The organism is Bradyrhizobium sp. NBAIM01 (genome assembly GCF_020194115.1).
Classification (GTDB): domain Bacteria; phylum Pseudomonadota; class Alphaproteobacteria; order Rhizobiales; family Xanthobacteraceae; genus Bradyrhizobium; species Bradyrhizobium yuanmingense.
The window spans coordinates 115,344-162,906 of sequence record NZ_JADYVU010000012.1; the positions used below are offsets into that span (position 1 = coordinate 115,344).

Here is a 47,563-nt window from a genome sequence, read left to right on the forward strand (position 1 = left end):
GCGCTGGAGCAGCTCGGCGCCAAGGTCACCGCGACCGACCGGCTCGAATTCCGTGCGCCAAAGCTCGCGGGCGCGGACGTGTTCCTGGACGAGCCGAGCGTCACCGCCACCGAGAACGCGCTGGTCGCGGCGGTCGCCGCCGACGGCATCACCTATTTGCGCAACGCGGCCTCCGAGCCGCATGTGCAGGACCTCGCCAATTTCCTGGTCGCGCTCGGCGCCAGGATCGAAGGCATCGGCACCAACACCATGATCATCCATGGTCAAGCGACGCTCGGCGGGACGACGTACCGGATCCAGCCCGACCACATCGAGGTCGGCTCGCTGATCGGGCTTGCCGCCGTGACGCGCTCTCCCTTGCGCATCGCGCGCGCGGGGGTTGAGCATCTGCGCTCGATCCGCATGGGCTTCGAGCGGCTCGGCATCGTCTGCCGCATTGAGGGCGACGATCTCATCGTGCCTTCCAACCAGACATTGAAGATCCAGGACGATTTCGGCGGCCATGTGCCGAAGCTGGAGGACCAGCCCTGGCCGGCCTTCCCCGCCGACCTGATGTCGATCGCGATCGTCACCGCAACGCAATGCGAGGGCGTGATCCTGATGTTCGAGAAGATGTTCGAATCCAGGATGTTCTTCGTCGACAAGCTGATCGCGATGGGCGCGCGCATCGTGCTGTGCGACCCGCACCGCGCCATCATCGCCGGCCCCAGCCGCCTGCACGGCGCGACGATGACCTCGCCCGACATCCGCGCCGGCATGGCGATGCTGCTCGCGGCGGTGTGCGCCGAGGGCACCTCGACCATCAACAACGCCGACCAGATCGAGCGCGGCTATGAGCGTATCGAGGAGCGGCTGAACGCGCTTGGTGCGAAGATCAAGCGCGTGCCGGAGCGGAGCTAACCTGTTCTATTTTGGCGGATTCGCGTCGAAGGCCTGTTTGCAGGCCGCGGACAAGCTCGCGTAATTGTCGCCGAGGCATTTGCGGATGCGGCCGCCCCCGGGCATGGTGCCGGCGCAGAACCGTGAATAGTCTGCCTTGCAGGCCTGCTTCGCCTCACTCCGCGCATCGCCTGCGGAGGCTTGCGAAAGAAACAGCACGAGAAGTGCGACCAGACTCGCGGCCGCAAGACCCGCACGCACGTAGACGGCCGTCCGATGCGAGAACCTCACCACCGGTCCGCTTGCCGTCCGGCCAAATCGTTGCACCATGTCACCTCCATCAATTCGCAGACATCGATGTAGGTGATACGCCTGGACGGGCCGAATCCCTCGTGCACTCTGCGCGGCTCAGCGAAAATAGCCGCCGACGAGTTGTCGGCGTCCTTTCGCTGAAATTCGTTCCAGCATCTCGACGAAGGTCGCGACGACGAGGTCGCCGATCTTCAGGCGCTTATCTCGGGCATCCTTCACGGCTGCTTCCAGCTCAGCCTTGTCGAGATTCGTCTGCGCAGCCGTTTTCATCGCCTTCATCAGCGCGAGCCGGTACTCGGCCTGGAGCGGGGCCAGCTCCGCCTCCTTGCCGCGATAGATGCTCCACAGGATCTCCGCGTCTTCCGCCGGAAGTCTCTCCGCAACGCGCTCGATCATGCGGAGCGGCACGACCGCGCCCGGTCGAAAGCCGCCGGGCAGCAGCCATTGCGCCGAGACATAGGTGAACAGGACGACGTTGACGCACAGCGACAGCAGCATGAGCGCACGCCAGGGAGTGGACCATTCTCGCCAGAACTTCATTGCACCGATCCATAGCCGATTGCGTAGATGTCGAAGACGCCGCTCATGACAGACAAGGGGTCCGACGGCACGTGGGCATAGGGCAGCGCTCCCGCCAGCCACACACCCACCATCACGGAGCAGGCGAGACTTGCGGCGGGAACGAGCGCCGGCGAGCGCAGCAGGCGACGATACCATGCCGGCCGAGGCTGCTGCGGGATGGCGGCGAGCCTTTGCAGGACCAGAAAGCTCGACCGATCCGCCCTCGCCGTCTCGATCTCCGGGGCGACGGCAAGAAGCCGGTCGAGGCGCAACTGCTGGTCCAGGACCGCAGCGCCTTCCGCAGTCGCCGCAATCCGCCGCGCGGCCTCGCGCGTCGGCGCGGGCCAGCGCTCGACGTCACCTCCCCATGTCTCGGCCAATTGTCTGAACTGTTCGGGCGTCATACGTGGCTCCCCGTCTGCTGTATTTTCTGAACATTTGCCTTGAGCGCCGTGCGGGCGCGGCCCAGCAGCGATTCGAACGCCTTGGCGCTGAGATTCATCGCGTTCGCCGCTTCCTCACCGCTCAATCCCTCCATGTGGAAGAGGGCGATCGCACCGCGTTGCCGGTCCGACAGGCCGGCCATCGCGCGGTTGAGAAGACTGAGCTCCTCATCCGCGATCAGCCGCTCGACGGCGTGCGGTCCCATGTCGGGTACGTCGCCGGCGTCTTCGAGCGGCAGGAACGTTCGGCGTCGCGTGCGGTCGAACGTCAGGTTGAGGACGATGCGGTAGAGCCAGGTCGTGAATTTCGCAACCTCTGGGTCAAAAGAGGCTGCGTGAGTCCAGACACGCATGAACGCCTCCTGGCCGATGTCGTCGGCCTCGGCCGGATCGCGCACGATCCGCTCCGCGACCCGCAGCGCCCGAGGCATATGGCGCCGCATGAGGAGGCGAAATGCGTGCTGCCGCTGCGCCGAAACCTCCGCCATCAAGGCCTCGTCCGATGGCTCTTCCATCACATCGATCTGTTGCTCTGGCCTGCGGACATCGTAGCCGAGAATTGCGAACCGGTCCTACCTGGCGATAGCCGCCTCCAACCGAGCATCAAAAGCGCCAATAGACTCCGGCTCGCAGCGTGTGCGTGTCGAGCCGGGACTCGCGCGCGCCGAAGGTCGTCGGGCCGACCGTCTGGGCGGCCAGCGTCTTCGAGCCGTAATTGTCATAGAGATATTCGAGCCTGACCGAGGCCTGCGGTGCGAAGCGGAATTCCCCGCCCGCTCCGATCGACCAGCCGATCCGTGTATCGCTCCAGCTCGCAACGGCGCCGATCCCATTGTCGAACGCCTTGCTCTCGACGCCCGCGACGGCAAGGCCGCCGGCGGCGAACAGCAGCGTCCGTTCGAAAGCATATCCGATCCGTCCACGAAGGTGGCTGTTCCAATTGACCGCGGATTGAAGCTGCGTGACGGCGGGTGTTGGCGCAAAGCCGGTATCGATCGTCGCGCGCGCATCGACGAAGTTCACGTCGCCCTCGAGCCCGGCGACGATCCGGCCCCATTGCGCCGAGAAGCCCGCCGTTGCACCGACGGTCGCGCCCTTCGGATCGACAAAGTGGAATTCACCCGTCGCGGGCAGCGAGATCTCGGAGCGGCCCGAAAGATAGCCGGCCTGAACGCCGAAATAGGGCCCCGCCCAGCTCAGCAGGGCTGCCGACGCCGCCTGCGCCGGCGGTGCTGCGGGCAGCCTCAGGTCGGCCGCTGCAGCGGCGCCGGCACCCAGGATGGCAGAACCGATGAACAGTGCGGCGAACGTCAGTCTAAATCTCGTTATCATACTCAATTCCCAATGTGAGACCGGCCCAGATTCGCCGCACATGACGAATACGGTGCAACCCGACCTTTCCTTCGCCTGAGCCCCCGCCTTTTTTCAGCGGCGCCCGCCCTCACATTTCTTTGCCGTTACTTCGCCGATCGAGGCTGCTATGTCCCCGGCATGACCGAGCTTTTGGATACCAAACGGCGGTACCGGGCACGCCTGGACGCACGGCAGAACCATCTTGCCGAAGAATTCATCGAGACGCTGCGCCTCGCCGTGCCGCTGATGCTGACGCAGCTCGGCCAGATCGCGATGATCACGACCGATCTTGCGATGATCGGGCGGCTCGGCGAGGAGGCGGTGGCCGCGGCGGCGCTGGCACATACGGTCTATTTCGTCAGCTTCACCTTCGGGCTCGGATTGACCTCCGCAGTGTCGCCGCTGGCGGCGCAGGCGTACGGCGCCGGCGACGTCAGGCGCATTCGGCGCTCCTTGCGCGTCGGTCTGTGGGCCGCGCTGCTGATCTCACTGCCGATGATGGCCTCGCCGCTCTATGGCGAGCAGATTTTGCTCACGCTCGGTCAAATGCCGCACTCGGCCGCGCTGGCACAGCACTACCTGAATGGCCTCGCCTGGGGCATCGCACCGGCGCTCGGATTCATCGCGCTGCGCAGCATGATGAGCGCAGTGAACCGACCGCAGGCGCCGCTATGGATCACGCTGGCGGCGATCCCGGTCAATGCCGCGCTGGTCTATGCCCTGATCCACGGGCTGTTCGGCCTGCCCGAGCTCGGCCTGTTCGGCGCGGGGCTTGCGACCACGCTGGTCAATCTCGGCACCTTCCTCGCCGCGCTCGCGATCGCCGGGCTACGCAAGCCGTTCGCGGACTATCATCCGCTCGCCCGCCTCTGGCGGATCGACTGGCCCTTGATGCGCCAGCTGATCTCGATCGGCGCGCCGATCTCGTTCTCCCTGCTGCTGGAATATGGCCTGTTCTCCTCGGCCGCCCTGCTGATGGGCTTGATCTCGACCACCGCGATTGCCGCGCACCAGATCGCGCTCCAGGTCACCGCCGTGCTGTTCATGGTGCCGCTCGGCATCGGCATGGCGGCGACCGTGCGGGTCGGTCATGCCTTCGGCCGCAATGATCCGGCGGCGGTGAAGCGCGCAGGGCTCGTCGCAGCCGTGCTCGGCCTCGCGCTGGTCTCCGCGCTGACGATCACCATCGTGATCGGTCGCTATCAGCTCGGCCGGCTGTTCTTCGGCGCCGGCAGCGAAAGTGCGGTCACCGTCGAGCTGACGGCAACGCTGCTGCTGGTCGGGGCCAGCTTCTTCATCGCCGACGGCCTGCAGACCATCATGGGCGGCGCGCTGCGCGGCATCAACGACACCAAGATGACCCTGCTGTTCGCCGCGATCGGCTATTGGGGCGTCTCTTTTCCCATCGGCTGGTTGCTGGCGTTCCACACAGGGCTGGGCGCGATCGGCGTCTGGATCGGATTCTCGATCGGCACGTTCGTCTATGCCGGGCTCCTGATCTTGCGCTTCCGGATGCTGACGCGCAAAATGGCGGGATGATCGGGACGGTCCGCGAAGTCGCGCCTGAAGTCGATGCCGATGCGCTGCTCGCCGGCGCGCAGTTCATCGACGCGTTTTGCGTGGACATCGGCGCCGCGGCGGTGAATGCCCGCGAAGCCTGCACCAGGATGGTGCTGCACGGGCCGCGCTGGATCGACGCACTGCTGCGCCTGCGCAACATTCTGGTGAGGCCGTTCGGGCTGAAGACATCGGGCGAAGGCGCCCCGGCGCCGGGCGGCATGATCGGCCTGTTTCCGGTGCTGAGCGAGACGCCGGAGCAGCTGGTCGCGGGCTTCGATGATTCGCACCTCGATTTCCGCATCGTGGTCGACGTTTCAGGCAATGCCGCGCGCCGGCAGGTGACCTCGACCACGCTGGTGCGCACGCACAACCTGCTCGGCCGGACCTATCTTGCGCTGATCATGCCCTTCCACAAGCTCGTGGTCCGCAACATGATGGGACGCATCGTGGAGACGGCCCGATGAACTGTGCGGGCCGACATTGAACGAACACGCCCTGTTCAGCCCACCGGCCCTGCAGTCCAATTGTCGCCAGCGAGCGGACTGACTTTCACGTCAGGAATGACACCGAGGTCCATGCTCGGATCGAAATGGCGCATCGTTCGCTCATTGAGGTCGATGATGCGGCCAGGTCTTAGTGGTCCCACGTCGTTTATCTTGACGATGACCTTCTTGCCCACGGCCTCGACGAGAGCATATTTCGGCCTCGCGCCGAATCCGACCCCACCGAATTTCCGGCGCAGGCTCGTCTTGATGGCAGCCGTCCAGGCGGAGGGATCATAACGTTCGCCGGAAGCCGTCTGCGGACCGCCCTCCTCCTTGCCGGGCTTGAACGGATTATAGGTGGACGCCGCGCCAATAATCGCATCGCCCGAGGCGGCATCGACGACGGCACTTGAGTGATCCCCACGCGTTTCACTTCGAGCAACGGCAACAGAGAAGGCAAGCGTAACCAGGGCGCCGCAAACTGCGGCGCTCGAGCGGAAGAGCATCATGAGTCCTGTGATTTTTTAGATTGTCCGGTTCCAGAACCGCAAACGTGGTCAAGCGAACGCAGCAGCGCTCATGAACTTGCCGAACGTTTTGCGGATTCGAGCCAACCCCTGGCTACGGAACCGTTGTGAGAACCGGAGTGGTCTCACGTCGTGTTTAGCTTCTCGCCGATTAAAACAGAAAATGCGTCAGCAACATGACCCGATGGAACCTCGTGCGTGGAGCGACTCAGAGCCGCAGACCGCCGATCACCGCCGCGCTTCACACACGCGCATTACTGTCGAAAGCCGACGTTGACGACGACGCGCCCGAACTCACTCCGCAACGCGTGCGGTTTTATCTGTCGAGGCCTCCGACCATTCGCCGACGACGCGGTCGAGGTCGCCGAGATTCTGGTGCATCTGCTCCAGGGAGAAGCCGAGCGCGAAGAAGCGCTCGGCGGTGTCGCTGGGGTGACCGCGGATCAGGCCATCCTGACGGACGGACGCGACGGCCTCGGCGTAGTGCTGGAGCGCGACATGGACGGGATGGATCGGCGGCGCGCCGGCGCCCTCGCGCAAGGCGCCAGCGGCCGAGCGGAGGAAGCGGGCGATCACGGTCGACACTTCCGACAGGGGCGCTGCCAGCCGCAATTGCACTTCCACCGGCAGCGGCACCACCGTGGCGCGGCCGATCATCACGACGTCATGGCGCAGCCGCAGGATCGTTCGCAGCAACGGGCCGGTGTCCGGGCCGCTCGACAGCCGCGCCGCGCGCTCACGCTCGGCTTCGGAGCCGATCGCATTCAGATTGACCATCGCGGTGCCGATGCCGTCCTGGATCCGGTGCAGCGCGTCGTTGTCGCGGCCGCGCGTGAGGCCTGCCAGCAGCTCGGCGAGGGCATCGGCGATCAGCTCGAGCAGAACCGCCGCGCTGGCGCGGATCTGCCGCACCGCGCGCGAGGGCAGCACCAGGAAGGAGACCAGCAATCCCGTGACGGCGCCGACGCCGACCTCGCTGACCCGATCGATCGCCGAGGTCAGGGGATCGGCATGATGCAGGGTCGGAACCAGGAGCACGATCACGGCGGTGACAGTGGCGGCGCTGAGGCTCGGATTGATCGCGGCGATGAAGGCGAGCGGGGCGACGGAGAGGACCAGCAGGCCGAGCAGGCCCGCCTCGCTGGAATAGGGAATCAGGATGGCGATGGCGCCGCCATAGAGGGCTCCGCCGATGGTGCCGAGCATGTAGTCGCGCGTCGCCTTCAGCGAGCGGCCGACGCTCATCTGGGTCACGATCAGCGAGGTCAGCACCGCCCAGAGCGGCAGCAGCAGATGCAGCGCGGTCGCGATCGCATAGGCCGCTGTCGCGGCGACCGTGACCCGGATCGCCAGCCCCAATTGCGTCCGCCGCGCTCGAATCCGGTCGAACAGCTGCCTTGCGCGCGTCATGCGGAATATCCCGATCCTTTTCGCCTAAGCAAAAGCATGGCTGATCCCCGCCGACGCAAGGCCGCTTGAAAGGCCAAATCAGCCCGCCTAACTTGCGCGCCAAATCGAGGAAACACGATGGCTCACGAAACCGCAACGCTCGCCGCCTATGTCTTCAATCTCAAGTACCAGGATATTCCGGCGGAGGTGCTGGAGCGCGCCAAGGTCCTGACGCTGGACTTCCTCGGCAGCGCCATCAGGGCGCGGCGCGAGGCGGAATCGACCCCGTCGATGCTGAAGATGCTGGAGGCGCTGGCGCTCGACACCAAGGGCGAGTCCACCGTGTTCGGCGATACCAAGACCTGGACGCCGGCGGTCGCGGCGCTGCTCAACGGCGCGCTCGGCCACTCCCTCGATTTCGACGACACCCATGCCGATTCCTCGCTGCATCCGAGCGCACCGGTGGTGCCGGCCGCCTTCGCTGTCGGCGAGATGGTGGGCGCCTCCGGGCGAGAGGTGCTGACGGCGATCGTTGCTGGCTATGAGGTCTGCTGCCGGCTCGGCAATGCGCTCGATCCGACCTCGCATTACGCGCGCGGCTTCCACCCGACGGCGACGGCCGGCACCTACGGCGCGGCCGCGGCGGCGGGCAAGCTGTTCGGCCTCAGCGGGAAGCAGCTGATTGCCGCGTTTGGCGTCTCCGGCAGCCAGGCCGCGGGCTCGCTGCAATTTCTGGTCAACGGCGCCTGGAACAAGCGCTACCAGGTCGGCGCCGCCGCGATGAACGGCGTGATCGCCGCGACATTGGCGCGCAACGATTTCGTTGGTGCGACCGAGTCGGTCGAAGGCAAGCACGGCCTGCTCGCCGGTTATACCGACGATGCGCATCCCGACAAGGCGGTGGCCGAGCTCGGCAAGACCTATGAGACCATGAAGATCGGCGTGAAGCCCTATCCGAGCTGCCGCTACACCCATGCCGCGATCGACGCGCTGATCGCGATGCGGCGCGAGCACAATCTGACGCCGGAGCAGGTCAAGCGCGTCGAGATCGGCCTGCACCGCAACGGCATCACGCTGACCGGCGACGCCGCGACCAAGCGGCACCCGCGCTCGATCGTCGGCGGCCAGTTCTCGATGTTCTTCACCGGCGCGCTCGCACTCGACCAGGGTTCATTCGGCTGGGACGATTACAACCGGCTCGGCGACGCCGCGATCGACGCGCTCGCCGACAAGTTCGACGTGGTGCAGGACGATCGCCTCGAGATCGGCCGCACCCATCCCTTCGGCGCGCGCGTGAGCATCACGACGGATGATGGCGTGCACGAGCGGCTTTATGCCGATCCCTCGGGCGAGCCGAATTCTTTCCCGGATACGCAGGCGATGCAGCAGAAGTTCTTGACGCTGGCCCGTCCGGTGCTGAATGCGCGCGCGGAGAAGTTCGCGGATGCGATCATGACGCTGGAGCGGTTCGAGCGCGTGGCGCAGGCGACGGAATTGGGGAGGTAAGTTCACCGCGGCGCTCCGCTTCCCCCCTGGAGGGTAAGAAGACCTCAATCCCCTCCCGCCAGCCTCCCCTTCTCGCGCGTTGCCGCCACCACATCGCGCACGAGGTCGAACACACCGTCGGCGTGCGGCGGCGCGTTCGGCGAGCGCCCCATGCGCACGATCACCAGCTGCTCCGACGGGATCACGATGGTGTACTGCCCGATCGTGCCCTTGGCGAAGAAGGCATCGCGCGGCCAGCCGTGCTCCATGCGAAGATTTGCGCCGAAGCTGTCGCCCTGGTTGGTCCAGAAGCCGGCGCCGATGCCGACCCACGCATTCGGCGTGGCCGTCGCCGAATAGGTGACCCAGCCTTCCGTCAGGATGCGTTTGCCACCGGCGACGCCGTCATTGAGATAGAGCTGGCCGAAGCGCGCCCAGTCGCGGGCGGAGGCGAGCATCTCGGTCGACCCCTCGATCGTGCCGGCGCCGTCGAGCTGGAGCACGACATGGCGCATGCCGAGCGGGGCGAACAATTCGCGGCGCGCAAAGCGCAGCGCGTCTTGCGGTTTGCCGCCGGCCGCATCGCGGATCAGATGCGAGAGAATGAGCGTGTTGCCGTCGTGATAATTCCACACGGTGCCGGGCGCGGTTGCGAGCGGCATGCTCTCGGCATAGGCGGCCATGTCCTTCTCGGCGAATTTCATCCTGTTGACCGGCTCGAAGGCGGAGCCCAGCGAGGCCTGCAACGAGCTGCCGAGCGCGAGGCCCGCGGTGTGGCGCAGCAGCTGATCGACATTGATGGCATGGCGCGGATCGTCGGGATCCTTCCAGGCGGCGACCGGTGCGGGGCCGTCGAGCTTCAGCTTGCCCTGGCGCACCAGCACGCCGATCAGCGCCGAGACGACCGACTTGGTCATGGAGAAGCCGAGCAGCGGCGTCTCGGGGCCGATGCCGTCGGCGTAGCGTTCGGCGACGACGCGGCCGGCCTTCATCACGACGATGGCGCGGGTGCGGCGGTAAGGCGGCTGAGCGGGCTCGGCGAAGGCGCGGTCGAGCGCGGCGCCGAGCTCGGGGCTCTGCGGCGGCACGATCGCGGGGCCGGCGATCGCGGGAAGCAACGCGGGCCGCTTGTCGTCGGGCAGCGGCTCGACGGAGGCAATGCCAGCGCCGTGCTCGAGCGTGCAGCCGAGGCCCTCGCGATAGATGGCGTGGCTGCGGCCGAGGCCGAACAGCGTCACCGTGACATCCTTGCGGACGCGGTCGATTCTGTACTCCATCGCCCAGCTGATCAGGCCCGCTCCGGGCATGGCGTCGGTGGTCTCGGCGAAGTTGCGCCCGGGATCGAGGCCGGACACGAACGTCTCGGCGCACAGGATGTCGGCGACGAAGCCGGTCGCGACCTTCGGCACGTCGTGGGCTCGAGCCGCGCCGAGCGCGAGGCCGGCTGCGGCGATGGCGGAGGCGAAAAGGAGGATCTTGCGGCGGCGGGTCACGGGCGTTCTCCGGCTGAGGCGTATGCCGGGGAGGAAGCGGGATGCGGGCGGGGGATGCTCGCCGGATTTGGAAAAGGGGTTGGTTGAAATCGGGGCGGGCTGGCCGATTTTGGAATAAGCGAGCTATTTCAGAGTGATACGAAAATGAGACAGCGATGGGTCTGCTCCCTCTCCCCGTTCTTACGGGGCCGCGACGAGCTTCGCTCGCGCTGAGAGGGTCGGGGTGAGGGGCCTCTCCGCACGCGAGACTGCCGACGGACCCGTACCCCCTCACCCGGATCGCAAGAGCGATCCGACCTCTCCGCGCAAGCGGGGAGAGGTAAAGAAAGATCAAGCCGCACTCGTCTTCAACCGCCGGTACTCGGTCGGCGTCACGCCTGTCACCGCCTTGAAGGCGCGGTTGAATGGTCCCAGCGACTGGAAGCCGGCGTCCATGGCAATGGTGATGACGGGGACCTCGGCCTGGGAGGGATCGGCGAGCGCGGCCTTGGCTTCCTCGATGCGGTGGTTGTTCAGGAACACATTGAAATTGCGATAGCCGAGCCGCTGGTTGATCAGGCGGCGCAGCCTGTATTCGGGAATCCTGAGCCGGCCCGCCAGCACACCGATGGTAATGTTCTCCTGGCGATAGATCCGCTCGTCCGCCATCAGGCGCATCAGGGCATCGATGAGTTTCTGGTCGGAGTCCTCGGCCAAAGGCTGGATCGGCGCGATCGCGGGTGCGGGCTCTGGCGCAATCGGAAACAGATCGGCGCCATCGACTCGCAACATTGCGTAGGCGATCGCGGCAACGATGCAGGCGAGCACGCCTGTATTGATGGTATCGGCGACATCGCTCGCGCTGAAGGCAACGAGGATCTGGAGCAGCGCATTCAACCCGCCATAGAGTGCGGCGGCGCAGACGATGACGACGCGCAGGCGGCGGCGACGCTCGACCAGATCGGCGGACCACGATCCGATCGTCTGCACCACCGCGAGCGCGATGAAGCCGAGCACGATCAGGTTCACTGCCGTCACGGAGAACCGCGCGTTGCCGCCCGGCGCGATCCAGAGACATCCGACGAAGCTGAAGGCGGTCACCGCGGCCCAGATCAAACCATGCCACCAGCGGAGCCGAAACTCGTCGTCGAACAGCGCGCGCGTGAACAGCCAGAACACGACGATGTTGCCGGTCGACAGTGCAATCAGCGGCGCGTGCCAGATTGGAACGAGCGACGACACGCCGATGGAATAGCTCGCGGCATGCGCCGCCGAGCCTAGCGCGAAGGCCGCGCCGAGGCGGGCCGCGAGCACATTGCGGAAATCGGAGAGCAATGACGCCGCCAGCACCAATAGCAGCGCGACGCTGGCAGCGCGGAAGGCAAGTTCGGTTGCGGCAAGGGTCATCGGCTGGGGCGAACGGTCGCGGTTGAAGGCAGCCGAACATCGTTCGTTGCGCCCGGTTTTTCAAGGACGATCCGCATGCAAGGGTTAGCGGAGCTTTGTCGCGACGACGACGCCAAATCCTGCTAGCGTCGCGTTCAACAAAGCCAAAAGGAGTCCCCCCATGAGCTGGCAGCCCTCGAACGATCCCGTGCTCGGCGATCCCATGTCCTGCGATGCGCTCGATCTCGTCATCGTGCCGCGCACGCGCGATCTCGGTGACGGGTTCGCGGTGCGCCGGGCGTTGCCGCACGGCAAGCGGCAGATGGTCGGGCCTTTCATCTTCTTCGACCATTTCGGCCCGGTGCAGTTCGTCTCCGGCAAGGGCATGGACGTGCGGCCGCATCCGCATATCGGGCTCGCCACCGTCACCTATCTGTTCGACGGCGCCATCATGCATCGCGACAGCGAGGGCAACGTCCAGGAGATCGCGCCCGGCGCAATGAACCTGATGACGGCCGGGCGCGGCATCGCGCATTCCGAGCGCACGCCGGACGCGCAGCGCGCCTCGGGCCAGAAGATGCTCGGCCTGCAAAGCTGGATCGCGCTGCCGGCGGGCTCCGAAGAGATCGCGCCGTCGTTCCAGCATTATGCGGCAGGCGATTTGCCGATGATTTCCGAGCGCGACTTCACCGCGCGGGTGATCGCGGGCTCCGCCTTCGGCATCGCCTCGCCGGTGTCGATGGTCTCGCCCTGGTTCTACACCGAGGTCACGGCGCTCGCGGGCGCGAGCGTGCCGCTCGACCCCGATCATGAGGAGCGTGCGATCTATGTCGTCGACGGCGAAATCGAGATCGCCAACGAGCGCTACGAGGGGCCGCGCCTGCTGATCTTCCGGCCCGGCGACCGCATCACCGTGAAGGCGCTGAAGGCGACGCGAATGATGTTTCTCGGTGGCGATGCGCTGGAAGGCCCGCGCCACATCTGGTGGAATTTCGTCTCCTCCAGCAAGGAGCGGATCGAGCAGGCCAAGCAGGACTGGAAAACCGGGCGCTTCGCCGCAGTTCCGCAGGAACACGAGTTCATTCCGCTGCCGGAATAGGCTAATCCGGTGTCCGGCCGCGCCATCAGACGCGGCCGGATGTCCTGTGCGAAGGCTTTGCCGATGACCACCATGCTCTCCAGCGACCTGCCTCTATCCAAGATCGGACGCGGCAAGGTGCGCGATATCTACGCCGTCGACGACGACCGCCTGCTGCTCGTCACCACCGACCGCATCAGCGCCTTCGATGTGGTGATGGGCGAGACCATCCCGATGAAGGGCGCGGTGCTGACCCAGATCAGCGCGTGGTGGTTCAATGAGCTCGAAGGCGTGGTGCCGCATCACATGATCAGCGCCGACACCGACGAGATCATTGCGGCCGTGCCGGCGTTGCAGCCGCACCGCGCCGAGATCCTCGGCCGCGCCATGCTGTGCAAGCGCACCACCGTGTTCCCGATCGAATGCGTGATCCGCGGCTATCTCTCAGGCTCCGCCTGGAAGGAATATGCCGCGAGCGGCACGCTGGCCGGCGAGAAGCTGAAGCCGGGCCTCGTCGAGAGCGAGAAGCTGGAGCCGGCGATCTTTAGCCCCGCGACCAAGGCCGAAAGCGGCCATGACGAGAACATCACCATCGCGAAGATGCGCGCGGTGGTCGGCGACGAGGTCGCCTACACGCTGGAGAGCATGACGCGGGCGATCTACACGCTGGGCGAGGAGCTCGCCCGCGAGCAGGGTATCATCATCGCCGACACCAAGTTCGAGTTCGGCCGCGACAAGGACGGCCGCATCATCCTGATCGACGAAGTGATGACGCCGGATTCGTCGCGCTTCTGGGCGGTCGACGCCTACAGACCGGGCCAGCCGCAGGCGAGCTTCGACAAGCAGCCCTTGCGCGACTATCTCGACGTCGAGCGCCGCGCCGGCCGCTGGAACGGCGACGCCCCGCCGCCGCCGCTGCCGGCCAGCGTGGTTGACGCGACCAGCAAGCGGTACCTGGAAGCGTATCGGCGCGTGACGGGGACAGAGCTGAAGATTTAGGCGCGACTGTCGCGTCTCGCTCCGTCATTGCGAGCGCAGCGAAGCAATCCAGAGTGTTTCCGCGGAGGGATTCTGGATTGCTTCGCTGCGCTCGCAATGACGTGGAGAGGCCGGTCGGCCTCTCCAACATCTCCGCCTGGCTCGCATTCGCGCTGACACGAGCGAGCCGCTCACACCCCCGCCATCATCACGTATTTGATCTCGACATATTCTTCCATGCCGTGACGGGAGCCTTCGCGACCCAGGCCGCTTTCCTTGACGCCGCCGAAGGGCGCGACCTCGGTGGTGATGAGGCCGGTGTTGACGCCGACCATGCCCGACTCCAGCGCTTCGGCGACGCGCCAGACGCGGCCGAGATCGCGGGAGTAAAAGTACGACGCAAGGCCGAACGGCGAGGCGTTGCACATCGCGATGACGTCCGCCTCGTCCTTGAAACGGATCACGGGTGCGAGGGGGCCGAAGGTCTCCTCCTGCGACACCAGCGAGTCCGGCTTGACGTCGGCGAGCACCGTCGGCTCGAAGAAGGAGCGCCCCAGCTCGCTGCGCTTGCCGCCGGTGACGACCTTGGCGCCACGCTTGACGGCATCGGCGATGTGGCGCTCGACCTTGTCGACCGCCTTCATGTTGATCAGCGGGCCCTGCGTCACGCCGCTCTCGGTGCCGTCGCCGATCTTCATTGCCGCGACCTTCTTCGACAGCTTCTGCACGAACTCGTCGTAGATCTTGTCCTGGGCGTAGATGCGGTTGGCGCAGACGCAGGTCTGGCCCATGTTGCGGTATTTCGAGACGATGGCGCCCTCGACCGCAGCATCGATGTCGGCGTCGTCGAACACGATGAACGGCGCATTGCCGCCGAGCTCGAGGCCGAGCCGCTTCACGCCGACCGAGGCCTGTTGATAGAGGATCTTGCCGACGGCGGTGGAGCCGGTGAAGCCGACGAAGCGCACCGCCGGATGCTCGCACAGCACCTTGCCGATCGGCGGCGCATCGCCCGTGATGATGTTGAGCACGCCCTTGGGGATGCCGGCCCTCTCGGCAAGCACGGCCAGTGCCAGCGCCGACAGCGGCGTCTCATTGGCGGGCTTGAGCACCACGGTGCAGCCGGCCGCCAGCGCCGGCGAGACCTTGCGGGTGATCATCGAGTTCGGAAAATTCCACGGCGTGATCGCACCGCAGACGCCGATCGGCTGCTTGATGGCGAGCAGGCGCGCATCGGGCCGCTGGGTCGGGATGGTCTCGCCATAGACGCGCCTCGCTTCTTCGGCGAAGAACTCGATATAGGCGGCGCCGATATCGACCTCGCCCAGCGCCTCGGTGAGCGGCTTGCCTTGCTCGGAGGTGAGGATCAGCGCGAGATCCTCGCGATTGGCCGTGATCAGCTCGAACCATTTGCGCAGAATGTTCGAGCGCTGTTTTGCAGTGTGCTTGGCCCAGCCCGGAAAGGCGCGCTCGGCAGCTTCCACCGCCCGGGTGGTGTCGTCAGCACCAAGCTGCGGCACCTTTGCGAGCTCGACGCCGGTGGCGGGATTGTTGACGGCGAAGACCGGCGTGCCGACCCAGGCGCCGTCGATGTAGCAGGCCTCCTTCAGCAGCGAGGGGTCCTTCAACCGGTCGCGCAGGGTGGCGGTGGCTTGCGGGGCGCGTGCGGCGGCGGTCTGGGTCATGGCGTTTCTCCCTGGCGGCGATCGGATCGGCCGCAATATAGGGACAGACGGTGCGCAATGCACCGCCCTGCAAACGCACGTCAGATGGCAGCTAAACTGGCAGCGGCCTTAGGCCGCGCCGCTCATATAGGTCTCGCGGCGGCCGATCATGCGCTCCGCGGCGGCCTTGGCATCCGCTTTCGTGGACGTCGCGCAGGTCCGGTACTCTAAATCGGGGACTGACGAGGTGTCGCGGCGACCGAACCATGACTTCGAGCCGACCGGCAGCAGCGCCAGCGCCTGCGCCAGATTGTCCACCGCCCCGAAGGAATAAAGGGCGCCGGTACCGGCGACGCGGACCTCGTAGATCCCCGGCGAAATCGGCGCCTCCAGGTTCTCGCCACGTCCCGGACGGGGATAGCGCTTCCATTCGCTCCAGGTCGAAATCATCTGAGGTCCCCCTCGCCGCCCATCCACGGCCGGCACATTTGCATCAAGTCTTAACGGCTCGTCGATCGGGCCGGGTGCTGAACGCGGCAGCTCACGAAATGTTTCAGGGGTTCGAGAACCACAAAGCATATCGCGAGCAACCCATCCAAGGTGAGGCGAGACACGCCGATCCACCGCAGATTGTAGAAGAGCGTACGCGCTCAGCCTCGTTGTCGTCCTGCGTTGGATCAAGACCGTCAAGTCACGACATCGCGACCGGTGCAGGTACATAGATGGCGCTTGCCGCGCCAGAGATCCGGGAAGACAATCGATCACTTCCAACAATAATCAAACCCGAGGAAACGCCATGCAAAGCCAAGCCCAGATCGATGAGATTCTGCGTCAGAAGAGCGAGACCAAGGAGATTCCGGGCGTCGTCGCCATCGCGGCCAGCGGTCAAGACGTGCTGTATCAGGGCGCGTTCGGCAAGCGCGATCTGTCCAAGCCCGATGCGATGAGTGTCGACAGCGTGTTCTGGATCGCCTCCATGACGAAGGCGGTGACCACAGCGGGTGCCATGCAGCTGGTCGAGCAGGGCAAGCTGTCGCTGGATGCGCCGATCGGCGACGTCTTGCCGGAGCTCGCCAATCCGCAGGTGCTCGAAGGCTTTGACGCCAAGGGCGAGGCGAAGCTGCGGCCGGCCAAAGGACCGATCACGCTGCGCCAGCTCATGACCCACACCGCCGGCTTCTGTTACAATATGTGGAACGGCGATCTCGCGGTCTATCTGGACAAGCACGGCATCCCCGCCATCACCACTTGCCAGAATGCGGCATTGAAGACGCCGATCATGTCCGACCCCGGCACGCGCTGGGAATACGGCACCAACATCGATTTCGTCGGCAAGGCCGTGGAGGCCGCCAGCGGCAAGCGGCTCGACGCGTACCTGCGCGACAATCTGTTCGCGCCGCTCGGCATGCGGGACACCGCTTTCAAGATCAGCGACGACATGCGCAAGCGCCTGGTCGGCATGCATGCGCGCGGCGAGGACGGCCAGCTGGCAGCGATCCCGTTCGAGCTGGAGCAGGAGCCGGAATTCCACATGGGCGGCGGCGGCCTGTACTCGACGGCGGGCGACTACATCAAGTTCACCCAGATGATCCTCAACAAGGGGCGCGGCAACGGCAACCAGGTGCTGAAAGCCGAGACGGTCGCGACGATGGGGCAGAACCACATCGGCGATCTCGCTATGGGCAAGATGACGACGGCGGCGCCGATGTACACCAACGACGTCGATCTCTATCCTGAGCAGGTGAAGAAGTGGGGCCTCAGCTTCATGATCAACACCGCCAAGACCGCCGAGGGCCGCAGCGCCGGCAGCCTCGCCTGGGCAGGCCTTGCCAACACCTATTACTGGATCGATCCGGCGCGCGACGTCACCGGCGTCATCCTGATGCAGCTGCTGCCGTTCGCGGATGCGAAATGCCTGGAGGCGTTCGCGGGCTTTGAGCGCGGCGTTTATGCCGGGCTCGATGCTGCCGGAAGCGGGCAGAAGGCGGCGTGACTCGCAACCTCTCACCTGACGTCATGGCCGGGCTTGTCCCGGCCATCCACGACTTGCCACGCGGCACAAAGAACGTGGATGCCCGGGACAAGCCCGGGCATGACGACGGGTAGAGTGTGCCGATCATCACTCACGAAAGGATTTCGACTTGGCGGACAAAGCGGACAGCTACGTTTGCGGCATCTCGGACGCGCCGCTGCTCGGCCACACGATCGGCCGGAGTCTCGACCAGGCCGCGCAGCGCTGGTGCAATCGCGAAGCGCTGGTCTCGCCCAGCCACGGCGTCCGATGGACCTGGAAAGAATTCGCCGAGCGGGTCGATGCGCTCGCCGCCGGCTTTCTCGCGCTCGGCCTCGAACGCGGGGAGCGGATCGGCATCTGGTCGCTGAACCGGCCGGAATGGACGCTGACCCAGTTCGCCGCCGCCAAGGCCGGCCTGATCCTGGTGACGATCAACCCCGCCTACCGCCTCAGCGAGCTGGAATTTGCGCTTCGCAAGGTCGGCTGCGCGGCGATCGTCACCGCGACGGCGTTCAAGACCAGCAACTACATGGAGATGCTCAACACGCTGTTGCCGGAGCTGTCATCCGCCAGGCCCGGACAGCTGCAAGCGGCACGGCTGCCGGCCCTCCGCAATGTCATCCAGATCGGCGGCTCGGCCGCACCGGGCACAATTGCCTTCGACGAGGTCGCGCAGATGGGTGGCGACCGGCACCGTCAGCAATTGGCCGCGCTCGGCGCCGAGCTGCAGTTCGACGATCCCGTCAACATCCAGTTCACCAGCGGCACGACCGGATCACCGAAGGGCGTGACGCTGACCCACCACAACATCCTCAACAACGGCTATTTCGTCGGCCGCGCGATGCGCCTCACCGAGCAGGACCGCATCTGCATTCCGGTGCCGCTCTATCATTGCTTCGGCATGGTGATGGGCAACCTTGCCTCCGTGACGCTCGGCGCCGCAATGGTCTATCCCGGCGAGGGTTTTGACCCGCTCGCGACGTTGCGCACCATCGAGCAGGAGAGATGCACGGCGCTCTACGGCGTGCCGACGATGTTCATCGCCGAACTTGATCACCCCGAATTCGCCGGCTTCGACCTGACATCGCTGCGGACCGGCATCATGGCCGGCGCGCCCTGCCCTATCGAGGTGATGAAGCGCGTCAACACCGAGATGAACATGCGGGAGGTCACCATCGCCTATGGCATGACCGAAACCAGCCCCGTCAGCTTCCAGAGCGCGGTGGACGATCCGCTGGAGCGACGTGTCTCCACGGTCGGACGTATCCATCCGCATGTCGAGGTCAAGATCGTCGATCTCGAGGGCAGGATCGTCAAGCGCGGCGAACGCGGCGAGCTGTGCACCCGCGGCTACAGCATCATGCTGGGTTATTGGGAGGAGAAGGAAAAGACAGCCGACGTGCTCGACGCCAACGGCTGGATGCATACCGGCGATCTCGCCACCGTCGACGACGAAGGCTATTGCAACATCGTCGGCCGCATCAAGGACATGGTGATCCGCGGCGGCGAAAACCTCTATCCGCGCGAGATCGAGGAGTTTCTGTATCGCCATCCCAAGATCCAGGACGTGCAGATCTTCGGCGTCGCAGACACCCGCTACGGCGAAGAGCTCTGCGCCTGGATTCGTGTCAGAGCGGGCGAGCAACTGACGGCTGAGGAAGTACGTGCCTTCTGCGAGGGCCAGATCGCCCACAACAAGATCCCGCGCTACGTCGAGTTCGTCGACGAATTTCCGATGACCGTGACCGGAAAGATCCAGAAATTCCTGATGCGCGAGGCAGTCGAGCAGCGGCTCGGATTGAAGGCGGCGAAGACGGCGTGAAAGTGTTGAACGCTCTCCATATACAACGACCGTCATTCCCCCCGCCGGCGAATCCAGTACGCCGCGGCTTCTCGATCCATCACAGCCGCTCGGAGTACTGGATCGCCCGGTCTTCGCCGGGCGATGACAGTTTTGATTGAGGCCCGCGCCTGCCTACATCGTCATTGCGAGCGCAGCGAAGCAATCCAGCTGTCTCCCCGCAGAGATTCTGGACTGCTTCGCTGCGCTCGCAATGACGGGGATGACGAGCGTTACGCCGCCGGATGCTGCGCGGCACCCTTAGTTCCAGCTATTTGGACAGGTGCGCCATTCATTCTGCTTGTGGCGTCTCCCACGCGCGTTCAATGTCGATCACCTGTGGCAGGCCCGGCACAGCCATCGGCGGCAGTACAATGTTACGGTCGTGTCCTGACTTGATCGATTGTTGATCTAGGGGAATGCCATGAAATTGGCTTGGAGGACCATCCTGGTTGCAGGAATTGGATTTGCAACCGTCGGCTCGGCAAGCGCTGCAGATCTCGCGGCCCGGCCCTTCAAGGCACCAGCGACCGCCGTAGCCGTCTATAACTGGACCGGTTTTTACGTGGGCGTGAATGCGGGTTACGCTTGGGGGCAGTCGGATCTCGGCACCGTGCTCGATCCCACCAGCAGCTGGGCCGTGGAAGGCGTAGCGTTCAGGAACGAGTTTGTGGCGCTGAGCAATCGCCGCCTCGATCCGGCCGGCGCTATCGGCGGTCTTCAGATCGGCGCGAACTGGCAGACCGGTGCTTGGGTTCTGGGTGTAGAAGCCGACGCCAACGCAACAGATATCGGTGCGCGCACCGTTTTCACCGGAGCGAATCCGCCGGTGATCCGCACATTCGACGAAAGCATCCGCAACGATTGGCTCGTGACCGTTCGCGGCCGCGCCGGCTATGCGGTCGACAAGACCCTGCTGTACGTCACCGGCGGTCTGGCCGTCGGCAGCGTCAAGGGAAGCTGGGATCTCACCTCGTCCAATGGTTATACCAAGACGGGTTCGGTGTCCGAGACGAAGGTCGGCTGGACGGTCGGCGCCGGCGTTGAGCACGCCTTCGTGCCGAATTGGACGGTTAAGCTCGAATATCTCTACACCGATCTCGGCGGCGTGGATTACACATCGACCTACGTGCCCGGCAGCACTTTTGCTCCGCCCGGCTCCAACTACGTCGAACGCATCTCGCAGGACCTCACCTTCCATACCGTGCGGGCCGGCCTGAACTACAAGTTCGGCGGGCCGATGATGGCCAAGTACTGAGAAGCGAAGAAGCCCAAGATCCCGGCTCCGGCCATTCGGCTCGGAGCCGTTTTTTTTGATCAGGAGCCAGAGAGAGCGCCTCGTTCTACGCGGCACGCCGGCAAAGTGCGGTCGCTATGCCGACCGCATCGTGGAGGCAGAGATAATTTCTTACGCCGTCAGCCCGCGCTGCTCGGCCAGCTCCTTCAACGATACCTGAGGCCGCGCGCCGATGTGCTGGATGACTTCGGCGGCGGCGAGCGCGCCGAGCTCGCCGCACTGCTTGTAGCCGAAGTTGCGCGCGAGGCCGTAGAGGAAGCCGGCGGCGAACAGGTCGCCGGCGCCGGTGGTGTCGACCACCTTCTCGACCGGGAAGGCCGGCGCTGCGACGGCATCCTCGGACGAGACCACCATGCAGCCCTTCTCGCTGCGGGTGACGACGCCGAGATTGACGTCGTTGCGCAGCTGCTTCAGCGCGGTGTCGAAGTCCGAGGTCATGTAGAGCGAGTGCAGCTCAGACTCGTTGGCGAACACGATGTCGACGGTGCCGCCTCGCATCAGCGAGAGAAACTCGTCGCGATAACGATCAACGCAGAAGGAATCCGACAGCGTCAGCGCCACCTTGCGCTTGGCGTCATGGGCGATCTTGGCCGCCTTGACGAAGGCCTCCTTTGCGTTCTTGGGGTCCCAGAGATAGCCTTCGAGGTAGACGATGCCGGCGCCGGCAATCTCGGCCGGATCGATGTCGGCGGGCGACAGGTCCTGCGCCGCGCCGAGATAGGTGTTCATGGTGCGCTCGCCGTCGCCGGTGACCAGGATGTAGGAGCAGCCGGTGGCGGGGCCGTCCTTGGCGGCCGGCGTGTTGAAGGCGACGCCGGCGGCGCGAATGTCGTGCACGTAGAGCTTGCCGATCTGGTCGTCCTTGACCTTGCCGACATAGGCGGCGCGCGCCCCCAGGCTGCCGATACCGACGATGGTGTTGGCGGCCGAACCGCCCGAGACCTCGGTCGCCGGACCCATGTCCTTGTAGATGGCGGCCGCGCGCGCCTCGTCGATCAGCGACATGCTGCCCTTCGCCATGCCATGCTTGGCCAGAAAGGCCTCGTCGGTCCTAACCAGCACGTCGAACAGCGCGTTGCCGATGCCGAGAACGTCATATTTCACGTCAGCCATTCACCTTGATCCTGTTTGCCGGATTGCGATCTAACCGGAAATCCGCTTCCTGTCGGCCTGAAATCCAAGCTCGCGGCCTATCACGACCGGGCCTTGGCGGGCAAGCAACGGTATTTTCGAGAGCATGATCCGCTCCTTCCTGACCGTCTCGACGGGAACGCTGGCCTCGCGCCTGCTGGGTTTCGCCCGCGATTCCCTGATTGCGGCGCTGCTCGGCACCGGCGCCGTGGCGGATGCGTTTCTGGCGGCGTTCCAGCTCGTCAACGTGGTGCGGCGGCTGCTCAGCGAGGGCGCGCTGAACGCGGCGCTGATCCCAGCCTGGCTGCGGGTGCGGGACCGCGACGGGGTGGCGGAAGCCGCGGCGTTCGCGGGGCGCGTGATCGGCACGGTCAGCACGGCCCTGATCGGGATCTCACTCCTGCTCGCATTGTTGATGCCGCTGATCATGACGGTGATCGCGCCGGGATTCCTCGGCAGTGGCACGCTCGATCTCGCGGTTCAGAACGCGCGGCTGATGCTGCCTTACCTCGCCTTCGCCGGTCCCGTCACCGTGCTGATGGGGCTGCTCAATGCGCAGGGACGCTTCGCGCTGACGGCGTTCTCGCCACTGCTGTTCAACATTGCGCTGATCGCCGCGATCGCGATGCTGCTGGTCTGGCATGCAGACGCCGGCTTCGCCGCGTGGATCCTGGCAGCGACCGTCGGCCTCGCCGGCTTGCTGCAGCTCTTGATGCTGCTGTCGCAGCGAAGCGCGCGCCTTGCGACACCGCTGCGCGCGAGTTTCGACAAGGAGATGCGCGGCTTCTTCGCCAAGGCGATCCCCGGCATGATCGCAAGCTCGGGGCCGCAATGGCTGATGGTGGCGGGTGCGATCATCGCGTCCGCAACGCCGTCCGCGGTGTCCTGGCTCTATTTCGCCAACCGCTTGATCGAGCTGCCGCTCGGCATCGTCGGCGTCGCCATGGGCACCGTGCTGGTGCCGGAGCTGACGCGCGCCGTCGCGAGCTCCGATCGCGACGCGGTGGCGCATGCCGAATCCCGCGCGCTGGAGCTTTCCGCCGGGCTGGCGCTGCCGGCCACGGTCGGCCTGATCGTGCTCGCCGAGCCGATCGTGGGGCTGCTGTTCGAGCATGGCGCGTTCGGTGCGGCGGACAGCGCGGCCACCGCGCGTGCCCTGATGTGGCTGGCGCTGGGCCTGCCGGCGCATGTGCTCATCAAGGCGCTGTCGCCGGCGTTCTATGCCCGCAGCGACACGATGACGCCGCTGCTCGCGACCGCCAAGGGCTTCGTGGTGACGGTCGTGCTCGCGGTTCTGCTCGGTCATGTCTTTGGCGCAAGCGGAATCGCGGCAAGCATCGCGGCTGGCGCCTGGAGCAGCGCGCTCGCGCTGCTCCGCAAGGGCGCGGGCGAGTTCGGCTTCTCGATCGACGCGGCGGCCCGCACGCGATTGCCGCGGATCGTGCTGGCCGCGATTGCCATGGGCGCCCTGCTCTGGCTGACCGCGGGTCTGGTGCCGGCCGGCGCCCATGGGCTCATCCACTTCATTGTGCTGGGTGTGCAGATCGCAGCCGGGATCGCCGTCTACGGCCTGTTGCTGCAGATCCTCGGTGCCGCCTCCTGGCGCGAGGCGGTTAACGCATTGAAACGGCCCAGCTAGACCACGGCCTCCGCGAAAGACCCTTGACGGGGCAGCGCCGCTGTTGGAAACGACGGCCGAATACCTATGGGAAGGCTGACCATGCCATTCGTTGAACGGGTCTTTTCGGGCGTCCAGCCGACGGGCAATCTGCACCTCGGCAATTACCTCGGCGCCATCGTCAACTTCGTGAAGATGCAGGAAACCCACAATTGCATCTATTGCGTCGTCGACATGCACGCGATCACGCAAGGGGTGGACGTCTGGGGCGGGCCGGTCGAGCTCGCGCGCAACACCCGCGAGGTGACCGCCGCGTTCATCGCGGCCGGCATCGATCCGAAGAAGCACATCGTGTTCAACCAGAGCCAGGTCTCGGGCCATGCCGAGCTCGCCTGGATCTTCAACTGCGTCGCGCGCATGGGCTGGCTGGGACGCATGACCCAGTTCAAGGAGAAGGCCGGCAAGGACCGGGAGAACGCCTCGGTCGGGCTGTTCGACTATCCAGTGCTGATGGCGGCCGACATTCTGCTCTACCGCGCCACCCACGTTCCCGTGGGCGAGGACCAGAAGCAGCATCTCGAGCTTTCGCGCGACATCGCGCAGAAGTTCAACAACGACTTCGGCGACTCGATCCGCGCGCAGGGCGTCAATGACGGGCTGTTCTTCCCGCTGCCGGAACCCTTGATTACGGGTCCGGCAACGCGCGTGATGAGCCTGCGCGACGGCACCAAGAAGATGTCGAAGTCGGACGCCTCCGACAATTCGCGCATCAACCTCACCGACGATGCCGACACCATCGCGCAGAAGATCCGCAAGGCGAAGACCGATCCGGAGCCGCTGCCGACGGAAGAGAAGGGCCTGGAAGCGCGGCCCGAGGCCGACAATCTCGTCGGCATCTTCGCCGCGCTGTCCGGCCGCTCCAAGGCGGACGTGCTGCGCGAGTTCGGCGGCGGCCAGTTCTCCAGCTTCAAGAACGCGCTGGCGGAGCTGTGCGTGACCAAGCTCGCGCCGATCGCCGGCGAGATGAAGCGCCTCGTCGCCGACCCTGGCCACATCGAGGCGATCCTGAACGACGGATCCGACCGGGCGCGCGCGATCGCCGACGAGACCATGAAGCTCTCCAAGGACATCGTCGGCTTCATTCGCCGGCGCTAGGGCGCGCTTCGCGATACCGGCTGGCGCCACGGCGCCGGCCGCTTCGCCCCTCCCAAACATCGCGGGAGTGTGGCAGCATGCTCCCCGTGCACAATCCGGGACATGCATGACCAGCAAGCGACTTTGCTACGAGCCGGGTCACAAGCCCAAATGCCTCGTCATCGTCGACGACAGCGCCGAATGGGATCGCGCCGTCTATTACGCCAGCCGCTGGGCGATTCGCGCCGGCGGCGGCGTGGTGATGCTGCGCATCATCGAGCCTGAGCAGCAGAGCCAGGAATGGCTGGGGGTCGCCGACATCATGCGCGCCGAGGCACAGGAAGCCGCCGAAGCCGCGCTCGACCGCGCCGCCGGGCGCGCCAACGGCATCGCCGCCATCACGCCGGAGCGCGTCATTCGCGAAGGCAGCGCGATGGAACAGCTGCTCGCAGTGATCGACGAGGATCCTGATATCGCCATGCTGGTGCTCGCCGCAAATCCCGGCGCGGAGGGCCCGGGGCCATTGGTCTCGCTGCTCGCGCATGCGCTCGGCACGTTCCCGGTGCCGGTGACGATCATCTCGGGTGCCCTGAGCGATGAGAGCGTGGATTCGCTGTCCTAGCGACGATGCATCTTACCCTCCCCTGGAGGGGAGGGTCGGCTCATGTTGAGCGAAGCGAGGCATGAGACGGGGTGGGGTGACGGTCTCTCCACATCCGACACTGCCCGAGTGGAGAGATCACCCCACCCCGCTCGCGCTGCGCGCGATCGACCACGGGCGAGCTACGCTCGTCCCGGACCCCTCCAGGGGAGGGCAAGGCCAACCCACTGATTTTTATGAGCTAATATCCCGCCTCCCCTTGACCGTGCGTTAGCCGTCGCCATCTGCTAGGGGATAGAGCACGCGCCGGCCTTGAACCGGCGACGTCTGGAGAAAACCATGTTCATTCAAACCGAAGCCACCCCCAATCCCGCCACGCTGAAGTTCATTCCCGGCCGCGTCGTGGTCGACGGCAGCCCGATGGAATTTTCGAGCCGCGAATCGGCGGCGCGCTCCCCGCTCGCTGAGAAGCTGTTCGAGGTGCCCGGCGTCACCGGCGTGTTCTACGGATCGGACTTCATCACCGTGACGAAGGCGAGCGGTGAATGGCAGCAGCTCAAGCCCGCGATCCTAGGTGCCATCATGGAGCACTACATGTCGGGCGCGCCGCTGCTGGCCGACGGCACGGCCACAAGCGAGGCCGATCTCGACGACGAGGACGAGTTCTTCGACGAGGCCGACGCCGAGACCGTCGACATGATCAAGGACCTGATCGAGACCCGGGTGCGGCCGGCCGTCGCCAATGACGGCGGCGACATCACCTTCCGCGGCTTCAAGGACGGTATCGTCTATCTCAACATGAAGGGCGCCTGCTCCGGCTGCCCGTCATCGACGGCGACGCTCCAGCACGGCATCCAGAACCTGCTCAAGCACTTCGTGCCTGACGTGGTCGAAGTCCGGCCGATGTAAGCCCCTTACGCCGCCTTCTGCTTGGCGGTTATCAGCTTGCGGTTGATCAGCACTTCCGCGATCTGAATCGCGTTGAGGGCGGCGCCTTTACGCAGATTGTCCGACACGCACCAGAGCACGAGACCGTTCTCCACGGTCGCGTCCTCGCGGATGCGGCTGATGTAAGTCGCGTCCTCGCCGGCCGCTTCATAGGGCGTGGCGTAGCCGCCGGGCTCCTGCTTGTCGATGACGAGACAGCCGGGCGCCACGCGCAGGATGTTGCGCGCTTCATCGGCGGTGATCGGATTCTCGAACTCGATGTTGACGGCCTCGGAATGGCCGACGAACACAGGCACGCGCACGCAGGTGGCGGACAGCTTGATCTTGGGATCCAGGATCTTCTTGGTCTCCGCCATCATCTTCCACTCTTCCTTGGTGTAGCCGTCCTCCATGAAGACGTCGATGTGGGGGATGACGTTGAAGGCGATGCGCTTGGGGAATTTCTTCGCGACCAGCTCGTCGTTGGTGTAGACGGCCTTGGTCTGCGAGAACAATTCGTCCATTGCGTCCTTGCCGGCGCCCGACACCGACTGATAGGTCGAGACCACGACGCGCTTGATCGTCGCCTTCTCGTGCAGCGGCTTGAGCGCCACCACGAGCTGTGCGGTCGAGCAGTTCGGGTTGGCGATGATGTTCTTCTTCTTGAAGCCTTCGGTCGCGGCCGCATTCACCTCGGGCACGATCAGCGGCACGTCCGGATCCATGCGCCAAGCCGAGGAATTGTCGATCACCACAGCGCCGGCGGCGCCGATCTTCGGCGACCATTCCTTCGACACCGACCCACCCGCCGACATCAGGCAGATGTCGACGTCGGAGAAGTCGTAATGCTCGAGCGCTTTGACCTTCAGGGTGCGGTCGCCATAGGAGACTTCGACACCGACGCTGCGGCGCGACGCCAGGGCCACGACCTCGTCCGCGGGGAATTTGCGCTCATCCAGGATGTTGAGCATTTCCCGACCGACATTGCCGGTCGCGCCGACGACTGCGACTTTGTAACCCATCGTTCACTCTCCGATGAAAAAGCCCGTTCCCGAAGCTGACGCTTAAACAGGAAGAGCAGCGCTTCTATGCGAGAACCGGACTCAAGACAACGTTAAGACCATGCCTTAGGGACGTGGATGCAGTCGCCTGAGGCCAGCACGGCCGTTAGCCCTACCCAGATCCAGCTGACGCTCTTGGCCTTGGCCGACGAGGTCGTTGGCACGCTGGCGCATCTGGTCGCCTATGTGGGGGCGCTCGCCCTGTTTGCCATCCTCGCCCTCGCAGGCCTGGGACAGCTGCCTGACCTGCGTGGCGATGGTCCGGCGGACAGACCGGGCTGGAGCATCGCCGACCGCTCGCATCCGGCCTTCGCCGTCAGCCGGATCGATTCATCAGAAAAAACAGCCTCTTACGTCATCTTTAGGCATTCCGAGGGCGGCCGCAGGGACGTGCTGCGCTGGACCGATATGGCGGACAAGCCGGTGGCCGAACTCGAAATCTACCGCCAAGGCGCCGAATTCGACGTGACACGGCCGGCGGCCGCGGGTTTGGCCGCCCGGATGGGTTTGGGTGCAGATGCCCCGCTCGAGCAGGCCGGCCTGATTGACAGCAAATTCGGCCCCGTCGCCCTGTTCCGGCCGGTCGGCGCGACAGAGGGGACGCGGGCCTGCCTCGGCTATCTCAAGCGCTACGAGGAGCCCGCCTTGCAGATCTCCGGCTTCTCCTGCCAGGGCGACAGCTTGCCCGCCCGCCGCGCGGCGATCGCCTGCACGCTGAACCGGCTGACGCTGCTGGCCTCGGGCAACGAGCCGAGGCTGGCGGAATTGTTCGCCCATGCCGAGCTCAGGCGCCGCGGCTGTGACCCTCAGGGCTCGCCGGACTGGCTGCTGGGCGCAGCGAACGCGCAATTGCGCGGAGCGCTTTGACTTGCATCAAGGATTCTGCATCAAGCTCAAGTAGCTGGTTTGCATGCAGCTTTTGCCGGCGCGCACGATTATTCCGAGCTGGTGTGACCCAATTGACCTAGTTGCGTCCGCCCCGGCCGGGCTAGTATGGGGTGAAATCGACTGGCGGCCTGCCGCCTGAAGGGGACGTGATGAGCTTGAAATTTTCTGCCGCGAACAAACTGGCGACATTGCTTGCGGCGGGCGCCGCAATGGCCGTTGCGTTCGCGACCCCGGCTTCCGCCGACACCAGGACCAAGCAGCGCTATGACGACCGCGGCCGGCCCTATTACGGCCCGAGCGGCCCCAACACGGTCTATCAACAGGGCCGCACCCGCCTCTATGTGAGCAAGCGCTCCTGGCTCGATGGCGGCACCGAGGTCAATCCGGGCGACCGCAAGTTCACCGACTACGCCTTCCCCCCGGCCGTGGGCTATCCGTCCTTCGCCCGCGAGAACCTCAACCGGCCGATCGACCGCCAGCCGCTCTCCCCGCCGCAGGATGTCGGCGGCTATCCGCAGAACTTCCCGCTGTACTGAGGCGGGCGTCACGACCGAATCAAAATGGCCGGTGCTCACGCCCGGCCATTTTTGTTTTTCGCGAGATGCGTCCGTCTTACGCATTGGCTGCCGGATCGTAGCGCCGGCAAAATTCTTCGATGGCCTCGGAGCGGAAATCACTGAGGCGTTCGAAGATCAGCGCATCCGGCCAATCCCACCAGGCGATGCGGCGCAGGCTTGCGGAAACGGTATCGTCAAAGCGCTTGCGGATGGGACGGGCGGGAACGCCACCGACGATGGTGTACGGCTCGACATCGCGGCTAACGACGGCGCCTGCGGCGATCACTGCGCCATCGCCGACGCTCACGCCCGGCAGCAGGATGGCGGCGTGGCCGATCCCAGACGTCGTTGCCGACGATCACCCGGTCGCCGCGCCTACCTGCGAAGAAGTCGCGGTCGCGCGTCGCGCCCGCCTCGTAATATTCGGGGACGTAGGTGAAGCGGTGCTGCGAGGGACGGCCCATCGGGTGGTTTGGCGCACCGATCCGCACCGAGTTGGCGATCGCCGTGAACTTGCCGATCACGGCGTCGGCGACGTCGCAATTCTCGCCGAGATAGGAGTAGTCGCCGAGCGAAGCATATTCGATGCGCGTGCCCGCAAGCACCTCGCAACGCCGCCCGACCTGCGCCTCGCGCAGGCGCACCGTCTCATGGATGACGGTTTCCGCGATCTTGGGGCGGGGTGTATCCATGAGGCGGTTTCCAATGAGGCCGTAGCCCGGATGGAGCGAAGCGCAATCCGGGAAGGTCTGTCCACGGGGTGAGAACCCGGATTTCGCTTCGCTCCATCTAGGCTACGATTCTTCCCGCCTTACGCGTGCAGCTTCTGCAATTCCTTCAGGATCGCTTCGCCCATCTGCGTGGTGGAAGCGGCCGTGGTGCCTTCCGACTTGATGTCGGCGGTGCGCAGGCCGCTGGCCAGCACGGCAGCGATGGCCTGGTCGACCTTGTCGGCGAGATCGCCCATGTCGAAAGAATAGCGCAACGCCATGCCGAAGGACGAGATCATCGCGATGGGATTGGCGAGGCCCTTGCCGGCGATATCGGGGGCCGAGCCGTGCACGGGCTCGTACAGCGCCTTGCGCTTCTTGGTCTTGACGTCGACCTCGCCGAGCGAGGCCGAGGGCAGCATGCCGAGCGAGCCGGTGAGCATCGCCGCGATGTCGGAGAGCATGTCGCCGAACAGATTGTCCGTCACGATGACGTCGAACTGCTTCGGCCATTTCACCAGCATCATGCCGCCGGAATCGGCGAGCTGATGCTCGAGCGTGACATCGGGGTATTCGCGCTTGTGGACCTGAGTCATGACCTCGTTCCAGAGCACGCCCGATTTCATGACGTTGCGCTTCTCCATCGACGTCACCTTGTTCTTGCGCTTCCGGGCAAGCTCGAAGGCGACGCGGCCGATGCGCTCGATCTCATAGGTATCGTAGACCTGGGTATCGATGGCGCGCTTCTGGCCGTTGCCGAGATCGGTGATGGTCTTCGGCTCGCCGAAATAGACGCCGCCGGTGAGCTCACGCACGATGACGATGTCGAGGCCCTCGACCGCCTCGCGCTTCAGGCTGGAAGCATCCGCCAGCGCCGGATAGCACACGGCGGGACGGAGGTTGGCGAACAGCGCGAGATCCTTGCGCAGGCGCAAGAGGCCGGCTTCCGGGCGCACCTCGTAAGGCACGGCATCCCACTTCGGACCGCCGACCGCGCCGAAGATCACGGCGTCGGCGTCCTTGGCCTTGGCCATGTCGCCTTCGGAGATCGACACCCTGTGCGCGTCATAGGCGGAGCCGCCGACGAGGCCGGTGTCGGTCTCGAACTTCGCGATCCCGGCCGAATTGAGCCAGTCGATCAGCCGCTTCACCTCGCCCATCACCTCGGGGCCGATACCGTCGCCGGGAAGCAGCAGCAGTTTGTGGGTCGCCATGGTCGTGTCCTTTTCGATCCTCTCTCGTCATTCCGGGACGCGCCTCTTAGCGCGGGCCCGGAATCCATAGCCACCAGCCGGGGTTATGGATTCCGGGCTCGCGCTTCGCGCGCCCCGGAATGACGGCGCCGGAGTGCTAGAGCGGCGTTGCGCGCTTGGCAAGACACCATTGCCGCGCCGCGGCTGTGCAAGGCCGGCGGGGCCTGCCACACTGGCTAGGCCGGAGTACCCCTTGCACGCACCTGATCGCCCCCTGCCCGACGCACACCCCGCGCGGCTGATCCTGACCCTGTCGCTGGCAGCCACCGTCGGGCTCGGCATCGGCCGCTTTGCCTATGCTCTGGTGCTGCCGGACATGCGGGAGGACCTCGGCTGGTCCTACTCGGCGGCCGGTTTCATGAACACGATCAACGCCGTCGGCTATCTCGTGGGCGCGCTGGTGGCGTCCCGCCTGATCCGGCGCGTCGGCTGGGCCGCCGCGATCCGCGGCGGAACAATTGCCTGCGTCGCAGCGCTCGCCACCTGCGCTCTGACGGGGGATTTCGTCGCGCTGAGCCTGGCGCGCCTGGTGCTGGGCCTGGGCGCGGCGGCCGGCTTCGTCGCCGGCGGCGCGCTCGCCGCCACCATCGCCCAGTCGCGGCCCGAACGGGCCAACTTTCTGCTCAGCCTGTTCTATGCCGGACCCGGCATCGGCATTCTGTCCTCGGGGCTGATCGCCCCGTTCACGCTGCAATATTTCGGGCCGGGCTCGTGGTGGATCGTGTGGTGGGCGCTGACGCTGCTGTCGGTCGCGATGACGATCCCGCTGTTCCTGATCCGCATCGAGAGCGGCGCGCGCTTCTCCGAAGGCGGTAATGCCTCGTTCGCGATCCTGCCGGTGCTGATTTATCTGGCCGGCTATTTCCTGTTCGGCGCCGGCTACATCGCCTACATGACCTTCATGATCGCCTATGTGCGCGACGGCGGCGGCGAGGCCGCGGCGCAGGCGGCGTTCTGGGGGTTGATCGGTCTGAGCGCGTTCGTGACGCCCTGGGCCTGGCGCGGCGTGCTGGCGCTCGACCGCGGCGGGCTCGCCACCGCCATCATCCTCGGCACCAACGCAGCTGGCGCAGCGCTGCCGATGCTCGGGCATTCGCCGGCCTGGCTCGCAGTCTCCGCGATCGTGTTCGGCGTCGCCTTTTTCGCCGTGGTCGGCTCGACCACCGCCTTCGTGCGCTTCAACTATCCGCCAGAGGTGTGGCCGACCGCGATCGCGGCGATGACGATCTCGTTCGGCGTCGGCCAGACGCTCGGGCCGATCGTGGTCGGCGCGATCACCGATGCGCTGGGGAGCCTGAGTTACGCGCTGAATGTGTCGGCGGCGCTATTGGCGCTGGGCGCGGTGGCGGCGTTGTGCCAGCGGAAGGTGGGGCCGGCCAAGCAATCGGTGCCGTAGGGTGGATTAGCGAAGCGTAATCCACCAACTTCGCTCGGCAACTGCGGAAGTATGGTGGATTACGCCCACCGACTGCGCTTCGCGCAGCCGCTCGGCTAATCCACCCTACGACAGCGGAGCTAGCTCCCGCTGAACGAATTATACCCCTGGTCTTCCCAATAGCCGCCCTTGTAATCGTTGGTGACTTCCATCGACACCACGTATTTCGGGTTCTTGAAGCCGAGCTTGGTCGGCACGCGGATCTTCATCGGGAAGCCGTAAGCGCGCGGCAGGATCTCGTTTGCGTATTTGAACGTCATCTGGGTCTGCGGATGCAGCGCGCTGCGCATGTCGAGCGGTGAATTGTAGCCGTCCTTGTCGGCGCACTGGAACCAGACATAATTCGCGCGCGTGTCGGCGCCGATCAGCTTGAGGAAATCGCGCAAGGGCGTGCCGGTCCAGCTGCCGATCGCGCTCCAGCCCTCGACGCAGATATGGCGCGTGATCTGCGTGACCTGGGGCAGCTTGTAGAGCTCGTCCAGCGTCCAGGACTTTTTGTTGTCGACGAGGCCGCGCACCTCGAGCTTCCAATCCGCGGCCGAGATATCGGGCGCGTCGTCGAGATCGTAATAGGCGTTGAACGGGAAGGGCTTGGTGATCGCGCTTTCGGGGAAGGTCGGCGCCAGCGCGTCGGGATTGAACATCCATGCCTGCACCGCGTCGTTGAACTTCGAGACCTTCGCCAGCATGGTCTCGGCCGAGGACGAGTCGATCACGTCGCAGCCGGTGAGCAGCGTCAGTGCGCCCAGGCTGGCGCCGCCCGCAATGAAGCGGCGGCGGGTGACGTCTGGCATCGTCTTGAGGGAATCCTTGATCAGGAGCCGCTTGTCGACGCCGGGAATCAGGAACGGGCGCTTCGCCATATTCTCCTCCTCAGCGACCGATGATCATCGCGCGCAGACTCTTCGGCACGAGCAGCGCAAGCAAGACGTGGACGACCAGAAACGCGCAGATCGCGGCCATGCAGAAGAAGTGGACATAGCGCGCGGCCGGATAATCGCCGAACAGCATCACGAGATAATAAAGCTGAACGGGCTTCCAAATCGCAAGGCCCGACAGCACGATCAGCACGCCGACCACGATGATGCCGGCATAGAGCAGCCGCTGCACGTAATTGTAGACGGTGAGATCGTCATGGCCGAGCTTGAAGGTCAGCGCCGCCCTGACGTCGTGGAGCACGCCTGATGCCGTGATCGGCAGCAGCTTCTTGCGGAAGCGGCCGGTAGCGATGCCGGTGACGAGATAGGCGAGGCCGTTGATCATCAGCAGCCACATCGCCGCAAAATGCCAGAGCAGGCCGCCGCCGAGCCAGCCGCCCAGCGTGTACTCGCGCGGAAAGCGGAAGTCGAACAGCGGCGAGGCGTTGTAGATCTGCCAGCCCGACAGGATCATCAGGATCATGGCGAGCGCGTTGATCCAATGCATGACCCGCACCCAGGCCGGCTGGATCACTTTGGACTTGGTGGCCGTGACCTGCTCGTCGGTGACTGTGAGGCTCGCCATGGCGGGTTCCATCCTGAGGTCGTGTGACAGCGATTATACGCCGGTGTTTCGGCTTTCGTTACATCCCGTTCGCCATCGAATCGATGTCGTGAGGCTATTGTGGTCACAAAAGAGCGAGCCGGGTATCCCCGGCTCGCGGTCTGAGGACGTCCTGTTCGGGGATGAAACAGGATCGCGCGGTGTTACGTCGCCGGCATCAGCACGGTATCGACCACATGGATCACGCCGTTCGACTGGTTGACGTTGGTGATCGTCACCATCGAGGTGCCGCCCTTGGCGTCGACGATCCAGACCTTGCCGTCCATTTTCTTCACCGTCAGCTCCTCGCCTTCGGCGGTCTTCAGCTTCTTGCCGTCGGTGAGGTCGGAAGCCGCGAGCTTACCGGGCACGACATGGTAGGTGAGGATCTTGGTCAGCGTTGCCTTGTTCTCGGGCTTGACCAGGTTGTCGACGGTGCCGGCCGGCAGCTTGCCGAAGGCGGCGTTGGTCGGCGCGAACACCGTGAACGGGCCCTTGCCTTCGAGCGTCGGGACCAGGCCGGCCGCCTTCACCGCCGCCACCAGTGTGGTGTGATCCTTGGAGTTGACCGCGTTCTGGACGATGTTCTTGGACGGGTACATCGCGGCGCCGCCGACCATGACGGTCTTTTCCTCGGCACTGGCGGGCGCGACGATGGTCGCGGTGAGGGCCAGGGCGCTGAAGGCGGCGGCAGCGAGATAGGCAATGCGCTTCGACATGAGAGAGTCTCCCGATTGAATTGAGACCGGCGTTGGCCGGCGTTGAGTTGAGCAACAACGGCGCCTGCGACAGTTAAGGGTGATGCAGCAGTGCCGTCGTTGGACCGAACTACGGGAGGGTTTCAGGTGCGGTTTCGGGGAAAAATTCTTTGTGATGGGTGAAACTATCGGCGGGGATGTTCGTGTGCGAACGAGAGCACCCGGACAAGCGTAGCGAAGCAGTAGGGTGGGCAAAGCGAAGCGTGCCCACCAAATGCAAATGCGGAGAGAGATGGTGGGCACGGCGCTTCGCGCCTTTGCCCATCCTGCGACGGCGTACCCGTTGAGGCAGTGTCCTCGCCTCAATCCCTGTTGTTCGGCGTCTGAATGAACCCGCGATTATGCGTCGGGCTGATCAGCACTTCGTTGATGCAGACCCGCGCCGGCATGCTCGCGATGAAGGCGATGGTACGGCCGAGATCTTCGGGCTGCAGCATCTTCGCCTGCTCGGCTTCGCTCGGCACCACCGGTCGCAGCTTCAGGATCGGCGTCGCCACCTCGCCCGGCATCAGGCAGCAGGCGCGCAGGCCGTTGACGCATTCGTCCATGTTGAAGGAATGGGTCAGCGCCAGCACCGCGTGCTTGGTGGTGGTGTAGGCCGGGCCCGGCATCTTCGAGACGTGACGGCCGGCCCAGGACGAGACGTTGATGATGGAACCGTCCTGCTGCTTGCGCATCGTCGGCAGCACGGCGCGCATGCAATAGAGCACGCCGTTGAGATTGACCTGGACCAGTCTGTCCCAGCCCTCCAGCTCCATGTCCTTCCAGCTGCGCTTGGGAACATTGATGCCGGCGTTGTTCACCAGCAGATCGATGCGGCCGTGCCGGGCGACGATATCATCCGCCGCCTTCTGCGCCTCGGCGGCCTTGGACACGTCCAGCGCGATCGCCTCGGCCGCGCCGCCCGCTTTCGTGATCTTCGCGACCACGGCATCCAGCGCATCCTTGCGGCGTCCCGACACCACCACCGTCCAGCCGTCGGCAGCTAACGCCTCCGCGCCGGCCTCCCCGATCCCGCTGCCACCGCCCGTGACCCAGGCGACGCGTTTCCCACTTTTTGACATGCAAACTGTCTCCGTTGCTTGATCGGGGCGGTTTTTGCTAATCCAGCCCTCGGTTTTGACCGGCCTATGCCGGTGAGGAATGTTGCATGAACCAAGCTGCCAACGCCAATTTGTTTTCCCGCCTGTTCGATGGCCTCGCCGATCCGAAGCGGCTCGCGATCGAGACGCATGACGGCGCGCATATCAGCTATGGCGATCTGATCGCGCGCGCGGGCCAAATGGCGAACGTGCTGGTCGCGCGCGGCGTGAAGCCGGGCGACCGCGTCGCGGTACAGGTGGAGAAGTCGGTCGCCAATATCGTGCTGTATCTCGGCACGGTGCGCGCCGGCGCGGTCTATCTGCCGCTGAACACGGCCTATACGCTGAACGAGCTCGACTACTTCATCGGCGATGCCGAGCCGTCGCTGGTGGTCTGCGATCCTGCCAAGGCGGAGGGGCTCGCGCCGATCGCAGGCAAGGTGAGGGCGAAGGTCGAGACGCTCGGGGCTGACGGCAAGGGCTCGCTGACGGAGGCCGCCGACAAAGCGAGCCGCGAATTCACGACGGTGCCGCGTGAAAGCGACGATCTTGCCGCGATCCTCTACACCTCGGGCACCACCGGCCGCTCCAAGGGCGCGATGCTGACGCATGACAATCTCGCGTCTAACTCGCTCTCGCTCGTCGACTATTGGCGCTTCACCGACAAGGACGTCCTGATCCACGCGCTGCCGATCTACCACACCCACGGCCTGTTCGTGGCGACCAACGTGACGCTGTTCGCCCGGGCGTCGATGATCTTCCTGCCGAAGCTCGATCCGGACCTGATCATCAAGCTGATGGCGCGCGCCACGGTGTTGATGGGCGTGCCGACCTTCTACACCCGCCTGCTGCAGAACCCTGCGCTGTCGCACGAGACGACGAAGCACATGCGTCTGTTCATCTCGGGTTCGGCGCCGCTGCTCGCCGACACCCATCGCGAATGGTCGGCGCGCACGGGTCATGCCGTGCTCGAGCGCTACGGCATGACCGAGACCAACATGAACACGTCGAACCCGTATGACGGCGAGCGCGTGCCCGGAGCGGTCGGCTTTCCGCTGCCGGGCGTCTCCGTGCGCGTGACCGATCCCGAGACAGGGAAAGAGCTGGCGCGCGACGAAATCGGCATGATCGAGGTGAAGGGGCCGAACGTCTTCAAGGGCTATTGGCGCATGCCGGAGAAGACCAAGGCCGAATTCCGGCCCGACGGCTTCTTCATCACCGGCGATCTCGGCAAGATCGACGCCAAGGGTTACGTGCACATCCTCGGACGCGGCAAGGATCTCGTGATCTCCGGCGGCTTCAACGTCTACCCGAAGGAGATCGAGAGCGAGATCGACGCCATGCCTGGCGTGGTGGAGTCGGCCGTGATCGGCGTGCCGCACACCGATTTCGGCGAGGGCGTCACCGCGGTGCTGGTGCGCCAGCCCGGCGCGAGCATCGATGAAGCGGCCGTGCTGAAGGGCCTCGACGGGCGCCTCGCGAAATTCAAGATGCCGAAGCGGGTCTTCGTGGTCGACGAGCTACCGCGCAATACGATGGGCAAGGTGCAGAAGAACGTGCTGCGCGAAACGTACAAGGATATTTACGCGAAGAAGTGAGAGAGCTCCGCTCTGTCGGCGTCATTGCGAGGAGCTCTTGCGACGAAGCAAGCCGGCTGCCGAGACCAACAGATAGCACCTGACACGTCGCACGGTCCGGCTGGGGTGGAATGCAGGGTGCGCATATCCGCCCGCAGTGGGGGAACCGGTGCGGGTGCCGAGCGTCGCGCTGGGGTCGCAGCCGGGACGGTTCCCTCGGCATCGTCCCTCGCACGTTGCGGCCGCACGGGCTCGAGGCGGCTTAGAGGCGTTCCAATAGCGATTTCAATGCGCCGTACGCTCGCGCCAAAGAATGAATTTAGATTCCTATACTCGTTGGCGGACCGATAGGCTGGTATACCAAGACCCTGATTGGCCTTGGTTCATCAAGGCCATAGAGCTGAACCACAGTTCGGTTTATGTCGATTTGGTGATTGCGCAGGCCAGATCGACTCCGTAAATAGAGCCCACCTTTCGCGATCCCCGCGCGCCCCATGCTGGGCCGCAACAAACATCAAAAGCCGCCCATGACCGCACGGATCGAACGACCGCTTTCGCCGCACATCCAAACCTATCGCTGGACGCTGACGATGGCTCTATCCATCGTGCACCGCGCCACCGGTATCGCCCTTTACGTCGGAACCCTGCTGCTGGTCTGGTGGCTGGTTGCGGCGGCCTCCGGCCCGGCCGCCTATGCCCATGTCCAGGCTTTCTCCAGCAGCATCATCGGCCGGCTGATTGTGTTCGGCTACACCTGGGCCCTGATGCACCACATGCTCAGCGGCATCCGGCATTTCGTCTGGGATCTCGGCTACGGCTTCAAGGCCAACGAGCGCGAAGCGCTGACCTGGGGCGCCCTGGTCGGCGGCATCGCACTGACGGTGCTGATCTGGATCATCGCTTATGCGAACGGAGGCGGCCGATGAGCTTTGACGAGTCCCACGGCTCTCCGAAGCGTCCCTCGATGCGCACCCCGCTCGGGCGCGTCCGCAATCTCGGCGCCGCGCATTCCGGCACGTCCGATTTCTGGCGCCAGCGCATCACCGGCGTCGCCATGACGCTGCTGATGATCCCGGCGCTGGTCATCATCATGATGCTGCTCGGCCGCAACCAGGTCTACGCGGCGCAGACCCTGAGCTCCATTCCCGTTGCGGTGATCCTGCTCCTCTTCATCTTCGCCAGCGCCTGGCACATGAAGATCGGCATGCAGGTGGTGATCGAGGACTACGTCCATAACGAGAAGCTCAAGCTCACCGCGATCATGCTCAACAATTTCTTCTCGGTCGCCGTGGCGCTCGCCTCGACCTACGCGATCCTGAAGCTTTCTTCCGGAGTGTAACCCATGGCCGCTGAGACCAATGGCAAGGGCAACGGCGCTCCCGCCACCAACGGAAAAGCCTATCCGATCGAAGACCACACCTACGACGTCGTCGTGGTCGGCGCCGGCGGTGCCGGCCTGCGCGCCGTCGTCGGCTGCAGCGAGGCCGGCCTCCGCACCGCCTGCATCACCAAGGTGTTTCCGACCCGTTCGCACACGGTCGCGGCGCAGGGCGGCATCTCCGCTTCGCTCGGCAACATGCACAAGGACGACTGGCGCTGGCACATGTACGACACCGTGAAGGGGTCGGACTGGCTCGGGGACCAGGACGCGATCGAATACATGGTGCGCAACGCGCCCGACGCGGTCTACGAGCTCGAGCATTGGGGCGTGCCGTTCTCGCGCACCGAGGACGGCAAGATCTACCAGCGTCCGTTCGGCGGCATGACCACCGAGTTCGGCAAGGCCCAGGCGCAGCGCACCTGCGCCGCCGCCGACCGCACCGGCCACGCCATGCTGCACACGATGTACGGCCAGTCGCTGCGCCACGCGGCCGAGTTCTTCATCGAGTTCTTCGCCATCGACCTGATCATGGACGACCAGGGCACCTGCCGCGGCGTCATCGCGCTCAAGCTCGACGACGGCACGCTGCACCGTTTCCGCGCCCAGACCACGATCCTGGCGACCGGCGGCTATGGCCGCGCCTATGCCTCCTGCACCTCGGCGCACACCTGCACCGGCGATGGCGGCGGCATGGTGCTGCGCGCCGGCCTGCCGATGCAGGACATGGAGTTCGTGCAGTTCCATCCGACCGGCATCTACGGCTCGGGCTGTCTCGTCACCGAGGGTGCGCGCGGCGAAGGCGGCTATCTCGTCAACGCCGAAGGCGAGCGGTTCATGGAGCGCTATGCGCCGTCGGCCAAGGACCTCGCTTCGCGCGACGTGGTCTCGCGCGCGATGACCATCGAGATCCGCGAGGGACGCGGCGTCGGCAAGAAGAAGGACCACATCTTCCTGCATCTCGACCATCTCGATCCCGCCGTGCTCGCCGAACGCCTGCCGGGCATCTCGGAATCGGCCAAGATCTTCGCCAATGTCGACGTGACGCGCGAGCCGATCCCGATCGTGCCGACCGTGCATTACAACATGGGCGGCATCCCCACGAATTATCACGGCGAGGTGCTGACCAAGAAGGACGGCGACGACAACGCGGTGATCCCCGGCCTGATGGCAATCGGCGAAGCGGCCTGCGTCTCCGTGCACGGCGCCAACCGCCTCGGCTCCAACTCGCTGATTGACCTCGTCGTGTTCGGCCGCGCCGCCGCCTTGCGCCTCGCCGAAAAGCTCACACCCAACGCCAAGCAGCCCGAGCTGCCGACGAACTCGGCCGAGATGGCGCTCGGTCGCCTCGACCATTACCGCTACGCCTCAGGCGGCACGCCGACCGCGAAGCTGCGCGAAGGCATGCAGCACGTGATGCAGAACAATTGCGCCGTGTTCCGCACCGGCGAAGTGCTGAGCGAAGGCCAGAACCTGATCGCGAAGGTCCACAGCGGCATCACCGACATCGCCGTCTCCGACCGCTCGCTGGTCTGGAATTCGGACCTCGTCGAGACGCTGGAGTTCGACAATCTGATCTCGCAGGCGGTGGTGACGATGAACTCGGCCGCCAACCGCACCGAGAGCCGCGGCGCCCATGCCCGCGAGGACTTCTCCGAGCGCGACGACAAGAACTGGATGAAGCACACGCTGGCCTGGCTGGACGATGCCGGCAAGGTCAGGATCGAGTATCGCCCGGTTCACAACTACACCATGACCAACGACGTGCAGTACATCCCGCCCAAAGCTCGCGTTTACTAAACGTCGCGCCTGTATTGATCGAACAGCGAAGGCCTTAATCGAATGGTTGAATTCGCACTTCCGAAGAACTCCAAGATCACTGGCGGCAAGACCTGGCCGAAGCCCCCGGGCGCGACCGAGCTCCGCGAGTTCAAGGTCTATCGCTGGAATCCGGACGACGGCAAGAATCCAAGCGTCGATACCTATTACATCGACACCAATGATTGCGGCCCGATGGTGCTGGACGGCCTGATCTGGATCAAGAACCACATCGATCCGTCGCTGACCTTCCGCCGCTCCTGCCGTGAAGGCGTCTGCGGCTCCTGCGCGATGAACATCGACGGCCAGAACACGCTGGCCTGCACCAAGTCGATGCACGACGTGAAGGACGGCGCGGTGAAGATCAACCCGCTGCCGCATCAGCCGGTGGTCAAGGACCTCGTCCCCGACCTCACCAATTTCTACGCGCAATACGCCTCGGTCGAGCCCTGGCTGAAGACGACCTCGCCGACGCCGCAGAAGGAATGGCGCCAGAGCCACGAGGACCGCGAGAAGCTCGACGGCCTCTACGAGTGCATCCTCTGCGCCTGCTGCTCGACCTCCTGCCCGAGCTATTGGTGGAACAGCGAGCGTTATCTCGGCCCCGCCGCGCTGCTCCAGGCCAACCGCTGGGTCTCGGATTCGCGCGACGAGGCCACCGGCGAGCGGCTCGACAATCTCGAGGACCCGTTCCGGCTCTATCGCTGTCACACCATCATGAACTGCGCCAAGGCCTGCCCGAAGGGCCTCAACCCGGCCGAAGCCATCGCCGAGCTCAAGCTCAAGATGGTCGAACGCCAGATCTGAGGCGAAGTCCCCCCCTTCCGCCCCGGCCAAACCGGCCGGGGTGTTCCGCATTTGCCGTCAATTCGAGCAGAATTTTTCTCTGACCCGCTCGACGCGCAAATTTCCGGCTCGCAACCAACGGTTCCAGCACAAGCTGCTTCCTTCCTTGCGCGGGATTCAGTTAAGCTCCCGTCAGGGACGGAGCGACTGTGCAGAGGGCGCAACGCAACTCGCTGAGGCTGTTGCAGTGGATGATGGCGGCATCCCTGGCGCTGCCGATTGCGCTGTTCGTCGTCGCCGCCGCGATCTCCTACACATCGACCAACGATACCGCCGACCGCGAGATCGAGCGCACGGTCGATGTCGCCCATGAGCACGCGCTCAAGGTCTTCGAGACCATCGACCGCAGCCTCGCCGAGCTCAACGAGGTCGTGCGTGGCCTGCCCGACGGCATCATCCGCGAGCGCGAGCCGACGCTGCATCGCCGGCTGAAGCGGCTGACCGATTCGCTGCCGCAGCTCAAATCGGCCTGGATCTTCGACGCGAACGGAAAGGCGCTGGTCAACAGCCTCGTCTCGCCGCCGCCGGACCTGAGCTTTGCCGACCGCGATTACTTCTATTCCCATGTCGACCAGAGCATCGGCACGTTCATCGGCACGGCGCTGACGCCACGACCGCCCTATCAAGGCGCCCGCTTCTTCGGCGTCAGCCGCCGCCGCGACTCCGATGACGGCCGCTTCATCGGCGTGATCCAGGCCTCCGTGCTGCCGGAATATTTCGAAAGCTTCTATGCCAGGATCGGCACCGACCCCGGCAGCTTCTTCGCGATGGGGCGCACCGACGGGGCAATGCTCGCGCATTTTCCCCGGCTCGACCACGAGCTTCGGCTCGATCCGACCGGACCGGTGGGCCAGAAGATCGCGACCCAGCCCGTGCACGGCCTCATCACGGTCGCCTGGCCCTCGGACGGTATCGAGCGGCGCATCGCCTACCGGCGCGTCGCCGAATATCCGATCTATGTCAGCGCCGGATTGGAGACCTCTGCGATCCGCGCACGCTGGCTCGCCACCATCGGCCAGCATCTGGTGTTCGGCATTCCCGCCACCGCGCTGCTGTTCCTGCTGCTGGTGCTCGCTCTGCGGCGTACCCAGCACCTTCAGGCCGAAGCTGCAAAGCGGCGCGAGGCCGAGGAGGCGCTCAAGCACAGCCAGCGCCTGGAAGCGCTCGGCCAGCTCACCGGCGGCGTCGCGCACGACTTCAACAACCTCCTGACGGTGATCCGTGCTTCGGTCGATCTCTTGAACCGTCCGCAGCTGACGGAGGAGCGGCGACAACGCTACATCACGGCCATTGCCGATTCGGTGGCGCGTGCGGCCAAGCTGACTTCGCAATTGCTCGCCTTTGCGCGGCGCCAGACCCTCAAGCCGGAGGTGTTCGACGTCGGCGCACGGGTGCAGTCGCTGCACGACATGCTCGCCACGCTACTGGGCCCCGCGATCGAGATCGTCATGCAACTGCCGGCGGAACCGTGCCTCGTCAATGCCGATGCCAGCCAGTTCGAGACGGCCCTGATCAACATGGCGACCAATGCGCGCGATGCCATGCAAGGCCAGGGGCGAATCGTTTTCAGGGTCGAGGCCACGACGACCGTTCCGGACGCGCTGGTGCAACTTTCGGCCAGCCCAGACCACGGCTTCGTCCGCGTCACCGTCAGCGACACCGGCGTCGGCATTCCCGCCGCGCGGCTCGGGCGCATCTTCGAGCCGTTCTTCACCACCAAGCAGGTCGGCCGCGGCACCGGCCTCGGTCTGTCCCAGGTGTTCGGCTTCGCCCGACAATCCGGCGGCGAGGTGACCGTGACGAGCGAGGTGGGGCACGGCAGCACCTTCTCGCTCTATCTGCCGCGCGTGCCGCCGGGCCTGCTGCCGCAACGCCAAGCGCCCAACACGGCGCCGGCGGTGGCCGGCAGCGGCATGTCGGTGCTGGTGGTCGAGGACAATATCGAGCTGGCCAATTTCGCCGCCGACGGGCTCACCGAGCTCGGCTACAGCATCACGTTGGTCGACAACGCGGCCGACGCGCTCGCCGAGCTCGTCGTGGACACCGACCGCTTCGATGTCGTGTTCTCGGACGTGGTGATGCCCGGGATGACCGGGCTCGATCTGGCGCAGGCGATCCGCGAGCGCGGCCTCGGCGTGCCGGTCGTTCTGACCACCGGCTACAGCCAGGCCCTGTCGCAGGAGGGTACCGGCGGCTGCGACCTCGTGCAAAAGCCTTATTCGATCGAGGACTTGTCGCGCGTTCTGCATCGGGCGGCGCGGATCCGGCGCGTCAGGGACGGCGCCGCCGAATAGGGGCTCGCGGAACCTCGCGGGAACCGGCCGAGTTCCCTTGGCGTTGTCAACCCATGCACAAGCCGGCTGCGACGCGTAAACAGGGCAAGAAGCCGCCCATCGTCAATATCCAGGGCGAGAACGGCGACGAAGTGACACCGCCGCCGCCCGAACTGGTCGAACCCGACCCCGAATTGTCACCCGAGGAAGCCGAGCAGGTCCGCAAGGATTATCTGCTGACACGGTTCTGGATCAGCGCCCGCGGCTTCTGGGGCCGCAACGGCGACCGCCTCGCCTGGCCGTTCTCGGTTGGTCTCGGCCTGCTGATCGTGCTGACCGTCGGCTTCCAATACGGCATCAATGTCTGGAATCGCGCGATCTTCGACGCCATCGAGAAGCGCGATGCGGCGAGCGTCTTCCATCTCACCGCAATGTTCTTCCCGCTCGCGATCGGCAGCATCGTGCTCGCAGTCGTGCAGGTGTTCGCGCGCATGGGCATCCAGCGACGCTGGCGCGCCTGGCTGACGGCGAGCGTGCTGACACGGTGGCTCAAGAACGGGCGCTACTATCAGCTCAACCTTGTCGGCGGCGACCACAAGAATCCCGAATACCGGATCGCGGAGGATTTGCGGATTGCGACCGACTCCCCCGTCGACTTCCTCGCCGGCGTGACGTCGGCGCTGCTGTCGGCCGCGACCTTCATCGTCGTGCTCTGGACCATCGGCGGGGCACTTACCGTCACGCTCGGCGGTTCGTCGGTGACCATTCCCGGCTTCCTCGTGATCGCCGCGATGCTGTACGCCGCGATCGCATCCGGATCGATCGTGGTGATCGGCCGGCGCTTCGTGCAGGTCTCCGAGGGCAAGAACCAGGCCGAAGCCGAGTTCCGCTACACCCTGACGCGCGTGCGCGAGAACGGCGAGAGCATCGCCCTGCTCGGCGGCGAGGAGGAGGAGCGCGACGGCATCGATCGCAATTTCACGAGCGTGCTGCGGCAATGGGCGCGCCTTGCCGGCCAGCACATGCGCACCACGCTGGTGTCGCAAGGATCGAGCCTCGTTGCGCCGGTCGTGCCGCTTCTGCTCTGCGCGCCAAAATTCCTCGACGGCAGCATGACGCTGGGCCAGGTGATGCAGGCCGCGTCCGCCTTCACCATCGTGCAGAGCGCGTTCGGCTGGCTGGTCGACAATTATCCGCGGCTCGCCGACTGGAATGCCTGTGCGCGGCGCATCGCCTCGCTGATGATGTCGCTCGACGGCCTCGAGCGCGCCGAGCAGGGCGACGGCCTCGGCCGCATCAAGCGCGGCGAGACCAGCAACGAGGCCATGCTGGAGCTGAAGGATCTCTCGGTCACGCTCGACGACGGCACCGCCGTGGTCGGCGAGACCGAGGTGGTGATCGAGCCCGGCGAGCGGCTGCTGGTCGCCGGCGAATCCGGCACCGGCAAGAGCACGCTGGTGCGCGCCATCGCCGGGCTGTGGCCGTGGGGCGGCGGCAGCGTGAATTTCCATGCCGATCGCCGGCTGTTCATGCTGCCGCAGCGGCCCTATGTGCCCTCCGGCTCCTTGCGGCGGGCGGTCGCCTATCCCGGCGCGGCCGACCACTGGACTTTGGACGAGATCGGCGCAGCCCTGCACAAGGTCGGCCTCGATCATCTCAAGGAGAAGATCGAGGAGGAGGCACCGTGGGACCAGACCTTGTCGGGCGGCGAGAAGCAGCGCCTCGCCTTTGCGCGGCTGCTCCTGCACAACCCCGACATCGTCGTGCTCGATGAGGCGACCTCGGCGCTCGACGAGAAGAGCCAGGACAAGATGATGCAGATGATCACCGAGGCGCTGCCGAAGGCGACCATCGTCAGCGTCGCGCATCGCGCCGAGCTGGAGGCTTTCCACAGCCGCAAGATCGTGCTGGAGCGACGCAAGGGCGGCGCCAAGCTCGTCAGCGATATCGACCTGATTCCGCGCAAGGGCCGGCGCCGGCTGCTGGGGCGGTTCTTGCGGCAGCGCAAGAAGGCGGCGTGAGGTTCGCGGCGTGTAGCCCGGATGGAGCGCAGCACAATCCGGGAAGATCTATCCGTCAGCAAGAATCCCGGATTTCGCTGCGCTCCATCCGGGCTACGGACCTGAAGTTGGAGTCCTCGTCAAAACCGGTTATGCATGCGCCGCCTGCAACGAGGATCTGCTGCTTGACGTCCGACAATGCCCCTTCGCCCGCGCCGTTCGGTGCGTTTGCGCCCAATGCGGCGCAGGCTGCGATCATCCGCCTCGCTCAACGGTCGGGACTGAAGCGCGGCGCGTTCCGGCCGTGGATGTCGCGGCTGGTCAACCTGCTGCGCAGCGGCCCGGTCGACGTGCAATATCAGGGCGCCTCGTTCCGCTTCCATCACCAGGGCAGCGCGACCGAGCGCGGCGCGCTGTTCAATCCCGACTACAATCTGGACGAGCTCGACTTCCTGCGCCAGCACACCCCCGTGGGTGGCGTGTTCGTCGATGTCGGCGCCAATGTCGGCACCTTTGCGCTGGTGATGGCGCGGCAGGTCGGGCCATCCGGAAAAGTGGTCGCGATCGAGCCGCATCCGCTGACCTTCGGACGGCTCTCGTTCAACCACGCCGCATCGAAGACGCCGCAGGTGCGCCTGGTGCAGGCCGCCGCGGGCGACAGCGACGGCGAGCTGATGATCGAGAGCGGCGGCGGCAACCTCGGCGCCACCCACGTCGTCACCGGCACGGCCAGTGCCGAGGCCATCAAGGTGCCGTCGCTGCGCCTGGTGCGCATTCTGGAGGAGGCCGGCGTCGGCCAAGTCGATTCGCTGAAGATCGACGTCGAGGGCTTTGAGGACCGCGTGCTGATCGGCTTCTTCCGCGACGCGCCGCAAATGCTGTGGCCGCGCGCGGTGGTGATCGAGCATCTGTCACAAAACGAATGGCAGCAGGATTGTATTGCCGACATGGTCGGGCGCGGCTTTACGATCGCACGCAAGACACGAAGCAATACGTTTTTGTCTCGCTGACGGGTTACGAACAAGGGAGGTTGCGATGATCGATCATCTGGGATTCTCCGTCTCCGACTATGAGCGCGCCAAGGCGTTCTATGCGAAGGCACTGGCGCCGCTCGGCTACAGCCTGATCATGGAGGTCACGGCCGAGCAGACCGGACACGCTGCGGCTGCAGGCTTCGGTGCCGACGGCAAGCCCGATTTCTGGATCGGGGGCGAGGGCGCGATGAACAAGCCGGTGCATGTCGCCATCCACGCCAAGGATCGCACCACAGTCGATGCGTTCTACAAAGCGGCGATGGCGGCCGGCGGCCGCGACAACGGCCCGCCCGGCATCCGCCCGCATTATCACGCGAACTATTACGGCGCCTTCGTGCTCGACCCCGACGGCCACAACATCGAAGCGGTCTGCCACACGCCGGAATAATCCGGTCTTCGAAGCGATGTGACGCGGAACATCGGTGCTGCACCTTCGTTGTTGTTCTCTGGACAACGATCCCGATGATGCCGATGCCGATTGAACCGCCCGAGATTCCGCCGTCGACGCCCGGTACGCCGACTGAGCCGCCGCCCGGAATCCCGCCCGGCAATCCGCAGCCCGAAATCACGCCGCCGGTGCGCGAGCCCGGCTCGCCGCCGCGGCCCGACGAATTGCCGGGCCGCATGCCTGAGGAGATCCCATCGCGCGGACCGAACGGGCCGCTCACGCCCAATCCTGCGACGGATGCGATTCCGCCGCGCGATCACGCGTGAAGCAGCGAAGCAATGTCAGGCGATTGCCACCAGCGTCTGAATGCGCAATGAACGTTGCCATAGTGAGATGATTTGCGTGCAGAAATAAATCGGGTCGCAGTTGCATCGCCCGCCACAATGCGGCCTAACGCTTAGCCGTTCATCCCGACACTTCGACAAAGAACCTTCCGGGGAAGTTCACCACATGACCAACCTTCGTTTCGTGCTGCTTGCGACGACGGCTCTGACCGCGATGCAATTGGCCAACACCGCATCGCATGCGCAAGACGCTGCGCCGTTCGTCGTCGCTCAGGCCCAGCCGCAGGACGCGGGCCCTGACGGAAGACCGAAGCAGCCGCCGAAGGGACCGCCAGGCGCGGCGCCGCCTGCAGCACCCGCACGCCCCGCGGCTCCGCCGCCGGCGGCTGCACCGCCCCAGCCGCCTGCAGCTCCTCCGCCGGCCGCAGCACCGCCGCGCCCGGCAGCGCCGCCACCGCCTCCGCCTCCCCCTGCGGCCCGCCCGGCACCTCCGCCGCCGCCTCCCC

44 protein-coding genes and 2 pseudogenes (1 of these 46 running past the window's edge) are annotated in these 47,563 nt (G+C 65.4%); 27 read left to right on the plus strand and 19 right to left on the minus strand.

The window, feature by feature from the left end; genetic code table 11:
* Positions 1–900, plus strand: the 3' portion of a protein-coding gene (murA, locus tag I6F31_RS29035; protein WP_036024088.1) for a UDP-N-acetylglucosamine 1-carboxyvinyltransferase. The gene continues 393 nt to the left of window position 1, outside the view; only the last 900 of its 1,293 coding nucleotides appear in the window; its start codon lies beyond the left edge, outside the window; its stop codon occupies positions 898–900.
* Between the two features lie 6 nt (positions 901–906).
* On the opposite strand, the gene I6F31_RS29040 is transcribed toward murA, so the two are convergent.
* The 5 genes from I6F31_RS29040 to I6F31_RS29060 all read right to left on the minus strand — a co-directional run bounded on the left by I6F31_RS29040 (position 907) and on the right by I6F31_RS29060 (position 3,527).
* Positions 907–1,209, minus strand: a complete 303-nt coding sequence (locus I6F31_RS29040; protein ID WP_036002645.1) for a hypothetical protein — start codon at positions 1,207–1,209, stop codon at positions 907–909.
* 78 nt (positions 1,210–1,287) lie between these two features.
* Positions 1,288–1,731, minus strand: a complete 444-nt coding sequence (locus I6F31_RS29045) for a periplasmic heavy metal sensor (protein ID WP_036002648.1) — start codon at positions 1,729–1,731, stop codon at positions 1,288–1,290.
* Complete coding sequence (locus tag I6F31_RS29050) at positions 1,728–2,156, minus strand: hypothetical protein (protein ID WP_036002650.1); 429 nt, start codon at positions 2,154–2,156, stop codon at positions 1,728–1,730. The genes I6F31_RS29045 and I6F31_RS29050 overlap by 4 nt, the downstream gene beginning before the upstream one ends.
* Positions 2,153–2,755, minus strand: a complete 603-nt coding sequence (locus I6F31_RS29055; RefSeq protein ID WP_338076605.1) for an RNA polymerase sigma factor — start codon at positions 2,753–2,755, stop codon at positions 2,153–2,155. The genes I6F31_RS29050 and I6F31_RS29055 overlap by 4 nt, the downstream gene beginning before the upstream one ends.
* A 43-nt stretch (positions 2,756–2,798) precedes the next feature.
* Positions 2,799–3,527 carry an outer membrane beta-barrel protein gene (locus I6F31_RS29060; protein ID WP_036002657.1) on the minus strand — a complete coding sequence of 243 codons (729 nt, stop codon included), beginning with the start codon at positions 3,525–3,527 and terminating at the stop codon, positions 2,799–2,801.
* A gap of 159 nt (positions 3,528–3,686) precedes the next feature.
* Here I6F31_RS29060 and I6F31_RS29065 point away from each other — a divergent pair, with 159 nt between their 5' ends.
* Both I6F31_RS29065 and I6F31_RS29070 read left to right on the plus strand, forming a co-directional pair.
* Positions 3,687–5,087: an MATE family efflux transporter gene (locus I6F31_RS29065; protein WP_036002659.1), complete on the plus strand. Its 1,401-nt coding sequence runs from the start codon at positions 3,687–3,689 to the stop codon at positions 5,085–5,087.
* A complete protein-coding gene (locus I6F31_RS29070; RefSeq protein WP_036002662.1) occupies positions 5,084–5,572 on the plus strand; it encodes a DUF2867 domain-containing protein in 489 nt (162 codons plus the stop codon). The genes I6F31_RS29065 and I6F31_RS29070 overlap by 4 nt, the downstream gene beginning before the upstream one ends.
* Before the next feature lie 35 nt (positions 5,573–5,607).
* Here the strand turns inward: I6F31_RS29070 and I6F31_RS29075 are convergent, their stop codons facing one another.
* Positions 5,608–6,102 carry a septal ring lytic transglycosylase RlpA family protein gene (locus tag I6F31_RS29075; RefSeq protein ID WP_192893029.1) on the minus strand — a complete coding sequence of 165 codons (495 nt, stop codon included), beginning with the start codon at positions 6,100–6,102 and terminating at the stop codon, positions 5,608–5,610.
* Between the two features lie 312 nt (positions 6,103–6,414).
* The gene (locus tag I6F31_RS29080) at positions 6,415–7,530 is read right to left on the minus strand and encodes an FUSC family protein (RefSeq protein ID WP_225186497.1); all 1,116 of its coding nucleotides are present in this window, start codon (positions 7,528–7,530) and stop codon (positions 6,415–6,417) included.
* Positions 7,531–7,647: 117 nt separating this feature from the next.
* Here I6F31_RS29080 and I6F31_RS29085 point away from each other — a divergent pair, with 117 nt between their 5' ends.
* Positions 7,648–9,015 carry an MmgE/PrpD family protein gene (locus I6F31_RS29085; RefSeq protein WP_225130218.1) on the plus strand — a complete coding sequence of 456 codons (1,368 nt, stop codon included), beginning with the start codon at positions 7,648–7,650 and terminating at the stop codon, positions 9,013–9,015.
* A 44-nt stretch (positions 9,016–9,059) separates the two neighbouring features.
* Here the strand turns inward: I6F31_RS29085 and I6F31_RS29090 are convergent, their stop codons facing one another.
* On the minus strand, positions 9,060–10,487 hold the full coding sequence (locus I6F31_RS29090) for a serine hydrolase (RefSeq protein ID WP_225186498.1): 1,428 nt from the start codon (positions 10,485–10,487) through the stop codon (positions 9,060–9,062).
* 330 nt (positions 10,488–10,817) lie between these two features.
* Complete coding sequence (locus I6F31_RS29095) at positions 10,818–11,873, minus strand: helix-turn-helix domain-containing protein (RefSeq protein WP_225143265.1); 1,056 nt, start codon at positions 11,871–11,873, stop codon at positions 10,818–10,820.
* 160 nt (positions 11,874–12,033) lie between these two features.
* On the opposite strand from I6F31_RS29095, the gene I6F31_RS29100 reads away from it, so the two are divergent.
* Both I6F31_RS29100 and I6F31_RS29105 read left to right on the plus strand, forming a co-directional pair.
* Positions 12,034–12,951 carry a pirin family protein gene (locus tag I6F31_RS29100; RefSeq protein ID WP_036038693.1) on the plus strand — a complete coding sequence of 306 codons (918 nt, stop codon included), beginning with the start codon at positions 12,034–12,036 and terminating at the stop codon, positions 12,949–12,951.
* Between the two features lie 63 nt (positions 12,952–13,014).
* A complete protein-coding gene (locus I6F31_RS29105) occupies positions 13,015–13,929 on the plus strand; it encodes a phosphoribosylaminoimidazolesuccinocarboxamide synthase (protein WP_057025866.1) in 915 nt (304 codons plus the stop codon).
* A 170-nt stretch (positions 13,930–14,099) separates the two neighbouring features.
* Here I6F31_RS29105 and I6F31_RS29110 read toward each other — a convergent pair whose 3' ends face one another.
* Complete coding sequence (locus I6F31_RS29110; protein ID WP_036002692.1) at positions 14,100–15,593, minus strand: NAD-dependent succinate-semialdehyde dehydrogenase; 1,494 nt, start codon at positions 15,591–15,593, stop codon at positions 14,100–14,102.
* 108 nt (positions 15,594–15,701) lie between these two features.
* Positions 15,702–16,022, minus strand: a complete 321-nt coding sequence (locus tag I6F31_RS29115; RefSeq protein WP_036002694.1) for a hypothetical protein — start codon at positions 16,020–16,022, stop codon at positions 15,702–15,704.
* Positions 16,023–16,368: 346 nt separating this feature from the next.
* On the opposite strand from I6F31_RS29115, the gene I6F31_RS29120 reads away from it, so the two are divergent.
* The 3 genes from I6F31_RS29120 (at position 16,369) to I6F31_RS29130 (ending at position 20,684) form a co-directional block, all read left to right on the plus strand.
* Positions 16,369–17,565: a serine hydrolase domain-containing protein gene (locus I6F31_RS29120; RefSeq protein WP_036002698.1), complete on the plus strand. Its 1,197-nt coding sequence runs from the start codon at positions 16,369–16,371 to the stop codon at positions 17,563–17,565.
* Between the two features lie 148 nt (positions 17,566–17,713).
* Positions 17,714–19,408 carry an AMP-binding protein gene (locus tag I6F31_RS29125; RefSeq protein WP_225186499.1) on the plus strand — a complete coding sequence of 565 codons (1,695 nt, stop codon included), beginning with the start codon at positions 17,714–17,716 and terminating at the stop codon, positions 19,406–19,408.
* Between the two features lie 442 nt (positions 19,409–19,850).
* Positions 19,851–20,684, plus strand: a complete 834-nt coding sequence (locus I6F31_RS29130) for an outer membrane protein (protein ID WP_036024125.1) — start codon at positions 19,851–19,853, stop codon at positions 20,682–20,684.
* A 150-nt stretch (positions 20,685–20,834) separates the two neighbouring features.
* Here the strand turns inward: I6F31_RS29130 and I6F31_RS29135 are convergent, their stop codons facing one another.
* Positions 20,835–21,836, minus strand: coding sequence for an adenosine kinase (locus I6F31_RS29135; protein ID WP_109142029.1), 1,002 nt, complete (start codon positions 21,834–21,836; stop codon positions 20,835–20,837).
* A 124-nt stretch (positions 21,837–21,960) separates the two neighbouring features.
* Here I6F31_RS29135 and murJ point away from each other — a divergent pair, with 124 nt between their 5' ends.
* From murJ to I6F31_RS29155, 4 genes are all read left to right on the plus strand, one after another.
* Complete coding sequence (murJ, locus tag I6F31_RS29140; RefSeq protein ID WP_225114855.1) at positions 21,961–23,493, plus strand: murein biosynthesis integral membrane protein MurJ; 1,533 nt, start codon at positions 21,961–21,963, stop codon at positions 23,491–23,493.
* 81 nt (positions 23,494–23,574) lie between these two features.
* Positions 23,575–24,627, plus strand: coding sequence for a tryptophan--tRNA ligase (gene trpS, locus I6F31_RS29145; RefSeq protein ID WP_036002766.1), 1,053 nt, complete (start codon positions 23,575–23,577; stop codon positions 24,625–24,627).
* A 106-nt stretch (positions 24,628–24,733) separates the two neighbouring features.
* Positions 24,734–25,228: a universal stress protein gene (locus I6F31_RS29150; protein ID WP_036002710.1), complete on the plus strand. Its 495-nt coding sequence runs from the start codon at positions 24,734–24,736 to the stop codon at positions 25,226–25,228.
* A 318-nt stretch (positions 25,229–25,546) separates the two neighbouring features.
* A complete protein-coding gene (locus tag I6F31_RS29155; protein ID WP_036038709.1) occupies positions 25,547–26,116 on the plus strand; it encodes a NifU family protein in 570 nt (189 codons plus the stop codon).
* Positions 26,117–26,121: 5 nt separating this feature from the next.
* Here the strand turns inward: I6F31_RS29155 and I6F31_RS29160 are convergent, their stop codons facing one another.
* Positions 26,122–27,156: an aspartate-semialdehyde dehydrogenase gene (locus tag I6F31_RS29160; RefSeq protein ID WP_036002717.1), complete on the minus strand. Its 1,035-nt coding sequence runs from the start codon at positions 27,154–27,156 to the stop codon at positions 26,122–26,124.
* A 117-nt stretch (positions 27,157–27,273) separates the two neighbouring features.
* Between I6F31_RS29160 and I6F31_RS29165 the strand changes: the two genes are divergently transcribed.
* Together I6F31_RS29165 and I6F31_RS29170 are read left to right on the plus strand one after the other, a co-directional pair.
* A complete protein-coding gene (locus I6F31_RS29165) occupies positions 27,274–28,062 on the plus strand; it encodes a hypothetical protein (protein ID WP_225184217.1) in 789 nt (262 codons plus the stop codon).
* Positions 28,063–28,232: 170 nt separating this feature from the next.
* Positions 28,233–28,619: a hypothetical protein gene (locus I6F31_RS29170; RefSeq protein WP_036024148.1), complete on the plus strand. Its 387-nt coding sequence runs from the start codon at positions 28,233–28,235 to the stop codon at positions 28,617–28,619.
* Positions 28,620–28,695: 76 nt separating this feature from the next.
* Here the strand turns inward: I6F31_RS29170 and I6F31_RS29175 are convergent.
* Positions 28,696–29,332 (minus strand): annotated as a pseudogene (locus tag I6F31_RS29175) (DapH/DapD/GlmU-related protein).
* 119 nt (positions 29,333–29,451) lie between these two features.
* Positions 29,452–30,564, minus strand: a complete 1,113-nt coding sequence (leuB, locus tag I6F31_RS29180) for a 3-isopropylmalate dehydrogenase (protein WP_225184216.1) — start codon at positions 30,562–30,564, stop codon at positions 29,452–29,454.
* Positions 30,565–30,796: 232 nt separating this feature from the next.
* Here leuB and I6F31_RS29185 point away from each other — a divergent pair, with 232 nt between their 5' ends.
* Entirely contained in the window at positions 30,797–31,999 is a 1,203-nt protein-coding gene (locus I6F31_RS29185) for a YbfB/YjiJ family MFS transporter (RefSeq protein ID WP_225143281.1), read from the plus strand.
* A gap of 119 nt (positions 32,000–32,118) precedes the next feature.
* On the opposite strand, the gene I6F31_RS29190 is transcribed toward I6F31_RS29185, so the two are convergent.
* From I6F31_RS29190 to I6F31_RS29205, 4 genes are all read right to left on the minus strand, one after another.
* Positions 32,119–32,901 carry a molybdopterin-binding protein gene (locus tag I6F31_RS29190; RefSeq protein WP_036024153.1) on the minus strand — a complete coding sequence of 261 codons (783 nt, stop codon included), beginning with the start codon at positions 32,899–32,901 and terminating at the stop codon, positions 32,119–32,121.
* A gap of 10 nt (positions 32,902–32,911) precedes the next feature.
* On the minus strand, positions 32,912–33,541 hold the full coding sequence (locus tag I6F31_RS29195; RefSeq protein WP_036002769.1) for a cytochrome b/b6 domain-containing protein: 630 nt from the start codon (positions 33,539–33,541) through the stop codon (positions 32,912–32,914).
* Between the two features lie 182 nt (positions 33,542–33,723).
* Positions 33,724–34,278, minus strand: a complete 555-nt coding sequence (locus I6F31_RS29200) for a fasciclin domain-containing protein (RefSeq protein WP_225143283.1) — start codon at positions 34,276–34,278, stop codon at positions 33,724–33,726.
* 341 nt (positions 34,279–34,619) lie between these two features.
* Positions 34,620–35,381, minus strand: coding sequence for an SDR family oxidoreductase (locus I6F31_RS29205; protein WP_225130238.1), 762 nt, complete (start codon positions 35,379–35,381; stop codon positions 34,620–34,622).
* Between the two features lie 86 nt (positions 35,382–35,467).
* Here I6F31_RS29205 and I6F31_RS29210 point away from each other — a divergent pair, with 86 nt between their 5' ends.
* The 11 genes and pseudogenes from I6F31_RS29210 to I6F31_RS29260 form a co-directional block, all read left to right on the plus strand.
* The gene (locus tag I6F31_RS29210; RefSeq protein WP_225143285.1) at positions 35,468–36,997 is read left to right on the plus strand and encodes a malonyl-CoA synthase; all 1,530 of its coding nucleotides are present in this window, start codon (positions 35,468–35,470) and stop codon (positions 36,995–36,997) included.
* A 506-nt stretch (positions 36,998–37,503) separates the two neighbouring features.
* Positions 37,504–37,902 carry a succinate dehydrogenase, cytochrome b556 subunit gene (gene sdhC, locus I6F31_RS29215; protein WP_036024159.1) on the plus strand — a complete coding sequence of 133 codons (399 nt, stop codon included), beginning with the start codon at positions 37,504–37,506 and terminating at the stop codon, positions 37,900–37,902.
* Complete coding sequence (gene sdhD, locus I6F31_RS29220) at positions 37,899–38,315, plus strand: succinate dehydrogenase, hydrophobic membrane anchor protein (protein WP_036002745.1); 417 nt, start codon at positions 37,899–37,901, stop codon at positions 38,313–38,315. Before sdhC ends, sdhD begins: the two co-directional genes overlap by 4 nt.
* 3 nt (positions 38,316–38,318) lie before the next feature.
* Positions 38,319–40,154: a succinate dehydrogenase flavoprotein subunit gene (sdhA, locus tag I6F31_RS29225; RefSeq protein WP_036002747.1), complete on the plus strand. Its 1,836-nt coding sequence runs from the start codon at positions 38,319–38,321 to the stop codon at positions 40,152–40,154.
* A gap of 42 nt (positions 40,155–40,196) precedes the next feature.
* Positions 40,197–40,979, plus strand: coding sequence for a succinate dehydrogenase iron-sulfur subunit (locus I6F31_RS29230; RefSeq protein WP_036002750.1), 783 nt, complete (start codon positions 40,197–40,199; stop codon positions 40,977–40,979).
* Between the two features lie 188 nt (positions 40,980–41,167).
* A complete protein-coding gene (locus I6F31_RS29235) occupies positions 41,168–43,312 on the plus strand; it encodes a hybrid sensor histidine kinase/response regulator (RefSeq protein WP_225186500.1) in 2,145 nt (714 codons plus the stop codon).
* A gap of 53 nt (positions 43,313–43,365) precedes the next feature.
* Complete coding sequence (locus I6F31_RS29240) at positions 43,366–45,312, plus strand: ABC transporter ATP-binding protein/permease (protein WP_225186501.1); 1,947 nt, start codon at positions 43,366–43,368, stop codon at positions 45,310–45,312.
* 164 nt (positions 45,313–45,476) lie between these two features.
* Complete coding sequence (locus I6F31_RS29245; RefSeq protein ID WP_225143287.1) at positions 45,477–46,301, plus strand: FkbM family methyltransferase; 825 nt, start codon at positions 45,477–45,479, stop codon at positions 46,299–46,301.
* Between the two features lie 25 nt (positions 46,302–46,326).
* Positions 46,327–46,713, plus strand: a complete 387-nt coding sequence (locus tag I6F31_RS29250) for a VOC family protein (RefSeq protein WP_225114866.1) — start codon at positions 46,327–46,329, stop codon at positions 46,711–46,713.
* Positions 46,714–46,796: 83 nt separating this feature from the next.
* Positions 46,797–47,039: a hypothetical protein gene (locus I6F31_RS29255; protein WP_036002774.1), complete on the plus strand. Its 243-nt coding sequence runs from the start codon at positions 46,797–46,799 to the stop codon at positions 47,037–47,039.
* Between the two features lie 184 nt (positions 47,040–47,223).
* Positions 47,224–47,563: pseudogene (locus I6F31_RS29260) on the plus strand (OmpA family protein); the annotation flags it as partial.

Excerpts from the sequence above, each read along its gene's own strand:
- I6F31_RS29075 (WP_192893029.1), bottom strand. The coding sequence starts at position 6,102 with ATGATGCTCTTCCGCTCGAGCGCCGCAGTTTGCGGCGCCCTGGTTACG.
- I6F31_RS29240 (WP_225186501.1), top strand. The coding sequence starts at position 43,366 with ATGCACAAGCCGGCTGCGACGCGTAAACAGGGCAAGAAGCCGCCCATC.
- I6F31_RS29130 (WP_036024125.1), top strand. The coding sequence starts at position 19,851 with ATGAAATTGGCTTGGAGGACCATCCTGGTTGCAGGAATTGGATTTGCA.
- I6F31_RS29200 (WP_225143283.1), bottom strand. The coding sequence starts at position 34,278 with ATGTCGAAGCGCATTGCCTATCTCGCTGCCGCCGCCTTCAGCGCCCTG.
- I6F31_RS29255 (WP_036002774.1), top strand. The coding sequence starts at position 46,797 with ATGCCGATTGAACCGCCCGAGATTCCGCCGTCGACGCCCGGTACGCCG.
- I6F31_RS29060 (WP_036002657.1), bottom strand. The coding sequence starts at position 3,527 with ATGATAACGAGATTTAGACTGACGTTCGCCGCACTGTTCATCGGTTCT.
- I6F31_RS29190 (WP_036024153.1), bottom strand. The coding sequence starts at position 32,901 with ATGGCGAAGCGCCCGTTCCTGATTCCCGGCGTCGACAAGCGGCTCCTG.
- I6F31_RS29210 (WP_225143285.1), top strand. The coding sequence starts at position 35,468 with ATGAACCAAGCTGCCAACGCCAATTTGTTTTCCCGCCTGTTCGATGGC.
- I6F31_RS29050 (WP_036002650.1), bottom strand. The coding sequence starts at position 2,156 with ATGACGCCCGAACAGTTCAGACAATTGGCCGAGACATGGGGAGGTGAC.
- I6F31_RS29105 (WP_057025866.1), top strand. The coding sequence starts at position 13,015 with ATGACCACCATGCTCTCCAGCGACCTGCCTCTATCCAAGATCGGACGC.
- I6F31_RS29080 (WP_225186497.1), bottom strand. The coding sequence starts at position 7,530 with ATGACGCGCGCAAGGCAGCTGTTCGACCGGATTCGAGCGCGGCGGACG.
- I6F31_RS29095 (WP_225143265.1), bottom strand. The coding sequence starts at position 11,873 with ATGACCCTTGCCGCAACCGAACTTGCCTTCCGCGCTGCCAGCGTCGCG.
- I6F31_RS29170 (WP_036024148.1), top strand. The coding sequence starts at position 28,233 with ATGAGCTTGAAATTTTCTGCCGCGAACAAACTGGCGACATTGCTTGCG.
- sdhA (WP_036002747.1), top strand. The coding sequence starts at position 38,319 with ATGGCCGCTGAGACCAATGGCAAGGGCAACGGCGCTCCCGCCACCAAC.
- I6F31_RS29070 (WP_036002662.1), top strand. The coding sequence starts at position 5,084 with ATGATCGGGACGGTCCGCGAAGTCGCGCCTGAAGTCGATGCCGATGCG.
- I6F31_RS29195 (WP_036002769.1), bottom strand. The coding sequence starts at position 33,541 with ATGGCGAGCCTCACAGTCACCGACGAGCAGGTCACGGCCACCAAGTCC.
- I6F31_RS29120 (WP_036002698.1), top strand. The coding sequence starts at position 16,369 with ATGCAAAGCCAAGCCCAGATCGATGAGATTCTGCGTCAGAAGAGCGAG.
- I6F31_RS29155 (WP_036038709.1), top strand. The coding sequence starts at position 25,547 with ATGTTCATTCAAACCGAAGCCACCCCCAATCCCGCCACGCTGAAGTTC.
- murJ (WP_225114855.1), top strand. The coding sequence starts at position 21,961 with ATGATCCGCTCCTTCCTGACCGTCTCGACGGGAACGCTGGCCTCGCGC.
- I6F31_RS29250 (WP_225114866.1), top strand. The coding sequence starts at position 46,327 with ATGATCGATCATCTGGGATTCTCCGTCTCCGACTATGAGCGCGCCAAG.
- I6F31_RS29165 (WP_225184217.1), top strand. The coding sequence starts at position 27,274 with ATGCAGTCGCCTGAGGCCAGCACGGCCGTTAGCCCTACCCAGATCCAG.
- trpS (WP_036002766.1), top strand. The coding sequence starts at position 23,575 with ATGCCATTCGTTGAACGGGTCTTTTCGGGCGTCCAGCCGACGGGCAAT.
- I6F31_RS29110 (WP_036002692.1), bottom strand. The coding sequence starts at position 15,593 with ATGACCCAGACCGCCGCCGCACGCGCCCCGCAAGCCACCGCCACCCTG.
- sdhC (WP_036024159.1), top strand. The coding sequence starts at position 37,504 with ATGACCGCACGGATCGAACGACCGCTTTCGCCGCACATCCAAACCTAT.
- I6F31_RS29065 (WP_036002659.1), top strand. The coding sequence starts at position 3,687 with ATGACCGAGCTTTTGGATACCAAACGGCGGTACCGGGCACGCCTGGAC.
- I6F31_RS29100 (WP_036038693.1), top strand. The coding sequence starts at position 12,034 with ATGAGCTGGCAGCCCTCGAACGATCCCGTGCTCGGCGATCCCATGTCC.
- leuB (WP_225184216.1), bottom strand. The coding sequence starts at position 30,564 with ATGGCGACCCACAAACTGCTGCTGCTTCCCGGCGACGGTATCGGCCCC.
- I6F31_RS29230 (WP_036002750.1), top strand. The coding sequence starts at position 40,197 with ATGGTTGAATTCGCACTTCCGAAGAACTCCAAGATCACTGGCGGCAAG.
- I6F31_RS29135 (WP_109142029.1), bottom strand. The coding sequence starts at position 21,836 with ATGGCTGACGTGAAATATGACGTTCTCGGCATCGGCAACGCGCTGTTC.
- I6F31_RS29115 (WP_036002694.1), bottom strand. The coding sequence starts at position 16,022 with ATGATTTCGACCTGGAGCGAATGGAAGCGCTATCCCCGTCCGGGACGT.
- sdhD (WP_036002745.1), top strand. The coding sequence starts at position 37,899 with ATGAGCTTTGACGAGTCCCACGGCTCTCCGAAGCGTCCCTCGATGCGC.
- I6F31_RS29040 (WP_036002645.1), bottom strand. The coding sequence starts at position 1,209 with ATGGTGCAACGATTTGGCCGGACGGCAAGCGGACCGGTGGTGAGGTTC.
- I6F31_RS29150 (WP_036002710.1), top strand. The coding sequence starts at position 24,734 with ATGACCAGCAAGCGACTTTGCTACGAGCCGGGTCACAAGCCCAAATGC.
- I6F31_RS29205 (WP_225130238.1), bottom strand. The coding sequence starts at position 35,381 with ATGTCAAAAAGTGGGAAACGCGTCGCCTGGGTCACGGGCGGTGGCAGC.
- I6F31_RS29045 (WP_036002648.1), bottom strand. The coding sequence starts at position 1,731 with ATGAAGTTCTGGCGAGAATGGTCCACTCCCTGGCGTGCGCTCATGCTG.
- I6F31_RS29160 (WP_036002717.1), bottom strand. The coding sequence starts at position 27,156 with ATGGGTTACAAAGTCGCAGTCGTCGGCGCGACCGGCAATGTCGGTCGG.
- I6F31_RS29085 (WP_225130218.1), top strand. The coding sequence starts at position 7,648 with ATGGCTCACGAAACCGCAACGCTCGCCGCCTATGTCTTCAATCTCAAG.